Annotated in this window: 66 protein-coding genes (1 of these 66 only partly in view); 47 read left to right on the top strand and 19 right to left on the bottom strand. The window is 71.4% G+C overall.

Features of this window, described 5'->3' with window-relative positions:
• The 18 genes from IF73_RS0117455 to IF73_RS0117540 form a co-directional block, all read right to left on the bottom strand.
• The coding region (locus IF73_RS0117455) for a SpaA isopeptide-forming pilin-related protein (RefSeq protein ID WP_031008826.1) at window positions 1–695 on the bottom strand (695 nt) is incomplete at its 3' end.
• Between the two features lie 241 nt (window positions 696–936).
• Window positions 937–2646, bottom strand: coding sequence for an MSCRAMM family protein (locus IF73_RS0117460; RefSeq protein ID WP_031008828.1), 1710 nt, complete (start codon window positions 2644–2646; stop codon window positions 937–939).
• Between the two features lie 59 nt (window positions 2647–2705).
• Window positions 2706–3182, bottom strand: coding sequence for a hypothetical protein (locus IF73_RS0117465; RefSeq protein ID WP_031008830.1), 477 nt, complete (start codon window positions 3180–3182; stop codon window positions 2706–2708).
• 17 nt (window positions 3183–3199) lie between these two features.
• Window positions 3200–4003, bottom strand: coding sequence for a DUF317 domain-containing protein (locus tag IF73_RS0117470; protein WP_051716892.1), 804 nt, complete (start codon window positions 4001–4003; stop codon window positions 3200–3202).
• A gap of 49 nt (window positions 4004–4052) precedes the next feature.
• The gene (locus IF73_RS0117475; protein ID WP_051716894.1) at window positions 4053–5255 is read right to left on the bottom strand and encodes a hypothetical protein; all 1203 of its coding nucleotides are present in this window, start codon (window positions 5253–5255) and stop codon (window positions 4053–4055) included.
• Between the two features lie 29 nt (window positions 5256–5284).
• Window positions 5285–6547, bottom strand: a complete 1263-nt coding sequence (locus tag IF73_RS0117480; RefSeq protein WP_031008836.1) for an MFS transporter — start codon at window positions 6545–6547, stop codon at window positions 5285–5287.
• 29 nt (window positions 6548–6576) lie between these two features.
• Window positions 6577–6855 carry a hypothetical protein gene (locus IF73_RS0117485; protein WP_158822023.1) on the bottom strand — a complete coding sequence of 93 codons (279 nt, stop codon included), beginning with the start codon at window positions 6853–6855 and terminating at the stop codon, window positions 6577–6579.
• A gap of 134 nt (window positions 6856–6989) precedes the next feature.
• Window positions 6990–7892: a winged helix-turn-helix transcriptional regulator gene (locus IF73_RS0117490; RefSeq protein WP_031008841.1), complete on the bottom strand. Its 903-nt coding sequence runs from the start codon at window positions 7890–7892 to the stop codon at window positions 6990–6992.
• A 43-nt stretch (window positions 7893–7935) separates the two neighbouring features.
• Window positions 7936–8355, bottom strand: a complete 420-nt coding sequence (locus IF73_RS0117495) for a hypothetical protein (protein ID WP_051716896.1) — start codon at window positions 8353–8355, stop codon at window positions 7936–7938.
• Window positions 8356–8778, bottom strand: a complete 423-nt coding sequence (locus IF73_RS0117500; RefSeq protein ID WP_031008846.1) for a hypothetical protein — start codon at window positions 8776–8778, stop codon at window positions 8356–8358.
• Window positions 8775–9212 (bottom strand): hypothetical protein, encoded by a 438-nt coding sequence (locus IF73_RS0117505; RefSeq protein WP_037879512.1) that lies wholly within the window; start codon window positions 9210–9212, stop codon window positions 8775–8777. Before IF73_RS0117505 ends, IF73_RS0117500 begins: the two co-directional genes overlap by 4 nt.
• A 411-nt stretch (window positions 9213–9623) precedes the next feature.
• Complete coding sequence (locus tag IF73_RS0117510) at window positions 9624–10058, bottom strand: hypothetical protein (protein WP_107049272.1); 435 nt, start codon at window positions 10056–10058, stop codon at window positions 9624–9626.
• Between the two features lie 366 nt (window positions 10059–10424).
• Window positions 10425–10769 (bottom strand): SH3 domain-containing protein, encoded by a 345-nt coding sequence (locus IF73_RS0117515; RefSeq protein WP_063833433.1) that lies wholly within the window; start codon window positions 10767–10769, stop codon window positions 10425–10427.
• Window positions 10770–10889: 120 nt separating this feature from the next.
• Complete coding sequence (locus tag IF73_RS0117520) at window positions 10890–11510, bottom strand: hypothetical protein (protein ID WP_051716898.1); 621 nt, start codon at window positions 11508–11510, stop codon at window positions 10890–10892.
• A 56-nt stretch (window positions 11511–11566) separates the two neighbouring features.
• Complete coding sequence (locus IF73_RS0117525) at window positions 11567–12223, bottom strand: DUF3631 domain-containing protein (RefSeq protein WP_031008856.1); 657 nt, start codon at window positions 12221–12223, stop codon at window positions 11567–11569.
• Window positions 12220–12729 (bottom strand): hypothetical protein, encoded by a 510-nt coding sequence (locus IF73_RS0117530; RefSeq protein ID WP_031008859.1) that lies wholly within the window; start codon window positions 12727–12729, stop codon window positions 12220–12222. The genes IF73_RS0117525 and IF73_RS0117530 overlap by 4 nt, the downstream gene beginning before the upstream one ends.
• A complete protein-coding gene (locus tag IF73_RS0117535; RefSeq protein ID WP_324616088.1) occupies window positions 12726–13211 on the bottom strand; it encodes a DUF4913 domain-containing protein in 486 nt (161 codons plus the stop codon). The genes IF73_RS0117530 and IF73_RS0117535 overlap by 4 nt, the downstream gene beginning before the upstream one ends.
• A 284-nt stretch (window positions 13212–13495) precedes the next feature.
• On the bottom strand, window positions 13496–14251 hold the full coding sequence (locus IF73_RS0117540) for a DNA-methyltransferase (protein WP_031008863.1): 756 nt from the start codon (window positions 14249–14251) through the stop codon (window positions 13496–13498).
• Window positions 14252–14895: 644 nt separating this feature from the next.
• Here IF73_RS0117540 and IF73_RS0117545 point away from each other — a divergent pair.
• The 44 genes from IF73_RS0117545 (at window position 14896) to IF73_RS0117755 (ending at window position 52296) form a co-directional block, all read left to right on the top strand.
• Window positions 14896–16005 carry a C40 family peptidase gene (locus tag IF73_RS0117545; RefSeq protein WP_031008865.1) on the top strand — a complete coding sequence of 370 codons (1110 nt, stop codon included), beginning with the start codon at window positions 14896–14898 and terminating at the stop codon, window positions 16003–16005.
• A gap of 192 nt (window positions 16006–16197) precedes the next feature.
• On the top strand, window positions 16198–16482 hold the full coding sequence (locus tag IF73_RS0117550) for a DUF6112 family protein (RefSeq protein WP_031008868.1): 285 nt from the start codon (window positions 16198–16200) through the stop codon (window positions 16480–16482).
• Window positions 16482–17162, top strand: a complete 681-nt coding sequence (locus tag IF73_RS0117555) for a hypothetical protein (RefSeq protein WP_031008870.1) — start codon at window positions 16482–16484, stop codon at window positions 17160–17162. Before IF73_RS0117550 ends, IF73_RS0117555 begins: the two co-directional genes overlap by 1 nt.
• 38 nt (window positions 17163–17200) lie before the next feature.
• Entirely contained in the window at window positions 17201–18529 is a 1329-nt protein-coding gene (locus IF73_RS0117560; RefSeq protein WP_031008872.1) for an SCO6881 family protein, read from the top strand.
• An 80-nt stretch (window positions 18530–18609) separates the two neighbouring features.
• On the top strand, window positions 18610–20061 hold the full coding sequence (locus tag IF73_RS0117565; RefSeq protein WP_107049273.1) for an SCO6880 family protein: 1452 nt from the start codon (window positions 18610–18612) through the stop codon (window positions 20059–20061).
• Between the two features lie 45 nt (window positions 20062–20106).
• On the top strand, window positions 20107–20541 hold the full coding sequence (locus IF73_RS0117570) for a DUF6238 family protein (RefSeq protein WP_031008877.1): 435 nt from the start codon (window positions 20107–20109) through the stop codon (window positions 20539–20541).
• Between the two features lie 22 nt (window positions 20542–20563).
• Window positions 20564–22054, top strand: a complete 1491-nt coding sequence (locus IF73_RS0117575; protein WP_031008878.1) for an ATP-binding protein — start codon at window positions 20564–20566, stop codon at window positions 22052–22054.
• Between the two features lie 248 nt (window positions 22055–22302).
• Entirely contained in the window at window positions 22303–22602 is a 300-nt protein-coding gene (locus tag IF73_RS0117580; protein ID WP_158822025.1) for a hypothetical protein, read from the top strand.
• 19 nt (window positions 22603–22621) lie between these two features.
• A complete protein-coding gene (locus tag IF73_RS0117585; protein ID WP_051716904.1) occupies window positions 22622–23209 on the top strand; it encodes a hypothetical protein in 588 nt (195 codons plus the stop codon).
• A 37-nt stretch (window positions 23210–23246) separates the two neighbouring features.
• Entirely contained in the window at window positions 23247–23978 is a 732-nt protein-coding gene (locus IF73_RS0117590) for a glycosyltransferase family 2 protein (protein ID WP_031008884.1), read from the top strand.
• 2 nt (window positions 23979–23980) lie between these two features.
• Complete coding sequence (locus IF73_RS38665; protein ID WP_051716908.1) at window positions 23981–25045, top strand: hypothetical protein; 1065 nt, start codon at window positions 23981–23983, stop codon at window positions 25043–25045.
• A gap of 39 nt (window positions 25046–25084) precedes the next feature.
• Window positions 25085–25513, top strand: a complete 429-nt coding sequence (locus IF73_RS41015) for a hypothetical protein (RefSeq protein ID WP_158822027.1) — start codon at window positions 25085–25087, stop codon at window positions 25511–25513.
• Between the two features lie 81 nt (window positions 25514–25594).
• Window positions 25595–25834 carry a hypothetical protein gene (locus tag IF73_RS41020; RefSeq protein ID WP_158822029.1) on the top strand — a complete coding sequence of 80 codons (240 nt, stop codon included), beginning with the start codon at window positions 25595–25597 and terminating at the stop codon, window positions 25832–25834.
• 24 nt (window positions 25835–25858) lie between these two features.
• Window positions 25859–26881: a hypothetical protein gene (locus tag IF73_RS0117605; protein WP_031008890.1), complete on the top strand. Its 1023-nt coding sequence runs from the start codon at window positions 25859–25861 to the stop codon at window positions 26879–26881.
• A 41-nt stretch (window positions 26882–26922) separates the two neighbouring features.
• Entirely contained in the window at window positions 26923–28134 is a 1212-nt protein-coding gene (locus tag IF73_RS0117610; RefSeq protein ID WP_051716910.1) for an MFS transporter, read from the top strand.
• Between the two features lie 42 nt (window positions 28135–28176).
• On the top strand, window positions 28177–28674 hold the full coding sequence (locus IF73_RS0117615; RefSeq protein ID WP_031008896.1) for a hypothetical protein: 498 nt from the start codon (window positions 28177–28179) through the stop codon (window positions 28672–28674).
• 106 nt (window positions 28675–28780) lie between these two features.
• Window positions 28781–29191 carry a hypothetical protein gene (locus IF73_RS0117620; RefSeq protein WP_031008897.1) on the top strand — a complete coding sequence of 137 codons (411 nt, stop codon included), beginning with the start codon at window positions 28781–28783 and terminating at the stop codon, window positions 29189–29191.
• A gap of 56 nt (window positions 29192–29247) precedes the next feature.
• Entirely contained in the window at window positions 29248–30138 is an 891-nt protein-coding gene (locus tag IF73_RS0117625; RefSeq protein ID WP_031008900.1) for a hypothetical protein, read from the top strand.
• Window positions 30135–30776, top strand: a complete 642-nt coding sequence (locus IF73_RS0117630; protein ID WP_051716913.1) for a hypothetical protein — start codon at window positions 30135–30137, stop codon at window positions 30774–30776. Before IF73_RS0117625 ends, IF73_RS0117630 begins: the two co-directional genes overlap by 4 nt.
• Window positions 30777–30807: 31 nt before the next feature.
• Window positions 30808–31572, top strand: a complete 765-nt coding sequence (locus tag IF73_RS0117635) for a hypothetical protein (RefSeq protein ID WP_051716915.1) — start codon at window positions 30808–30810, stop codon at window positions 31570–31572.
• A 220-nt stretch (window positions 31573–31792) separates the two neighbouring features.
• Complete coding sequence (locus IF73_RS42005) at window positions 31793–32170, top strand: hypothetical protein (RefSeq protein ID WP_031008904.1); 378 nt, start codon at window positions 31793–31795, stop codon at window positions 32168–32170.
• A complete protein-coding gene (locus IF73_RS0117645; protein ID WP_031008905.1) occupies window positions 32167–32943 on the top strand; it encodes a DUF317 domain-containing protein in 777 nt (258 codons plus the stop codon). Before IF73_RS42005 ends, IF73_RS0117645 begins: the two co-directional genes overlap by 4 nt.
• Window positions 32944–33016: 73 nt before the next feature.
• The gene (locus IF73_RS0117650) at window positions 33017–33346 is read left to right on the top strand and encodes a hypothetical protein (RefSeq protein WP_031008906.1); all 330 of its coding nucleotides are present in this window, start codon (window positions 33017–33019) and stop codon (window positions 33344–33346) included.
• A gap of 192 nt (window positions 33347–33538) precedes the next feature.
• On the top strand, window positions 33539–34354 hold the full coding sequence (locus IF73_RS0117655) for a DUF317 domain-containing protein (protein ID WP_051716917.1): 816 nt from the start codon (window positions 33539–33541) through the stop codon (window positions 34352–34354).
• Between the two features lie 118 nt (window positions 34355–34472).
• Entirely contained in the window at window positions 34473–34955 is a 483-nt protein-coding gene (locus IF73_RS41025) for a hypothetical protein (protein WP_158822031.1), read from the top strand.
• Between the two features lie 48 nt (window positions 34956–35003).
• On the top strand, window positions 35004–36251 hold the full coding sequence (locus tag IF73_RS0117665) for an ATP-grasp domain-containing protein (RefSeq protein ID WP_051716919.1): 1248 nt from the start codon (window positions 35004–35006) through the stop codon (window positions 36249–36251).
• Complete coding sequence (locus IF73_RS0117670) at window positions 36248–37027, top strand: DUF317 domain-containing protein (protein WP_051716921.1); 780 nt, start codon at window positions 36248–36250, stop codon at window positions 37025–37027. Before IF73_RS0117665 ends, IF73_RS0117670 begins: the two co-directional genes overlap by 4 nt.
• A complete protein-coding gene (locus tag IF73_RS37705) occupies window positions 37024–37641 on the top strand; it encodes a hypothetical protein (RefSeq protein WP_234338261.1) in 618 nt (205 codons plus the stop codon). The genes IF73_RS0117670 and IF73_RS37705 overlap by 4 nt, the downstream gene beginning before the upstream one ends.
• Window positions 37641–38414 (top strand): DUF317 domain-containing protein, encoded by a 774-nt coding sequence (locus tag IF73_RS38670; protein WP_051716923.1) that lies wholly within the window; start codon window positions 37641–37643, stop codon window positions 38412–38414. The genes IF73_RS37705 and IF73_RS38670 overlap by 1 nt, the downstream gene beginning before the upstream one ends.
• Window positions 38415–38419: 5 nt before the next feature.
• Window positions 38420–39163: a DUF317 domain-containing protein gene (locus IF73_RS0117685; protein WP_031008914.1), complete on the top strand. Its 744-nt coding sequence runs from the start codon at window positions 38420–38422 to the stop codon at window positions 39161–39163.
• 48 nt (window positions 39164–39211) lie between these two features.
• A complete protein-coding gene (locus IF73_RS0117690; protein ID WP_031008916.1) occupies window positions 39212–41005 on the top strand; it encodes a type IV secretory system conjugative DNA transfer family protein in 1794 nt (597 codons plus the stop codon).
• 182 nt (window positions 41006–41187) lie between these two features.
• Window positions 41188–41919: a hypothetical protein gene (locus IF73_RS0117695; RefSeq protein ID WP_031008918.1), complete on the top strand. Its 732-nt coding sequence runs from the start codon at window positions 41188–41190 to the stop codon at window positions 41917–41919.
• A gap of 5 nt (window positions 41920–41924) precedes the next feature.
• A complete protein-coding gene (locus tag IF73_RS37715; RefSeq protein WP_037879553.1) occupies window positions 41925–42641 on the top strand; it encodes a DUF317 domain-containing protein in 717 nt (238 codons plus the stop codon).
• Between the two features lie 188 nt (window positions 42642–42829).
• Complete coding sequence (locus IF73_RS37720) at window positions 42830–43465, top strand: hypothetical protein (RefSeq protein WP_078868109.1); 636 nt, start codon at window positions 42830–42832, stop codon at window positions 43463–43465.
• Window positions 43466–43496: 31 nt separating this feature from the next.
• The gene (locus tag IF73_RS0117710) at window positions 43497–44297 is read left to right on the top strand and encodes a hypothetical protein (RefSeq protein WP_158822033.1); all 801 of its coding nucleotides are present in this window, start codon (window positions 43497–43499) and stop codon (window positions 44295–44297) included.
• A complete protein-coding gene (locus IF73_RS0117715) occupies window positions 44294–45148 on the top strand; it encodes a hypothetical protein (protein ID WP_031008924.1) in 855 nt (284 codons plus the stop codon). The genes IF73_RS0117710 and IF73_RS0117715 overlap by 4 nt, the downstream gene beginning before the upstream one ends.
• A 288-nt stretch (window positions 45149–45436) precedes the next feature.
• The gene (locus IF73_RS37725; protein WP_031008926.1) at window positions 45437–46297 is read left to right on the top strand and encodes a hypothetical protein; all 861 of its coding nucleotides are present in this window, start codon (window positions 45437–45439) and stop codon (window positions 46295–46297) included.
• Window positions 46294–47580, top strand: coding sequence for a DNA cytosine methyltransferase (locus IF73_RS0117725; RefSeq protein WP_031008928.1), 1287 nt, complete (start codon window positions 46294–46296; stop codon window positions 47578–47580). The genes IF73_RS37725 and IF73_RS0117725 overlap by 4 nt, the downstream gene beginning before the upstream one ends.
• Entirely contained in the window at window positions 47580–48704 is a 1125-nt protein-coding gene (locus IF73_RS0117730; RefSeq protein ID WP_031008930.1) for a DnaB-like helicase N-terminal domain-containing protein, read from the top strand. Before IF73_RS0117725 ends, IF73_RS0117730 begins: the two co-directional genes overlap by 1 nt.
• A 17-nt stretch (window positions 48705–48721) precedes the next feature.
• On the top strand, window positions 48722–50014 hold the full coding sequence (locus tag IF73_RS0117735; protein WP_051716929.1) for a DUF317 domain-containing protein: 1293 nt from the start codon (window positions 48722–48724) through the stop codon (window positions 50012–50014).
• Between the two features lie 196 nt (window positions 50015–50210).
• Entirely contained in the window at window positions 50211–50645 is a 435-nt protein-coding gene (locus IF73_RS0117740; protein ID WP_031008934.1) for a hypothetical protein, read from the top strand.
• A gap of 59 nt (window positions 50646–50704) precedes the next feature.
• Window positions 50705–51226, top strand: coding sequence for a hypothetical protein (locus tag IF73_RS0117745; protein WP_031008937.1), 522 nt, complete (start codon window positions 50705–50707; stop codon window positions 51224–51226).
• A gap of 146 nt (window positions 51227–51372) precedes the next feature.
• Complete coding sequence (locus IF73_RS0117750; protein WP_031008939.1) at window positions 51373–51699, top strand: DUF6087 family protein; 327 nt, start codon at window positions 51373–51375, stop codon at window positions 51697–51699.
• A 180-nt stretch (window positions 51700–51879) separates the two neighbouring features.
• Window positions 51880–52296: a TIGR03618 family F420-dependent PPOX class oxidoreductase gene (locus IF73_RS0117755; protein WP_031008941.1), complete on the top strand. Its 417-nt coding sequence runs from the start codon at window positions 51880–51882 to the stop codon at window positions 52294–52296.
• 151 nt (window positions 52297–52447) lie between these two features.
• On the opposite strand, the gene IF73_RS0117760 is transcribed toward IF73_RS0117755, so the two are convergent.
• Complete coding sequence (locus IF73_RS0117760; RefSeq protein WP_234338262.1) at window positions 52448–53353, bottom strand: DUF5655 domain-containing protein; 906 nt, start codon at window positions 53351–53353, stop codon at window positions 52448–52450.
• Window positions 53354–53550: 197 nt separating this feature from the next.
• Between IF73_RS0117760 and IF73_RS0117765 the strand changes: the two genes are divergently transcribed.
• The 3 genes from IF73_RS0117765 to IF73_RS0117775 all read left to right on the top strand — a co-directional run.
• Window positions 53551–54765: a helix-turn-helix transcriptional regulator gene (locus IF73_RS0117765; RefSeq protein ID WP_158822035.1), complete on the top strand. Its 1215-nt coding sequence runs from the start codon at window positions 53551–53553 to the stop codon at window positions 54763–54765.
• Between the two features lie 64 nt (window positions 54766–54829).
• A complete protein-coding gene (locus tag IF73_RS0117770; protein ID WP_031008948.1) occupies window positions 54830–56101 on the top strand; it encodes a hypothetical protein in 1272 nt (423 codons plus the stop codon).
• Window positions 56098–56871, top strand: the 5' portion of a protein-coding gene (locus IF73_RS0117775) for a hypothetical protein (protein WP_031008950.1). It continues 2544 nt past the right edge of the window; 774 of the gene's 3318 nt are visible here — the first part of the coding sequence; it begins with the start codon at window positions 56098–56100; its stop codon lies beyond the right edge, outside the window. Before IF73_RS0117770 ends, IF73_RS0117775 begins: the two co-directional genes overlap by 4 nt.

The following is a 56871-nucleotide window of genomic DNA, read 5'->3' on the forward strand; positions in this document are numbered from 1 at the left end:
GTCGTGGGGGGCGTGATGGGCGGCGGGGTGGGCTTGTCCTTCTTGGTATTGGTGAAGGTGACGGTGGTCTTCGCGGCGGGCTTGGCAGTGATCTTGACGGGGGTGGCGTCGAGTTCGTAGCCGGTGGGCGCCTTGGTCTCGGTGCCGGTGTAGGCGGTGCCCGTGCGGGAGGAGACGGGGAGCGGGGTGGTGGCGGTGCCGTCCTTGCCGGTGGTCAGGGTGATCGTCTTGCCGGTGCCGGTGGCGGGGGTGATGTTGATGACGGCGCCGGCCAGGGGCTTGCCGGTCTTCCTGTCGGTCTTCTTCACGAGCAGCTCGGCGGGCTTGAAGGTGTCGATGATCGTGATCTTCGCGGTGTGCTCGGGGGTGACGATGACCTCCTGGTCGGGGGCCAGGTCGTGGAGGGGGCTGCCGGTCGATGTCTCCTTGAGGCGGTAGGTGCCGGGGTGGACGTCCTCGAAGAGCAGCTTGCCGTCGGCGTTTGTCTTGCCGGTCAGGGCCTTGGTGCCGTTGAGGGTGTCGAGCAGGGCGAACGCGGCGCCGGCTAGCAGGGTGCCGTCCGGGTCCTTCTTGGTGATCTCGACGGCGCCCGGCGGGATCTCGGGGGCGCTGGCGAAGGCGGTCGGGGCCCAGATCAGAGAGCTGGTTGCCAGGGTGGTCACGGCGACGGTGGCCGCACGGCGGGGGGCACGCATGAAGAAGGAGTTCTCCTCGGTCAGGTGGTGGGCGGAACGCCTTGAGGGCGGAAGTCAGCGAGAGCGGGTAGCCGGCATTGGGACGGGTGCCGGGGCGGGGCGTGCGGGAGGCGGGCTCGTCCGAAGGAGAAGTGGCCGCGTGCCGTCAGGTGGCGGCTAGGACAAGGGCGTGCTGCCTGTCCATCTACACGCTGCGGGTTGTCGGGTTCGGGACCGGTGGGGCGGAACCCGAGGCTCCTGGTCAGCTGGCCGTGTCGCTCGTGCGCCGGCGGCGGCTGAACAGGTAGAGGCCCGAGCCGCTGGCGAGCAGAGCGGTCGCGCCGGCGATCAGCCACGGTGTGGTGTCCGCGCCGGTGTGGGCGAGGGAGCCGGACGGGGGAGCCGAGGGCGTGGTCGGCGCGACCGGGGGCGTCGTGGGCGGGGCTGGCGGAGTGGTCGGCGGAGCCGGGGGCGGGGTGGTCGGGACGGGCTGGTCGGCGAGGGTGACCGTGACGTCGGCGCCGGGCTTAGCAGTGAAGGCGACGGGGGTGGTGTCGAGCTGGTAGCCGTCGGGGGCCTTGGTCTCGGCGGCCCAGTAGCGGGTGCCGGTCTTGAGGGTGACGTCGAGGTCGGCCTCGGCGGTGCCGTTCGTGCCGGTGGTCAGCGTGGTGACGACCTTGCCGGGGATGTGCTTGCCGGTCTTGTCCGTCTCATCGGCCCGGATGGCGATGACCGCGCCCGCGAGCGCCCGGCCGGTGTTCTTGTCGATCTTCTTCACCGACAGGTCGGCCTTCTTGAACGGGTCGATCAGGTCGATCGGGTTGGCCTGGGCGGTGCGTCCGGCGGTGATGGTGATGGTCTGCTCGGGCACGAGGTCGTGGACGGGGCTGCCGGAGGAGGTCTCGCGCAGGCGGTAGGTGCCGGCCCGGAGCTGGTCGAAGGCGAGGACACCGTGCTCGTCGGTCTTGCCCGCGGCGACCTTCTTCCGGTCCTTGTCCAGGAGCTCGAAGGCGGCGCCGACCAGGCGGCTGCCCTCGGGGTCCTTCTTCCGGATGGTGACGCCGCCGGTCGCCTCGTCCACGGTGACGGTGGCCGAGTCCTCCGCGCTCGTGGTGCCGCCGGCGAGGAGCATGCGCTGAGCGGCGGGGTTCTTCGGGGTGAGGACCTGCAGGTCGGTGGCGGGCAGGCCGTCGGTCTTCGCGGTGACGCTGGCGGTGCCCGCGGTCTTCGCGGTGAACTCCCACTGGGCGGTGCCGCTCGCGCTCGTGGTGACCTTCCCTGTGGCGGTGCCGGAGCCGGACTCGGCCAGCGCGACGGTCACCTTGGGCACGGGGGTGCCCGCGCTCGTGGTGACCTTTACGGCGATGGTGACCTTCGTCCCGGCGGTGGTGGTCGTCACCGAGGGGGTGATCGTGAGGGTGTAGGGGCCGGCGAGCCGCTTGGCCTCGGTGATGTAGCCCTGGGCGAGGGTGCGGGCAGTCGGGGACACGACCGGGTAGGCCAGGCGCTGCTTGCCGCGAGTGCCGTCGAGGGCGTACGTGCCGCCGGCCAGGTACTCGTACACCACGGCGTCGACGGCTGCCGCCCGCGCGTTGTCGCGGGTCTGCCCGTACCACCCGATCACGTACGCAGCCTGGGCGAGACGCTCCTTCGGCACGGCCTTGCCGGTCACCGACGACGTCCAGGACGTCACCGGCCGCGGGGCGCCGTAACCGCCTGCGTCGGCAGGGCCCTTGCGCTCGGGGTCGGCGCAGTAGGTCTCGGCGTCGCCGTGAACGGCCGGTCCCGGCGGGCCGTAGGCACCGATGTGGCTGGAGCCGGCGTTCCCTTCGGAGTCCGGGATGGTGTAGCCCGGGCCAAGGATTTCGCCGGCCGAAGGCACCGCCAGAGCCGGGGTGGCCAGGACAGTGCCCGCTGTGCAGGCGGCGACCGCGACGGCCAGGTGTACAGATCGGGCGGAGCAAAGACGCATGGAGATGGTGAAGTCCTGTCGGAGTGGGCGTCGGTGGGGAGAGAACCGGCGAGGTGGGGCTACCGGCTGTGTGAGAGCGGGGCGACGGCCCGCCCGGGGAGGGCCGCAGAGGGCTTCGTTTCCGTACGGATCCGCAGGGCGCCGGGGAACCAGATCTGGACGTAGCGGTCGATCGCCTTGCGGAGGCCGGAGGTGCCGATGCCTTGCCAGGGCGGAGCGTCGGCGTGGCCCCAGTCGGTGAAGGTGCCGTAGCTCCCTTCCCCGGGCCTGGTGCCCAGTCGTTTGTCCCGGGCGACGAAGGCGTCGTGGTCGGCGAAGCTCAGCCACTGGGCGTCGATCAACCCGCGTTCTAGGTGAACGACTTCGAGGCGCAGGCCGTCGTAGCGCTGGTGCATGCGGGTGTCGGTGAAGCTGATTCGCAGTCGGAGAGGCAGGTCGGGGGCGGGTCTGGCGTAGTAGGTGTCTCCGACGACGGCCGCCTCCGGATACGGGAGGGTGAGGTGGTCGTCGAAGAACTGCTCGGCGAACAGGGACAAGTGCGGACTCCTGGTGGTCAGCGGCGGGCAGCGGGACGGGCGGGCAGAAGCGCCGAGGGGGTGGCCGTGCTCCAGCGCGGGACGCTGCCGACGGGGACCGGGCGGCGGGCAGCGATCCGGGATCGGATGTCGCGCGGCGTGGGGACCGGTGCCCGGGGCGGTTCGACCGGAGTGAGGGTGGCGTGGGCGGCCAGACGCGGATGAAGGGTGTCTCGCCAGCGGGGCAGAGGTGCCGGGTCGGTGAACGCCTTCGCAGTGGCGGCGATCAAGTGGGAGGGCGTCCGGGAGCTGAAGGCGATCCCGGCGCGCGTGCCCCACCCAGGGGGTCCGGCCCACAGCGTGATCGCCTCGTCGGGGTACCGGTCGACGATGTCGATGCTCGCCCCGGCCTGCCCGTCAGGGGCGGTGACGTGCAGCCGTCCGCGGTCCGGGCCGCTGAGTGTCCAGCCGGCCGCGATCAGTGGCGCGACGGCGTCGGACCGGAGGCCGGCGGCGTGGAGGAAGCGGTCGCTGTCTTCCGCCCAGTCGTGCGCGAGCGCGTTGGTCAGGGCGCCGACCAGTTCGGGGGGCGTGTTCTGGTTGGCGGTGGCCGTCCACTGCGGTGAGGACATCGCGTCGGGTGCGGCGCTGATGGTCCACAGGTCGTAGTCGTCTCCGGCCCAGCCGATCCGGATGCGGTGGTCCGGGCTGGTGACGACGAGCTGGTGGGGGCCGTCGTCGAGGTGGTGGTGGGGCCAGTGGGAGACGGGCGCGAAGCCGGCGTCGCCGTGGCCGGAGGATCCGGCCAGGTATCGGGGGGTGACGTAGACGTCTCCGTCCACGGGCTGGAGGGCAGGCAGGGGTAGCTCCGGGTGGGTGAGGAGGGGGTGATCAGCGCATGGTGGGTGCGGCTGGGGCTGGAAGCGGGGCAGGCGCGGGCGCGGGCGGCGCCGTGTCCGGTGTCCGCGTCGGCACGGCGGCGGCGCGGGCCTCGGCGACGAGTCGGCGTTTGAGGCTGGCGCGTTCGCCGGGCGGGAGTTCGATCAGGCCGTCGCCGGTGGTGTGCGGGAGCAGGCCGGTGACGAGGCGAGAGGCGGCGACCGGCTGCTGGTTGACGAGGCGGTCGATGGCCGCCTCGACGGCCCGGCGGCGCAGGTCGTGTTCCGGGGACGAGCGGCGGCGTTCGGTGACGGTGGCGGCGTAGTGGCGGAGGAGGTGCTTGCGTTCGGCTTGGCGCTGCCAGACGGCGGTGAGGAAGCGGCGGCTGTTGAAGACCTTGTACGCGTCGGTCTCCGGCAGGTCGTAGACGCCGGCGGGCAGCGGACCGAGGACCGAGGAGCTGGAAGCCCGGGCCACGGGGATGGTCAGCTCGGCGAGTTCATCCAGAGCCTGGGCCCAGCGCCGCTGGAGGAGCGGGTGGCGCAGGGCCGTGGTGCGGGCGTTCTGGGCCCGGACGTCGTCGGCGACCAGGCCGCGGAAGGCGACGGCGCCCTTGGCGAGCAGATCGTCCACCTGCTGGGTGCACGGCTCGGGGAGAAGACCGTCGTCCCATCCTTCCTCGACCGTGCCGAAGACGTCGGCAGCGGCGGGGCGGAGGGGAAATCCAGCCTCGGCGAATGTCCTGGTCAGCAGCCGGTTGAAGTGGTCGGGAAGGGCGTCCACGAGCCAGTTTCGGGCCATGATGATGACGTCGGTGGAGGGCGGCGTGGCCTCGGCTTCCCGCTGTCGTCCCTCCTCGCGCCGCACGGCGGTGGTCTTCCGGGTGACCTCGTGCAGGGCGGTGCGGACGCGTCGCAGGAGGCGGGCGGTCCGGGCTGCGCGGGCGTCGCCGTGGTAGGTCATCCGCTCGGCGGCGACCTGGAGGTCACCCTGGGCGAAGGTGAGGGCGTCGTGCAGCTGGAGGAGGCGTCCGGGGGTGTGGAGGGCCTCGTGCTGTTCGGGGCGGAGCCGGCCGTCGGCGTCGGCGATCGCGGCCGTGACCAGCTGGTCGAACCGCTCCTCTATATAGAGGGCGAAGGATCGGTTGTCGAGGGAGGCGAGCTCGTGCAGGCGCAGACGCTGCTCGTGCCGGGTGTCGTCGGTCGGCTGGGTCATGGCGGGGCGGTTCCTTGTACGGGTCGGTGTCACGCGGTCGCGGGGCGCCGGGCGGCGGGGTGGCTGCGGAGCTTGGCGAAGGAGACGGCGAGGCCGAGGGCCTGCAGGACGGCGCAGGCGGTGATGGCGTGGCCCAGCAGGTCGGGCGGGGTGAGGGCGACCAGGGCTCCAGCGATCGGGAAGGGGGCCAGGAGCAGCAGGATGATCAGGGAGAGGGTGGCGCCGAAGACCTCGGCGGGGACCAGGCGGGCGCGCAGGGTGCGCAGGACGACGGTCATGCCTGCCTCGCCAGCCATGAGGAGGGCCACGAGGACCAGGAAGACGGTGTAGGTGTGGGCGGTGGCGAGGGCGAGGCAGGTGGCGGAGGCGAGGGCGGCGGCTGCGGCGCCGACCGGCCACAGGCCGACGCGGTCGATGGCGAGGCGGGCGAGGGCGACCATGGCCAGGGAGGCGACGGCGGCGGCTGACCAGACCAGGCCGACCTGGCTGCTGGTACCGCCGAGCTGCTGGATGACCAGTACGGGGCCGGCGGCCTGGACCAGGCCGATCGCGCAGTTGGAGAGGAGCAGGCCGACGCACAGCCACCCCAGGGCGGGCAGCGACCGGAGCGTCTTCCAGCCGGTCTTGATGCCTTGGACGACCGGGGCGGGAGCCTCCTGCGGCCAAATGGGGCGCTGGCGCGGGGCGAGCGCGGCGCCGAGCAGGGAGCAGGCGGCGATCGTCAGGAGCATGCCGGTCGCGCCGACGTACTGCAGCAGGACGCCGGCCAGGGCCGGACCGGCGAGCGTGGCGCACTGGTCGATCCCGAGCAGGACGGCCTGAACCCGGTGTGCGTGTTCGCCCGCGTCCCGGCTCGCGGCGCCGCCGGCGGTCTCGGCCGCGATGTACGCGAACTCGCTGAGGACGCCCGTCGCGGCGGCGAGCACCATGACGGTGACGATGGCGCCCAGGCCATCGCCCATCGCGGGCAGGGCGCCGGCGGCGGCCAGGACGACCACGGCCCGCAGCACCGAGGCGGTGCGCAGCACACGAGTGCTGCCGACCCTGTCGACTGCGGCACCCGCGAGCGCGAAGGCCGAGAGCCTGGGGAGCCATTCGAGAACAAAGGCCAGGCCCGTCAGGGTGGCGGAGTCGGTGACCGCGAGGACCAGGAGGGGGATGCCGTAGGTGCTCATCGCGAACGCGCCGGCATCCGCGGTGCGCGGGACGTAGACGCCGCGCACGGGGCCGAAGACCGGGATGCGGGCGTGGCGGCCGGCGGGCGGCCGGGAGGTGGAATGGGTGCGGGACATGGGACGTTTCCGGTGGAAGGTGCCTAGTTTCAGAGCCCGTTGGGGCGGCGGGCCGGGGCGCGTCTCACCGCAGGGGCGGGAGCGGCGGTGGCCTGGGAGAGTGCCTTGAAGGCGTGGCACAGGCCGGTCAGGTGGCGTACGGCGTCGCCGCGGCGGGCGAGGAGCATGTCGATCTGCGGGCCGGTGAGCTGCAGGACGCCGTCGGTGGAACGGTGGCGGTACTGGTCGCGGCCGTCGGCGACGCGGCTGAGCTGATCAATGGCGTACTCGGCCTGCTGGTGGAGCTGCTCGGCGATGCCATCGAGCACGTCGGCCTCCTCGCGGATGAGGCGGCTAAGGAGGGCAGCCGCCTGGCCGCTGGCGGGATCCCGGACGGGCATCCCGCCGAGCAGGGAGCGGACGGTGGCTTCGCCGAGCCGGGGCGCCGGCCGGGGCGGCCGGGTCACCGGCAGGGGCCGGTCGTCGGGGAGGAGAACAGGTCGGCCGGCCGCCAGGTCTTCGCCGGGGCAGGAGCGGGTGGCTGGGCAACCGGCAGAGCAGGACGCGTGCTCTGCCGGGCCTGATGGGCTGCCCACTGCCCCGTCCGCGCGGCGGCCGGGAGGCGGGGGGCGCCCCACAGCGGGTGGCTGGCCGCGTCCTTGTGGGGCCGGCCGCTCGCCCAAACGGAGGCGGCACGGTAGACGGGGGCCAGGGCGTGGGCGGCGTCGGTGAGACTCAGCTCCATCCCCTCGTCCTCGGCCCCGGTGGGCCAGACGGGCTGGCGGACGGAGACGAGACGGTCGTCGATGAGCCGGTGCACGGGCGGGTACACCGCGCTGGGGCTGTAGCCGGGGAGCAGCGTCTTGCGCAGGGACACGATGCTGGACGGCCCGCGTTCCTTGAGGGCCCACAGCAGGGGGGTGGCGTGCCGGTAGGAGATCAGGGCAAGGGCGTCCTCGGCGTTCTGGGCGGCCGGGATCCGCTCGGGCAGCTGCATCACCTGCGGCTTGCCCTCCATGATGATCGTCGTCTCGACGAGCTCCTTGTCGAGGTGCTGATCGCCGTACTCCGCCAGGGCGTGCAGCGTCGGAAGGAGTGCACGGCCGCGGTCGGTGAGGCCGTAGGTGACGTGCCGGTGGGTCACCTCGGTGCGCTCCAGCAGCCCGGTCTCGCACAGCGCGCGCAGGCGCGGGGTGATCTGACTGGCGATGAGCCAGGGGAGGCGGGACTGGATCTCGGTGTAGCGCAGGCCCTTCGGCTCGGAGGCGAGGGTCATGAGCATCCAGACGCTCCAGCGCGGCGCGATCATCTCCAGCGTCTCGGCGACGCGACGCAGGTCGGGGGAAAGGGCTCGGGCAGCGGCCACGACGGAACTCCAGCGGAAGAAGAGGAACGGGGTGGGAAGCGGGTTACCGCGCGCGGGCGGCGGGAGAGACGACGGCCGGCGGCAGGTCGACGGCGGTCTCGGGGAGGGCTGGTGGGGTGACCGGCGCTGGCTCGGGTACGCGGTGGAGGCTCTGCAGGACGTCGCCGAGGACCTGGTGGTGTGCGTCTCGGGCGGTGACGGCGTGAGCCAGGCGGCGGGCGGCGTCGATGATGTGCCCAGCGTCTGTGGCCTCGAAGGTGCGCCCGGGAGCGGTCAGGCGATGCAGCTGCTCGGCGTAGAAGACGACGCCGTGGTCGGCGTGCTGCAGGGCGTCGAAGGCGTTGAGCAAGGCGTACCGCATGGTGCCCGGTTCGGCCCCGACCGCGAGTTCGGTGACCGGTCGGCCGTAGAGAGCTGCGATCCGGTCCCCCGCCGCCCGGGAGGCGGCGTACGGATCGGGCACTCAGCGTCCCCGTGCTGCCGGCCGGATCTGTGCCGAGGAGGCGGGCTGCGCGGGAGGCAGAGTGCTGGTCAGGGGGGTGAGGCGGGTGGTCGGCGGCGGCATCGCGGCCAGAAGTGCGTCCAGCGTTCGGATGTATCCGCGCCGGCCGTCGAGCGCGGCGTCGAGCCAGTACACGTCGGTCTGGAGGGTCTCCGCCGAGAGCTCGTCCAGGTTTCCGGCGGGGGCCATGCTCGCGTGGACGCGGTCGCGGACGCGGACGACCTGCTCCTCGGACAGGGCGAGCATCGCCCGCACCTCAAGGGCCCTGGTGAGTGCGGGGGACGCCCCCGACCGAACGACCTGCGCGTAGAGGTCGGCGAGCGGAGCGCCGAAGGCCCGCTCCAGCGCCTCGTCACGGCTGCTCTTCTTGTCGGCGACGCTCATCGTGCGATTCCGATCTGCGCGGGCCGAGCCGGGGCGGCCACAGGGAGCGTGGTGGTCAGCCGGGGCGCCGGACTGGTTCGCGCGCGCTGTGGTCCGGCCGGGACCTCCACCAGCGCGCTCACCCACTGGGCGTACAGGTCCCGCGCTTCGACAGCCCGGTTCACCTGGTGGGCCAGGCCCATCACCGGGTCGTCCAGGACCTCGCCCGTGGCCGTCTCCAGGGCGGCGACAAGCGCGTCCTCGGCTTCCTCCAGCGCCGACTGCGCCTGGGTGAGCAGGCCGTAAGCGTGGATGACGCTGGTGAGTCCGGCCGTGGCGGACGCCTGGTTCGCGGACCGGATCAGTTCGTCGAGCGGCGTCCCGAATCGGGTTTCGATGCGGCCGGCCAGCACGGCGACGATCTCGCCGTCGAGGAAGTCGGGGGTCTCGGACACGGAAGGTGCTCCAGGAGGGGATGAAAGGCGGGGAAGGTCAGGGGCGGTCACGGTCGTCGCGGCGGTTGTGCCCGGCGTCGGCTGAGCCGGGGGCACTTGCGGCTGGGGCGACGTGACGTCCTCCGCCGGACGGGGCCGTCCGGCCGGCCAGCCGGGGCGGATGAGACCGGAACGCGAGGGGGCGGCTCGGAAGGACGGTGGCTTCGATGAAAGCGGGCGAGTAGCACACGGCGGAGGCTCCGGACCAGGGGAAACAGGGAAATGCAGCCCCGCGAAAGGGCCGCTGTAGTAGGCAAGGGTCCGGAGAATCCCCGGTTTCGGAAACCGGGGATCCGCCGCTATATTGCGCACTTTTGATGCTGGCCGAACCTGTCCGAGAGCGGCGGCCTCGGTGGCGTAGGCCCGGCCAGGTCAGCGTCCTGGTGGTCTGGCCGTTGTCGGTGCCGGGGTGACGGGCGCGACCGTCGGCGCGGTGCCCCGGACGGTGGGGGCGGGCGGCTTGAGCGGTGGGGCGTCTCCGTCGCTCCACGCTTCCCACCACTGGATGGCCTGGTCGTAGGTGGCGAAGCCGCCCTCGCGCAGGGTGTGTGTGCCGGTGCTCATGTCGACGCACTCCCGCAGGATCCTGAACTCCGGTCCGGCCTCCGAGCTGAGGGAGCGCAGCATCACCACGGTCTCGGGTGCGTCGCGCTCGTCGTCGGTATAGCTGGCGAGCAGGGCGAAGTGGTCGCCGTCGCGGCGGATGCGGGTTTCCAGGGCGTGCGTGACGGCGTCGGCCGGCTGGTAGCGGTCGGGGCCGACCACGGCGGCCGGGCAGCCTCGCGCGATCAGCCACGATTCGGCCATCGCGATCAGCGGGAACTCTGTGCTGTCGATCGTGAAGGTGCGGGCTTTCAGGTCCCGGGCGACGTGTACCGCTCTGAGCTGCGGTGCCCCGGGGATACCCCAGGTAGCGCCCTCGTCGTACAGGACGAGGTAGGCGTCGGTCCACGTGCGGGAGGTCCTCGTGGCAGGGAGCGGCGGGCTCGAAGCCGTCGAGTTCGTAGTCGGGGCTGTCGTCGGTCACGTGCGATGGGGGCTCTCGGTCGAAGGGAGGGTGGTCGCGGCGCCGTCGTGTCCCCGCTGCAGGGGCAGGGACACGACGCGGTGCGACGAGTCACGCAGGTGCCGGACGGGGGTGTCCGGAAGGTCGGGCAGCGCCCGGCTGCGGGATCAGTCGAGGCACATGCGGACGTCGCGGTAGACGTAGGTGCCGGAGACCCAGCCCTTCACGCCGGTGGTGAGGTCGGTGATGTAGTGCCAGCCGCTCCGGGAGGAGTGGACGGTGAAGCGGTGGCCCTTGTAGAGGACGCCCACGGCGGTGGAGCTGGTCGTGGGGCTCTTGCGGATCTTGACGGCGCTGGTGCCGATGGTCCACGGACCGGGGAGGTCGCAGGCGCGGACGAGCGGAGTGGCCGCAGGGGCTGTGGTGGTCGCGGCGGCGGCCGCGGAGGCTGCGGCCGGGACAGCGGCGGTGGCGAGGGCGACGGCGCACAGGGCGGCACGGGTGAAACGCACGGAGGAACTCCTTGAGGGTTCTGGGATGAGGGAAGGCGGGGCTGCTGGGCGGGCAGAGCGTCCGCCCGCGGCAAGGCTGGTGGCCTCGGGGCCGTCCGCCGTTGGGCGGCGGGCGGTGATTCAGCGGCTGCGCGCCGGAACCGGCCAGGCGCCGGCGGGGCGGCCGGGCACGGCAGACTTCTGCGGCGCGGGGTGGCGGGAGCCGACGAGGGTGGAGCGGCCGGCGTCGGTGAGGGTGACGGGCTGGCCGACGATCAGATCGCGGGAGGCGTCTCTGGCGACGAGGCCGTGGTGTTCGAGGCGCTGGAAGGCCATGTAGTCCACAAGACGGCCCTGGGTCGTCCGCACGGAGACCCGGTGGGTGTGCAGGTGCTCGCGGACAGTTCCGCCGGCGGCGAGCGAGAGCAGGGCGGCCAGGTCGTGCGCGGTGAGTTCGGCGCTGATCGCGGGCGTAGGCGGGGCGGAGGCTCGGACCCTCTCCAGGGCAGCAGCGGCACGGAGTTGCCTCTCGTCCCGGTCGTCAACGGCCTGAGCGAGGTCCCGTAGGGTCCGCCGCATCCGGTCGAGCAGGGCGTCGTCGACGACGTGCGCGCCAGAAGACAGCTGCATCAGCACGTTGCGGTGGTAGGCGACCGCGGTCTCGGCGACCCCGAGGTCGCGGTGCGCGGACGCCAGGGCGGCGCGGTCCTCCGAGAGCAGCCCGGCGTGGTGATCGTGATGCAGGCCGGCCAGGTCTCCCACGGCCTGCTCGATCGGCCCGTCCAGGGCTGTCGGGGCCGTAGTGCGGGGCGCAGCTGTCACCGGGTCTGCCAGAAGCCCGCGCAATCCGAGCAGAGGACGGCGAGGAGGGCCGTGCGCCGGTACGACTTGCGGCGTCGGCCGTCCGGGAGGGTGATGTCGCGGCTGGAGACCTCATACGGGCGAAGCAGCGTGGCCAGTCTGGCCTGCGTGAGGGACGCGTACGGCCAGCGGCCCTCGGCCACACCCGGCAAAGTCCGAAGTCCGTCGACGAGGTCAGCAGAGGCCAGGGCGTCCGGGGAGCCGTACGCGGAGAAGACGGCCAGACAGGCAGCCGCGATGCACTCCTCGCCGAGAGGACGACGAGGGAAGCAGCACGGGTCTATCTGAGGGACGGCCCCGCACCGGTCGGTCTCGACCGGGACGGCCGGTGCCGAGCAGGCGTCGTCGCCCAGCAGGCGATCCACCTCCCGCCCTGCTGCGATCAGATCCTTGAGGATGGCCGCGATGTCCTCGATCTCGTCGTCGACCTCAGCGCCGGTGACCGGCCTCGGCCCGTTGACGATGTCGAGCAGTTCACGTTCGAGGTCGTCCTGGCGTGCCTTCGCGTCCAGGAGGGCCTGGTGGTGCGGGTTCGGCTCGGGCGTGCGGGCGTCCGTGAGGTCGTCGTCCAGGAGGGCGCCAAGGAGGCGGAGGAACGGGCTTCGGGTGGTCAACGCTGAGGCCCTTTGGGGTCGTTGTGGTGCGTGGGCGAGGTGAACAGGTCCGCCGGTCGCCACGGCGGCGCCGGCGAAGCAGTCGTGGCGGCCCTGGTCCCGGGCTGCGGAGCGTTGCTCTGCAGCTGAGGCGGGATGGTGCGGGCCGCGTGGACACGAGGGCCCGCGGGTGGGCGCGGCCGGTTCACGCGGGCGCGGACGATGTCGTACACCTCGTGCCGGGCGCGGGGCCGGACGGCGACGATGTGCGCCTCGACGGTGTGCTGAGAGCTGGGCGGGGCCTTCTGCAGGCGGTAGACGATCCGCCACTCGGCGCCGGCGCCGAGGTAGAGCTTGCGGTACTCGCGCAGCTCGTAGGCGAGTTCAGGACCGGTGATCCGGGCCCGGACGACGCCCTCGATCAGGTCGAGTGCCCGGTCCCGGATGTCCTGCGGCAGGGCACGCAGGTCCGTGAGGGCGCCGGGGTTGAACGACAGCCCGTAGGCAGGGCGGGGCTCGGCCGTCATGACGCGGGGCCGGCTTCGGTCGAGGGCGCGTCACCGTTCTCCTGCCGCGATCGGGCATCGCGGGCGAGGGTCCTGGTCGACGGGCCGGGACCACGGAGGAGCCGGTGCTCGGGACGCTCCGGGTCCGTCTGGCAGGCGCTGAGCGGCCCGCCGGCCGAGCGGACGTGGGCCATGGCGTGGGTGAGGAAGTCGCGGTGCCAGACGAACATCCCGGACGCGCCGGCGTCCGGCTCCTTGTGCTGCTGGTAGGCCATCCACAAGGCGTGCAGCCACGCCACGACGTCGAGGTGCTCCTGCCACTCGGGGCACCAGGGAGCGGCGGTGGTGATCTCGGCGCCGTAGACGTCCATCAGGACGTCGTCGACCCAGTCGCTCAACACGGCCAGCTCGTCCTCGAACTCGTTGCCTTCCAGCTCCAGGATCGGCTTGGGGTCCGGTGGCGGGGTGAAGGCCGGTATGCCGGGGAAGCCGGCGAATGGCATGCCCGCCGACCGTGGATCGGCCGGCGGGGCGGCTGCGAGACGGTCGATGACCCGCGCTTGTTCGGCCGAGCGATCGAGGAGTTTCCGGACGGACACCTCGATCGATTCGAGGTCCGGCTCCGGAACACGGACGGGCTCCAATTCCCCGCCGTCGGGGGACTCGGTGAATTCGGACACGAAAAGGATCTCCTTGCAGCCGGAGCCGGTGACTCAGTGGCTCCGATGGTCCGGAGAATCCCCGGTTTCGGAAACCGGGGATCGGCCGCTATATTGCGCCCTTCAGCTCAGGCGCCGAGGACGAAGTCCTCCTGGGACGCGGTCTCCCGCAGGGTCTCCGACAGGCGCTCGGTGGCGACGGACGCGTACTCCTCGGTCTTCTCGATGCCGATGAACTGCCGTCCTTCGAGCAGAGCGGCCACGCCGGTGGAGCCGGAGCCGGCGCAGAAGTCCAGGACCGTGCCGCCGGGCGGGGCGATCTTGACCAGCTCGCGCATCACCGAGACGGGCTTCTGGGTGATGTGCTTGCGGTCCTTGCCCGAGGGCTGCGAGGCGCTGTACAGGCCGGGCAGGTAGACGGGGTTCGCGGAGGCGTTGACCCGGCCCTTCGCTCCCCAGACGATGAACTCGCAGTCCTGCCGGAACTTGCCCTTCTGGGGCCTGGCCTGCGGCTTGTGCCAGGTCAGGACGCCCAGCCACAGCCAGCCGGCGGCCTGGAGGGCATCCGTGGTCGCCGGGAGCTGACGCCAGTCGGTGAACAGCAGCGCCGTCCCGCCGGTCTTCGTGGCCCGGTGCGCCTCGGTCATGATCTGCGTCAGCCAGAGCGTGTAACTGCGCTGGTCCATGTTCTCGCCCGTGAAATCGGGCAGGACGTGCTTGGCGTCCGCGGAGACGTACTTCTGCCGGGCCGAACGGCTCGTGCGCTCCTGCGCGGTCCGGCCACCGCTGTTGTACGGCGGGTCGGTGATGACGGAGTCGGCGCAGCCGTCGGGCAGGGTCGACAGGACGCTCAGCGCGTCACCGTGGTGCAGGGAAAAAGACATGAGGGTGCCCCAATTCGGAGGAGAAACGGAAGGAGGGTCCCCTGATGGCAGGCCCGGCGGCAGAAGCCGAGTTCACCCGGGCGCAAAGGGGGAGGCCGAAACTCTAGGGCACGATCCCCGGTTGAGAAGCATCACCACCGAAGAGCCAGGAAAAGCGCTCCGATTCCGGCTGGCGATTTCGGCGACCGGGGATCCGGGTTTACTGTCTTGTCACTGCCCGGCGGACACCGCTGATGGCACCCCCTCCCTCTCCCCACTCCTGCCCAGGAGGCTTTTGTGTTCCGTCCGTAACCCCGTACGCGCTCCGCGCCGCCCTGTTCGCCCTTCCCTCCCACCACCACTGACCTGATACGGAGGCCGCCATGTACCGCCCCTGCTGACCCCACCCGAACTCCTCGTCTTCCCTCCCCGCTCCATGGAGGTCCTGCTGATGTTCCGTCCGTAACACCCCCGCCTGACGGGGTGCGTGAGCCAACACGCGCCCCGGCCAGCCCGCTCTCGCACCACCGCTCCGGCCGCACGGCCCTTCCTCTCGCACACCGTACGGCCGGAGCCCGCCCCGAAGGACTCGCCGTGTCCCTGTCCCGCCCCTTCCCCTCCCCACGCGACCGCTTCGCTGAGCGCCGTCCGGAGACCGCTCGCGAGTGAAGGGCATCGCCGCCGCGATCGGCGCGCTCTGCCTTCCCCCTCTTCTCCTCGCCGGCACGGCCGTTGTCGCCGCCGCCGGCGGATCATCGGCCGTGACAGTGCCGTCCTGCACCACCGCCCCGGTCGACACCGCCGCTGTACAGCAGCAGGTCGCCGCCGTCCTCGCTGGTTCCGGCGCCAAGGGCTCACGTGTCGAGGGCCTCGAACTGCCCGACGAACAGATTCCCCACGCCCGCACCATCGTCGCCACCGGCATCGACCTCGGCGTCCCCGAACGCGGCCAGGTCGTCGCGCTGGCCACCGCGATCCAGGAGTCCCGCCTGCGCAACCTGTCGTACGGCGACCGTGACTCGCTCGGCCTGTTCCAGCAGCGCCCGAGCCAGGGATGGGGAACTCCCGCGCAGATCCGCGACCCCGCCTACGCCAGCAAGAAGTTCTACGAGGGCCTGCTGAAGGTCTCCGGCTGGCAGCAGATGACCATCACCCAGGCCGCGCAGGCCGTACAGCGCTCCGGCTTCCCGGACGCCTACGCCCAGTGGGAGCCCCTCGCCCGCGCCCTGCAGCAGGCACTGGTGACCGCACTCCACGCGCCCGACGGTTCCGCAGGCGGAACACCGGCCCAGCAGCCGGCCGACTCGTGCGAGCCGCAGACCGGCGGTGCCGCCACCGGTCCGATCCCCGAAGGCACGGTCCCGAAGGGATACACGATCCCCGCGGACGCCGATCCTCGCGCGAAGACCGCTCTCGACTGGGCCATGCACCAGCTCGGTACGCCCTATCAGTGGGGCGGGTCCTGCACGGACGCGCACGGCCAAGACCCCCTTAAGCGCTGCGACTGCAGCTCCCTGACCCAGCAGTCGTACAAGGAAGCCGGCATCGCTCTCACCCGGGTCTCCCAGACCCAGGCGCACGAAGGGCGAGCCGTCTCTCTCACCCAGCTCCGCCCGGGCGATCTGCTGTTCAGCCGCGGGACCAAGGCCGCCCCTGAGCACGTCGGTCTGTACGCGGGCCACGGGCTCGTCATCGAGGCCCCGCGCACCGGCCGCAACGTCCGGTTCAGCACCCTCGCGGACTACGCCGCCCACAGCGCGCGCCGGGTCCTCTGACACCGGCCCCGCCCGGCACGCCCTTTCGAGGCGCCGGGCGGGCCGGGCCAACTTCGCGCCGCCGGGCGCTTCTCCCCCCTCCTTCTCTTCCTCTTCTCCCGTTCCCCGGCACGGGCCGCTGAGCCCTGCCCGCACAAGGAGCGCACCACCATCTCCCCCGCCACCCTCACCGCCCTCCCGTACGACCATCTCCTGCTCGCCTTCGACCCCGGCGTTTCCCCGAAAGGTGGCGGCCTGCCGGGCCTCGAAGTCCTGCGCACCGTCGTGAACAGCATCAATTTGTTCGGCATCGTGGCCGTGGTCGGCGCGCTCGCCGTCAGCCTCGGCGTGTGGGCCTGGGGTCACCACACCGGCGGCCACCAGGCCGAGGCCAACGGCAAGAAGGGCGCCGTGGTCGCCGCCGGCGCCGCCCTCGGTCTCGGCGCCGCCAACGGAATCGTGGCCTTCTTCTCCGCCCTCGGGTCCCAGGTCCAGTAATGGGGAAACGTTCCCTCTCCCCCCGTGTCGGCTGGAGGCCATCACGACGGGTCGTCATCGCCGCCGGCGCGCTGATCATGCTGCTGCTCGTGGCCGGCGTGGTCGCCTGGTGGACCGGCAGCAGCAAGACGGCCGACGCCTCGCCACAGCCGCACGCCACGACCTCGCCCCCTGCCGGCGCCGCCGGTTCGGCTCCTCCTCCGGACGGCGAATCGGCAGCGCCGGTAGCTGGGCCGCCTCCGGTCTCTGACCCGCTCGTCTTCGCCCGGGCAGCAGCGACGATGCTGTGGTCCTTCGACGCCCGGACCACCAGCCACGCCGAGCAGCTCGCCGGGATGAAGTCCTGGATGACGTCCGAATCCGCATACGCGGACTGGGACTCCGTGCAGGCCCAGATCCCCGACCCGGTGCTGTGGTCGCGGCTGAAGGACAACGGCCAGCACGCCACCGCAGCCGTCTCCGAGGCGCACTTCCCCAGTGCCTTCAAGCAGGCCATCGCCGACGATCCCGCCGCGATCACCGAGGCGTACATCTACGCCGTCACCGTGCGCGGCAAGACCCAGCTGGCCTGGACCGGGGGCGGGTCGGGAGCCGAGGACCGCCAGATCACCCTGGCCGTCCAGTGCCGGCCCAGCGCGGACTGCCGCCTGGTCGCCGTCGCCCCGCGCGTCGCCCCGTAACTCTCTCCTGCATCTCCTGACCCGAAAGGACGCCCGACGTGGGCTTCTGTGACCTGCCCGTCGCCGGTTCGATCTGCGACATCGGCGACGCGATCGAGTTCGCCTCCGATCCCGTCGGCGCGATCGGGAACTGGATGGTGCAGAGCGCCGGTGACCTCGCCGCCGCGGCGGCCGACCTGGCTGCCAAGGCCATCGACCGCACCACCGCCATCGACCTCGGCGCGAGCTGGTTCCGCGACAACTACGAGACGATCTTGCCCATCGGCCTCATCGTGCTGGTCGCCACCTTCTGCGCCCAGCTCGTCAGAGCCGCCGTCAAGCGAGACGGCCAAGCCCTCGTCCAGGCCCTCACCGGAACAGCGAGCGGCATTCTCTTCGCATTCTGTGCGATCACCTTCACCACCGTGGCCATCGAAGTCGTCGACGCGCTGTCCGCCGGACTGTTCGCGGCGGCCGGCACGGACATCGCCTCCGCCGTGCGCCGGATCGTGAAGGTCTCGGCCATCGGTGCCGTCGCCGGACTGGGCTGGCTCGTCGCGGTCATCGCCGCGCTCGCCTCAGCCGCAGGAGCGTTCCTGTTCTGGTGCGTGATGATGGTCCGGAAGGTCGGCATCCTGATCCTCGTCACCTTGGCCGTGTTCGCGGGAGCGGGCGGCGGCTGGGAGGTCGCCCGCCGGTGGCGCCGCGGCTGGATCGAAGCCACCGCCACCCTCGTCGTCTCCAAGCTCCTGATGACGATCGTCTTCGTCCTCGGCATCTCCGCGCTCGGCGAAGCCGACAGCAAGGACGGCCTCGCCGCCCTGGCGGACGTCGCGGCAGGCATGGTGATCATGCTGCTCGTGCTGCTGTGCCCGTACATGGTCTTCAAGTTCGTCCACTGGGCGTCCGAGGGCACCGACGGCGAGTCCATCCACCGCGCCGGTGGCGCGGGAGCTTCGGTGGCCCGCCAGCACGCCGAGAACGCCGGCCGTAAGGCGGCAGCGGCAGCGGCGACCGCCGGCACGGGCGGCGCCGCCGCCGGAGCCGGCGCGGCAGGAAGTGCCCAGGCTGGCGGTGGCGGGTTCCCCGGCGACATCGCCGCCAACCCCGCGACCAGCACCGGCATGCAGAGCGAAGGCTCCAAGGGCGACTCGGAGAGCCGTCTGCAGGACCTGCTCCAGCAGACGATCTCGCCGCAGTCCCAGGGCGGCGGAACGCCCGACGGCCAGGAGGGCACCCCTCCGAGCTGGAGCGGTAACTGGGCCGGCAGCGAAGCGACTTCCGCGGGACAGCAGAGCGGTGAGCTCGGCAGCAGTTCGGCCGCGATGGCGCCCGCTCACGGAGCCGCGAGCAGCGACTCCGCACCCGCCGGCCCGCCGGGCCCGTAGCCGCCCCTCCCGTACACCCGCCGCCGGGGGCAGGGGCCCCTCCCCGCCCTGCCCCCGGCTCCTCCCTCCCGGAAGCGATCGTGTCCTCCGTTTTCACCGTCAAATTCCCTACCCGGTCGCGCCGCGGCATCCTCCTCGGCCTGACCCTCCCCCAGCTCGTCCTGGTCTCCTCGACCCTCGCCGTGCTGCTGGCCACCGTGGTGACCGCGGGCCTGCTCGGCGCCGTCGTCCTGGCTCCGCTGTGGCTCACCACCGCCGTCCTGGTCGGCGTACGGCGCGACGGCCGCTCCCTGATCGACTGGGCGCCGCTCGCCGGACGCTTCGCCCATCGACGCCGCACCGGCCAGACCCTGTGGCGCGTCCGCCCCGTCTCCCGGCCCCGAGTGGAGGGGCTGCTGCACCTGCCCGGCACCGCCGCATCCCTGCGCGTCGCCACCGCCGGCTCCGGGGCCGCCGCCGTCCACGACCCCCACAACCAGACCCTGACCGCCGTCGCCCGCGTCAGCTCCCGGGCCTTCGCGCTGCTCGACCCGGCCACCCAGACCGCCAACGTATCCGCGTGGGGCCGGGCCCTTGCCGGCATCGCCCGCACCGGACGCATCTCGACCGTGCAGGTCCTGGAGCGGACCGTGCCGAACTCCGGCGACAGCCTCACCCGGCACTGGACCGAGCACGGCAACCCCCATGCCCCGATCGCCGGCCAGATCTACACCGAACTCCTCGCTTCGGCCGGACCTGCCGCCGCCCCGCACGAGGCGTACCTCGCCATCGCCCTGGACCTGAAGGCCGCCAAACGCCTGATCAGCCAGGCCGGCGGCGGCCTCGCCGGCGCCTTCACCGTCATGGAACAGACCACCTCCTCGGTCGCCCAGGCCGCCCGCAACGCGGGCCTGACCGTCTCCGGATGGCTGGGGCCCCAGGAGATCGCCGCCGTGCTGCGCACCGCGTACGACCCGGCGTCCACCGCGCACCTGCAGCGGTGGTCCGAGACCGGCCAGGCCGAGGCCGACCCTGCCGCCGCCGGACCCGTCGCCCAGGTCGAGGAGGCCGACCGGCTGGTCACCGACAGCGCCCGACACGCCACCTTCTGGATCGAGAACTGGCCACGCACCGAGACGAGCCCGGGCTTCCTGCACAGCCTGATGTTCAGCGCCGGCGTCCGCCGCGCCTTCTCCCTCATCTACGCGCCCCAGGGCATCGACTCCGCTCTGCGGGACGTCCAGCGCCGCAAGGCCGCGATCATCGCGGACGCCTCCGAGCGCCAGCGTCGCGGCCAGGTCGACTCCGAAGCCGACAGCGTCGAGTACGCCGACGTGAAGACCCGCGAGAAGCAGCTCATCTCCGGTCACGCCGACGTCGCCCTCACCGGACTGCTCACCGTCTCCGCCGACACCGACCAGGACCTCGACGCCGCCTGCACCCAGATCGAGACGGCCGCCGCCGACGCCCAGGTCGACCTGCGGCGCCTGATCTACCAGCAGGCCGACGCCTTCATCACCGCGGCCCTCCCGCTCGCCCGCAGCACCCTGTAGCCCGCCCTGCCGCCCGACGGCGTCCTCCTTCCCCGCGAGAAGCCCATGTCCCCTGATGACCGCCGCGACGCCTTCGACGGTGACGCGTACCCCTACCTGCGGGCCGCCACCGCCGGGCTGCGCCACCACACCCGCGCCCAGAGCGCGACCGGCCAGGCCCAGCCCAGCGACCGGCCCCAACTTGACGCGCTCCACGCCCACCTCACCGCCCTGCACCGCCTCATCGACCAGGCCGCCGAGCAGACCCGCCCCGAGCGCCCGGCAGCCGGACGTCACCTGGCCACGGCCCACGCCCGCGTGTGGCAGGCCGCCGACTCCGTCCACGCGGCCTTCCACCTGGTCCCCGCAGCCACGGAGGACGAGAAGTGCCAGCCCAACCGGCTTCCCGAGGGACCGCCCTTCCTCACCATCTGCCAGCGGCACCTCGCCGCCGTCCACGCGATCCGGCGCAAGACCACCGCCGCCGACCTCGCGTCCTGAACCGTCCTACTGGAAGCGTCCCTTGTCCCACCGCCGCGCCAGCGCCACTCCCCTGTTCACCCCGCATGGCATCGACCGCGCCCAGCGCCGGGCTCTGCGCAAGCAGACCGCCCGCGCAGAAGCCCGGGCCCGCACCGCCGCCGGCACCGGACCCGACCAGCAGTTCGGGGAAGCAGCCTTCCCCTCGCCGTTCTACCCACCCACCGGACGTCCCGGTCCCGCCTCCGCCCGCGGCAACCGCCTCAAGCTCCCCGCCCACCGCATGACCACCGCCGTCGCCAGCGCCGCCTACCCCTTCCTCGCCGAAGGCGGCCTGGGCGCCGACGGCATCTACATCGGCAAGGACCTCCACGCCGAAGGCAGCTTCACCTTCGACCCGTTCTCCCTGTACGGGCGCGTCGAGGGCTTCACCAACCCCAACGTGCTGCTCGCCGGGGTGATCGGTCAGGGCAAGTCCGCCCTGGCCAAGAGCCTGGCCCTGCGCAGCATCGCCTTCGGCTATCGCGTCTACGTCCCGTGCGACCCCAAGGGTGAATGGTCGGACGTCGCCCGGGCCTTGGGCGGCGAGTCCATCGCGCTCGGCCCGGGCCTGCCCGGCCGCCTCAACCCCCTCGACGCCGCGCCCCGGCCCTCAACCATCCCGGAGTCGGAATGGGCGGGAGAGGTCCGCACTCGCCGTCTGCTCCTGCTTGCTTCCCTGGCCCGCACCGTCCTGGGCCGCGATCTGCTGCCCATGGAGCACACGGCCCTCGACATCGCGCTCGACAGCGCCGTCGCCCGGGCCGCCGCCACCGGCCGCGAGCCTCTCCTCGGCGACATCGCCCATGCCCTGGCCGACGGCCCCGGCCTCGAACTGGCCGGCGGCCTGCTCTCCGGACGCCTCGGCGACGCCGCCCGCGACCTCGCCCACGCCATGCGCCGCCTGGTCTTCGGCGACCTGGCGGGCATGTTCGACGCCCCGTCGACCACGGTCTTCGACCCCTACCGGCCGATGCTCACCGTCGACCTCTCCCGCCTCGGCGGCAGCGACGACACCGCGCTCGTCCTCGCCATGACCTGCGCCTCCGCGTGGATGGAAGCCGCCCTCACCGACCCCGGCGGCGGACGGCGCTGGGTGGTCTACGACGAGGCGTGGCGCGTGCTGCGGCACCCTGCCCTCCTCATGCGCATGCAGGGCCAGTGGAAGCTCTCCCGCGGCCTGGGCATCGCGAACCTGATGGTGATCCACCGCCTGTCCGACCTGCTCTCCGCCGGCGACGCCGGCAGCCAGAGCCGCGCCCTGGCCGAGGGCCTGCTCGCCGACTGCAGCACGCGCGTGATCTACCGCCAGGAGACCGACCAGCTCGCCGCCGCCTCCAGCCTCCTCGGCCTGACCTCCGTAGAAGCCGGAGCCCTGTCCCACCTCAGCCGGGGCCGCGGCCTATGGAAGGTCGCCGGACGCAGCTTCGTCGTCCAACATCAGCTGCACGCAGCCGAGTTGGACCTGTTCGACACCGATTCCCGTATGCATTGACCCCTCCTCCTGGAGTTCCCCTGCACCCCGATTACGAGCACTACGACAACATCGGTCGTAGCACCGAACAGATCATCGCCGCGCACTTCGGCATGGCGACGGAGGACGACCTCCTGCGATGGGCTCGTCGTGACGCCGAGGGGTACCTCGCCGAGCGTTCTCTGCCGACTGGCTCGCCTGCCCCTCTCGACACCGCCGCGTATCGCGCCGCACTCAACGAGGCCCGGACAATCGCCGAGGTCAGTGCGGTGACCAGACACCTGATAGAAGTCTGCAGGCCCGTGCTGGAGTCGATGGGCCAGGTCCTGTCGGACATCGCCGACTGGAACGGCCGGTATGGGAAGTCGGAAGCCGACTCCCCGTCCCGGAAGGTGATGGAGGCGGCCAACCGCCTCGTGTCCACGCTCTGGGACGCCGAGGCAGCCGACCTCGCCGCGCTCCGGGCGACGTACGACCCCGCTCCTACACGACCGGGGCCGAAGCCCGCGCCGGGCCTCCCTCCTGCCCCGCCCGAGGCGCCGTCCTCCGGCCCTAAGCCCAGCCGCTAACCCCTTCCGGAGGCTGAACTTGTCGACCCGTTCCTTCATCGCTCGCCCCACCGACCCCTCGACCGGAAGCCGGTACGCCGGCCGTTACTGCCACTTCGACGGCTACCCCGAGAACCAGCTCCCCCTGCTGCTCGGTGCTCTGCAGTACCGCTTCGCCGGAGACCTCGAAGCCCTTCGCCGCCACCTCATCGACGCCCCGCACGATTGGTCGGGGCTCGGCATGGACCTGCTGGAAGGCGCCCCCGAGCACGTGCTGAACCAGATCGATCCGCACGCGGAGCGCTTCCCCAGCCGCCCCCTCGACGACATCGTCACCCTCTCGGGCGAGCCGGCCGAGCCCATCACCATCACGCAGGCCAACGCCGGCGGCCTCGAATGGGGCTACGTCCTGCACGACCACGGCATCGAGGTCATCGCCCTGACCTGGGACGACCGCGGAGGCCCGATCGTGAGCTGGGACACGTCCCCGCTCGCACGCTTCCAGGGCACCCCGTCGCTGTGGGGCCGCGACCAGCCCGTACCCGTCCGGCCAGCCCGCCCCGCGTTGAAGGCCGTCCCGCCGGTCAGTCCCCTGCCGGCCCCGGCCAAGACCCGCGTCACCCGCTGACCCCGACTCCAGGAGCCCATCCCTGTCCACCCCGCAGATCACCGTCGTCATCGCCACCCAGCTCCGCCCCGACCGCCTGCCCTACCTGGAGGAGATGCACGCGAGCCTCACCCGGCAGACCGTTCCGTGGGAGGCTGTGCTCGTCCTCGACGGCGCTCCGCCCGAAAACGTGCCTGCCTCGATCGCCGCCGACCCGCGAGTACGGGTTCTCGCCCTGCCCCGTCCGGTCGGCGCCGCCTGCGCCCGCAACCTCGGCCTGAACCTCGTGAACACCGAGTTCGTGAACTGGGCCGACGACGATGACGTCTTCCCCGACTGGAGCCTGGGCGTACGGCTGGCTGCAGTCACCGACCGTCTCGGGTGGGTCGCCGGGTACAGCGCGGACTGGCTGCCGGACGGCACCACCCGCGTGTGGGAGTGCCCCACGCCGCCCGGTTTCCACGCCGCCGGCGACGTGGTCACGTACTGGCCGCTCCCGCAGGACACCATCCCGATCGGGCCCACGACGATCCTGGCCCGCACCCGCCTCGTACGCGCGGCCGGCGGCATGGGCGGCCTCGTCCAGGGCGAGGACTACATGACCGCCGTCGGCGTCACCAACCTGGCCCCCGGCGTCCTGCTGCCCCTGCCCGTCTACAAGTACCGCAAGCACGAGGGGCAGATGACACAGGGCGAGCAGTACGACGACCTGGAGCTCGCCGCTCGACAGCACGCCCACGCCTACGGCCACGCCCTGCGCAACGCCTTCGTCGCCGCCCGGGCAGCGTGAACATGGCTGGCACCGCACTGCCGCAGGCACGGCCGGACGCCGAGATCATCCTCTGCGTCAGCGCCAAGGAGGGCCTGGTTGCCATCCCCGTGGGCGAGAAGTACTCCCACGGGCACACCGCCCTCCGCTCGACGAGCGCCTTCGAGAAACAGAAGGCGGGCTTCCACGTCCTGCGCGACCTCAGCACGATGCGCGACGTGATGCCCGCGCTGGCCCAGGCCGCCAAGCTCCATCGGGTCGCACTGACCACCAGCTCCAACCCGTATCTGGGGGACTACGCCCAGAAGCTGGCGCGATGCCTGCCCGGCGACTGGACAGCGACAGTCGAGGTCTACGCCCACCCTGTGTGGCAGGAGGACTGGCTCCCTCTGCTGTGGGACAGCGGTCAGCTCACCGAGGCAATGGAGCGCTGCCGCGTCCCGTACGGCGCTGTCCTCACCAGCTCGACCGGCGCGGAACTGCTCCTGATCGAACAGCCCGGCGCCGCAGGTCGCTACCTGCTCGGCGCGTGCGCGAGCAGCACCTTCGACGACAACTACGACAATCCGTTCGCTCCGCCGGCCATCGGGTTGCCCAAATACCCGAAGCTCGCCGCCGCCCAGGTGACGACCAGCTTTCTTCCCCGTTATGAGCACGCGGTGCACAAGCGCCTGTTGGCGGAGGTCGAGAGCGGGCACGGACGTCTGGAAGTCCTGCGGCGCTCTGCCGGTGACGGCCACGCCGAGAGCTCGACGGTCGTGCTCCGCCGGCTTCGCCCCCGCGCGGCGCACCTCCTCGACCGAGTCTGGTGGGCCACCACCCCGGACCGGGCGGATGCCGAGGCGCTGGACCGGCTGGACGCTCTGCTCCGGCCGGGGCGAGGCGAGCGGCCCTCTGTATTCAGGGCGCCGGCCCCGCTGCCCTCTGCGTCGGCCGACGACGTGCGCCGATGGCTCGCCGACGCCCCCGTACTCCTGAAGCACGCCCGGGCCACCCTGCCACCCCCGTCCGCGGCCGACTCCCGCAGGGCACTCGCCTCGACTCCCCGAGCCCTCGCAGCCCCGACCGCCTCAGGTCGCGGCCGGTGAGCCCGCTCTCCTTCCTCCCCTCCCACTCCGAGGACGTACATGCCCCATATCCCCCATTTCCACTTCGGCCTCGACCCCGACCTCGGTGTCGTAGCCCGACCGACAACAGAGGTCACGCCGCATCTGGCCAACTGGTACCTGGTGCGTGAGCAGTTCGAGCTCGTTCCCGGCACCGCGGATCTGTACCGGCTCACCTGGCAGAACCACGATCCTTGGCGACGAGGCCGGCAAGCCGTGCACGATCTCCGCCAAGCCGGATTTGCCGTCCAGGCCGACTACAGCCTCGATCCCGCCCAGTCCGCCCCGCCCGCTCAGGCACGAGGCAACGGGCTGACCGAGCGCCGAGCCCGCATCGCAGCGGCGGCAGCCAGCCGCTCCCCTCAGCGCCCCCTCACGACCGCGCCCTCGACAACGGCGCCCATCCCCGCCGCCGGACCGGTTCGCGCTGCTGTCTCGCGGGGGCGGTGACCCGTGGACGACGCCTCAATTCGCATCGTCCGTGAGCGCGGCGGCGAAGTGGAAGTCACCGGCCCTGTCGAGCCGCTCGCCATGGAACTGCTCCTGAGGGCCGGCTTTCTGGCCCAGCCGACACTGAGAGGCCCCTGGATCCGCCTCCCGTTCGACATGGGCGAGACCTGGGAGAACGACCGCGCCCAGTGGGCCGCCGACATGCTCCGCACCGCGCGGTACCCCGTCCTCCTCGACTCCAGCCTCAGCTCCGCTCCTCCCCACGCCCCGCCCCATCGCCGCGCTCCCGCCCTGCGCGCGGCTCCGTCGCGACGCCGCTGACGCGCCGCCTTCCGGAGAACACTCGTGTCCCCTACCGCCCACATCACTCTGTACTCAAGCCCTGACGACGGCATCGTCGCCCTCCCCGGCGGGCCAGGTGCCGACTGGGCCGTCATCGCCCTTGACCTCGCGCACTTCGAGTCGGCCGACGAAGGAATCCACGTCCTGCCGATGTCCGACCTCGACCGTGCACAGACGGCGCTCGACACGCTCTACGCCAACGCGCACCGGTTCGGCATCACGGTGACCACCACCCGCCAGACGTTCATCAGCGACATCGGGCGAGGCATCGCTGCACGCCTTGATGACTCCTGGACGGTGGAGGTCGGCAACTGCCTGCTTTCGCCCTCGGATTCACGTAACCGCCTGAACTTCCTCTGGGACTCCCTTGGGGGGTCACTGTTCTACGTCATGCAGTCGTACTCGGAGCAAGTATCGGCAGTGGCCTTCCTCCGCTCAGAAAGCGGCCTCGAACTGGCGGTGCTGCGGCGTCCGTGGGACGGTCAGATCGTCGTCGGCGCCCTCGCTCCGGATGCGCAGTTCACCTCGCTGGGGACGGCGGCGCCGGTCAGCGTCGTCGCACCCGATGTCGCCGGCGTCCTGAAGAAGGTCACGGAGATACTCCTGCCTTCCTACGAACACGCCCTGGCGCAGGCCCACTTCCGGCTCCTAGGACGCGTCCTTGATCAGATCCGGTCGGCCCGGACGAACGGCGCCCTGCCCCGCGTCTGGGCGTTGAACGAGGACCTCTGCCAACACTGGTACGGCCTCGACCATCATCTGCGCCGAGGCGTGTACGGTCCGCTGCCGAAGGCTCTGGACGATCTCCTTCGCGGGGCCGATGCAGCCCTGGCCGAAGGCAGCGCGCAGGACGAGGAAGGAGCTGTTCAGCTCCTGGAGCGCTGGCTACAGCAGGGCACACTGCTCGTCGACCTGGTGCAGTCCCTCGACCCGGACTTCACCGCCTCCTCGGTCACACCGTCGGCACCTGCTCCCCTCCCGCCCGGGCCGCCACATCAAGGGCGCCGGCCGGGGATGAGCAGGTGACGACTGCACGGACGTCGGGACCGGTTCTGGGTGAGCCGTACGTGGCCCGGCTTCTGGTCGGCACCATGGTCGCGCGGCTCCCGACGGGCATGGTGCCGGTCGTACTCCTCCTGCTGGTCGCCGACCAGGGCGGAGCCGCGTCCACAGCCGCCCTGATGTGCGCGGCGTACGGGCTGGCCTCCGCGCTCGGGCAGCCGGCACTCGGCCGGGTCGTGGACCGGCACGGGCAGACGGCCGTGACCTGGACGGCTACCGGCTTCACCAGTCTGGCGATGCTGGCCATGCCCCGCGTCGACTCGACCACGCAGACGCCGCTGTTCATCGCCCTGGTGGTCCTCGCCGGCATCTCCACCCCGCCGGCCGAGGCCAACCTTCGAGCCCTGTGGCCGAGCGTGCTGCCCGATCCTCAGCAGCAGCGCGCCGCGCTCGCCCTGGACACCGGATCGCAGGGGGTGATCTTCATCGCGGGGCCCCCGCTGGTCGCCACCGTCACCACGTTCGCCGGACCGGACACCGCCATGGTCGCGACAGCCATGCTCGGCCTGGTCGGGGCGGCGGTCGTCCTGAGCGCCACCCCGTCCCGGAGCTGGCGCCCCGGCACGGCCGCGTCGTCCGGGCTTCTCGGCCCCCTACGCTCGCTCGGGCTGGTCGCTCTGCTCGTCGCCATGACCGGGACCGGCGTCGCGCTCGGTGCCCACACGGTCTGGGCCGTCGCGCTTGCCGAGCGGAGCGAGAGCGCTCTGCTGCTGGGACTCCTGCCGGCGGCGCTGTCCGTCGGCAGCCTCCTCGGCGGCACGCTCTACAGCCGGCGGGTGTGGCCGGGCAGTCTCACCGCTCAGCTCGTTGTAGGTTCCGCAGCCTTCGCAGTGTGCTGGCTCCCCCTGATGCTGAGCCCGGGACCGGCAGCGGCAGTCGCCATGTCCGCCCTGCCGGGTCTTGCCCTCCCGGCGCTGGTGACCAGCGCCTTCCTCACCGTGGACGCGCTCGCCCCGGCCGGCACTGTCACCGAGGCGTACGCGTGGCTGATCGCCGCCATCGGCGTCGGCCAGGCCACGGGGACGGCCTTCGCCGGCCAACTCACCACCCACCCCCAGCTTGGCGCCGGCCTCCCCGCCGCCGGAGCGGCGCTCACCGTCGCCGTGCTCGCCGCGGCGTGGAGCTGGATCTACGTGCCCGACACCCGCGCACGCCGCGGTCGACACCGCCGTGTTCCCGCGCACCGCGCGGGGAGGGCTTCGGCCCGTACCGCCTGACACCCCTTCCCTCTTTCCCTTCTCGAACCCAAGGAGATCTTCATGGCCGTGCCCACGTCCTTCGAGGTCGTCCACAGCTGTGGACACGCCGTCCCCTACGACATGTCGACCCGGTCGGCAGACCAGCGAGCCGGGTACGCCCGGTGGCTCACCGAACGGAAGTGCACCGAGTGCTGGCGAGCCGAGCATCGGGCCGATGCCGCGAGTACCGCGGAGTGGCTGGCCGCCAAGCGCGCCGAGGAACAGGCCGCCGCGGCGGCGTGGACCACCCAGTTCGACATGCCCGAGCTGGAGGGTCCCGAGAAGATCCTCGGCTGGGGCGAGCGCTGCCGGCACCAGCTCGTGACCAGGTCGTACGAGGCTCTCGTCACCGAGGGGAGCTGGGACGAAGCCGACTGGGCGCAGCTGGAGGAGCAGATCCGGCTGCTGACCCGGGCCGGGTGGTGGGTGGACCAGCGCGACGCCGACGGCGTGGATCTGCCGGAACTCGTCGAGGCCGCGAGCGACCGGGACCGGCCCACGGAGAACCCGTTCCGGTAGGCGCGCAGCGCGCAATATAGCGGCGGATCCCCGGTTTCCGAAACCGGGGATTCTCCGGACCCTTTGTCTTCCACCGCCGCCCCGCGACCTCGTGGAAGGACCGTCCGTGCCTGAGACCCGCCCCGTGTACCTGCCGCACGACCCGCTCACCCCGAAGCGGGACATCACCCACGCCCACTTCCGGCCCGGCGAGCACGTGGTGATCTTCAAGGGGGCCGCCGAGGGGCGGCTGTGGGGTGACGCGATGAAGGTGGTCACCGACTCGCTGCACACGCCGACCGACGAGAACGGGTGGCGGCTGCTCGACCCGAACGGCGGCCACCGCTCCTACCTGACCGCCCACCCCCGCTACATGGTGCACCTGTCCACCCTGTGCCCCGAGTGCCTCGTGCACCAACAGGCCCTGCGCGAGTACCTGATACCGCGCGTCGGGACCGGCGAGGAGCCGGTCGACTGCCGCTGGTACTCGGTGACCGCGCTCAACCAGCTGGTCCACGTCGCTGACGTCGGCCGATAGGCGGACAGGACCGCGTTCCTCCGCCCCTCCCTGTTAGTCCGACACCCAGCGAGAACATGATCATTCACCTGTACCGGCACGGCTTTGAAGCCGCCGACGCCCTGGCCGATGCGCTCGGTCGTCCCCTCAGCGCGGACGAGGGGCTCACGACCGAGCCCGGCGGCACCGTGGTGGCCTACTGGGACCAGCTCGACCGATACACCGACGAGAGCCGGTACTGGACGACACCGGAGTGGGCCCAGCACCTCGCCGATCCGCTGGTCGAGCATCCCTTCGCCGCCGCCCCGGACGGCTCCCGACGCGCGATCCTCCACCTGTACGTGCGCCTGCATCCACTGGACCGGGAGCTCTCCCCGGCCGAGTGGTCCGAGGTCGGCCACCGCCTGGCGCGTACGGCCGGCCTGGCTCCGCCCGGCGACGAGTGGTCCTGCCGCTGGGTCGCCGTACGGGACAAGGCCAACCGCATGGACTTGATCGGCAACCTCATCCGCCTCGACGGCGCCTGGGCAAGCACCCCCCGCCGCCTGGCCGAAGCCCTGGAGGCGGAAGCCCGCCGAATTGAAGCCGACCTGCTTCTTCACACCGGGCACTTGTCCGTCCAGGAGAAGGCGCCCGCGGCGACCCGGGCGACCGCCGCTTCACCGGCCCGCGCTCCGGCTGCGACAAGTCCGCTCGCGGGCATCCTGAACCAGCTGGCCGCCGAGCAGGCCGGGCCGATCGCGGCGGTGCGGCAGCTCGTCGAGCAGGTCGGCCGCCAAGCCGCCGCCCTGCCCGGCCACGAGACCGCCGCCGCCGGCCGGGACCTGTTCTGGGCGGCCCGCCGCCTCCACGGGGTGCAGGATCAGCTCGGACAGATCGCTGCCCGTCTCGCGCCCCCTCCGCCCGTCCCAGGCCCGGCGCCCGCACTCCCGCGGACGTCTACGCCGGCCGCGTCGGTGCGGCGGTGAGCACGGCGGACGCGGACGCCGAGCAGACGGTGGTCATCGTGCGCGATCTGGCGACCGACGTGATCACCGCGAGCGGCGGGGACGGTCTGGCACACGGCATCCTGGAGCGCTCCTTCTTCCTGCGGGAGACGCATGGGGTCACCTGGCACCGGCTGTCGCCCACGGTCACGCCGGAGGAAGAGCAGGCCGTCGCCCGTATGGCTGTGGCACGCCTCCAGGCCGCCGGGTACCGGGTCCTCGCCTCTCCGGAGTTCGCCTGGGAGGGCACCGAGGCACGTTACGTGACGACGGGCCGGGCGATCGAGAACCTCGCCGACCGGATCCGCGAGGCCGCCTCCGTGGACGACCTCACCTTCGAGCTCGCGGAGCTCACCGCCACGCACGACGGCATCGTCGCCTCGCTCGGTCTGGTCCTGCACGCGCTTGCCGACGCTTACGACCGGTTCAGCGGACCGGCCGATCCGCACTGGGGTATCCGCCTGCGCAGCGAGGCAGATCACGAACTGCGACTCCTTCAAACGGAGTTGAGGAGCGTACGCGCCACCCTCGCGGACCGCGCCACGCTCCCGGGCCGTCGCGGGCCTCACCCCCCGCCACCGGCTCCACCAACGTCTACCGCCTTCGGACGGACCCGATGACCTTCCCCCCTGTCCCCTCATCGAGGAGCCCATGTCCCTCCCCCGATCCCTCCCCGACGACGACCGCGACCTGGAGTCGTTCGCCACCCTCCTCGCCGAGCACCTGGACGGCGACTGGACGATCGAATACCACCCGCACCAAGGCAACGAGGACCAGTTCCGGCACGCCGAAGACGTCTGGGACCTCAACCTGGTCAGCGGCGCCATCGCCGAGTTCGTCCTGCGTGAAGACGCCCACCTGATCCGGCAGGACGGCACCCGCCTGTACGTCACGATCCGCCCGCTGCACGACGACGAGTTCCTGGTGGCGGCCATCGCCCCGACCGGATCGATCGCCGCCGAGGCGTTCGAAGGGGTCCGGGAGCCCGATGGAATCGCCGTGCCGGGCGATCCCGAGCGGGCCGCCCACGCCGTCACCGCCGACCTCCTGCCCCGCTACGAGGTCGCACTCGCCCAGGTCAGGCACGCCGTCATGAATCCTCCTCAGCCCGCTTCCCGCCCCGACACGACGGTCGTAATGACCTGGCGGGAGGACGGCTCCCTCGCGGCGACGACCACCGCCCGGCCCGCGTCCGAGGTGCTGCTCGCCGAGGGCTTCGTGTGGGAGACCGCCTCGAACGCCTACGTGCTGGCCGGCGACGACACCCGCACCCAGGGCCACGCGGTCCAGGCCGCCGGCGCCCGTCTCGCCCGCCTCGGCATCGGTGTGGCGCTGCGAACGGCCCCCCGCCCCGCGGCTGATGTCTCCCTTCCGGCGTCTCAGCCCGGTGGCCGAGCGACCGTTCGCAACCGGTGACACAGGCCCGTACCCCGCGTCCGTCCGTCCCTCCGCTCGATCCGGTCCGCCGGCCTCGCCTCGCCGTCTTCGTCCTACGCCGCTACCTGCGCGCGGCGGTGGTCAAGGCGGGCGGGATCAGCCACCTTCCTGCCCGTCCGGCGCCGCCCTCCGGTCCGGCTACTCCTGTCCCCCGCCGAACCCGCTGACCAGCCTCGCGGGCCAATCCCCTTGGAACGCCATGAACCCGCCCGTCACCGACGACGCCCTCCTCGACGCCATCGCCCAGCACCTCGACCAGCTCGCCGACCATCTGCTGCAGGCAGACGCCCGGCAGGCCGCACAGATCCTGGCGCGGGTCGTGGACCTGGAGGACGGTGTCCTCCGCAAGCTGACCGACCTCGTCACCGACTGCAGCCGGGCGTCCCGGAACCACGCCGCGGACGGACTGTTCCCGCCAGAGGCATGGCTGGCCTTCGGCCGGGCCGGCAACACGCTGGCCAATGTCTCGGACGACCTCGACCAGCATCGGAACGTCTTCGAGCAGATCGGCAAACAGGCACCCGCCTCCGCGCCGCCGAAGGCCACCGCGTTCGTCACACGAGGGCGGCACCGGTGAACAAGAGGCAACAGCAGTGGTCCGGATGGGGCGCCCAGCAGGCCGCACAGCAGCACTACCTCATCGAGCCCCGATACCTGGCCGGCGGCGGCGACCTGCGGCACATCACCGAATACCTGCGCGCCTCCGGCTGGAAGGACAGCACCCCCCGGTCGTCCGCCACCCTCGTCTTCGGCTCCCCCGACAGGGCCGTCCGTGTCGCCTACCAGCCACCGGGCGGCTGGCAGATCCACGGCGCCGCCCAAGGACACCAGCCGGCCTGGCAGGTCACGTTCACCGCGCAGACGCCGGTGGAGATCGTCGCCGGCCTCACCGACGCACTGACCAAGGAACGCTCCGCACACGCCCCCAACGTGTGGGCGCCGCTCTCCGAACACGGCTGGTCCACCGACACCGGCCAGGAGTACACCGCCGTCAGCCCCACCCGGGACGCCTTCGTCCAGTACGTCGGTACCGGCCCCGATCAGCACTGGTGGATCGGCGCCCGCAACGAGCACGGCGCGGTCTGGAACCTGCAGGCCACCCCGACGGCCCCGCTGCACCTGCTGCAGGGCCTGACCGAGGCTCTGGCCTCCCCCGAGCCGGTGATGCGACCGCGCGGGCACGTGCCGCCGAGCAAGCGCATCCGAGTCACCTCCGTGTCCGTACTGCCCGAACAGCTCAGAGGCTGGCAGCAGGCACGCATCACCGCCGCCCGCGCCGCCACCTGGGCCCGCAACTCCGTCCGCGTCGCCCGGCCCCGTACCAAGGCACGCCACCACGCCCACCCCTGATCACCAGGAGCACCATGCCCTCCTCGTTCCCCCTACCCCTTGCAGTTTGCCGCCCTCTACTGGAGGCGGCGGGATGAAGTCCACGCCTCCCTCCGCCGAGGACATCCAGAGTGCCCTTGAGGTACTGCTCGACTTCGGCTGCCACCTGGAAGAACACGTATCTATTTCTCACCTGAGGCCCCAGCTGGAGACAGCCCTCCACGAAACCTGGGGACTGCCTGCGGCCCTGGGGCAGATTCTCCGCGCCGCAGCCCGCAACATCGACGGCTGGGTCCTCATGCCGGCGCCTCGGGAAATCCGGGAAGTCATCGACCGCTTCCGGGAAGCCGCCCCCGAAGCCACGCTCTGCCTGAACCTGCACGAAGACGTCCACCGCCTTGATCCAGAGCTCTTCGACCGCTGACGACTCCACTGCGGGGCCGGCAGCCCACGACAGAGAAGGTCGATCGACCCCGCAGAGCAAGACATCTCCAAGTCCTGCCGCACCCCAGCCCGCCTCGGCATCAGAGGAAAATCCCATGTCCCCTCCCCTCGCTGTACCCCACTCCGCCTCGGCATTCCCCGGCGCAGAAATGAGCGTCAGCATGGCGGTCTCGTGGCTCTGAGTCCCGCCCAACGAGCCTCATACATCGCCGACCGCAGCTCGAAGATCCCGTTCCTCACCGCGCCCCGGCACCTCGCCGGTCCCGGCGACCCCCGGCACGTCACCCACGCACTGCTCGCCGCCGGCTGGAGCGTCGCCTCCGCCCCCGGCGACCCCCGCACTGTGCTGGCCGGCCCCGCCCAGGCCCGTCACCGGCTCGTCCTCGACCCGCTCTCCCCCTCCTACTGGCAGATCGAATCCGCCGACTGGAGCTGGTGCGCGTCCTTCGGCCGGATGGTGCCCGCCGAGATCGTCGCCGGATTCACCGACCGCCTCATCGCCGGAGCCCCGCGCAGCGGCATCGGCCCGTGGGCGCGGATGGAGGAGGCGGGCTGGTCCGTCGAGCGGCGGCCCGACGGCACCGCCGAAGCCTGCTCCTCCGGCCCCCATCAGATACGGGCCGCGCTCGCCAAGGTCTACGAGGACAACCCGGAGCAGACGGCCTGGAGGGTCGAAGCCCTCCCGGAATACGGCGGGACGCCTGTCTGGCGCATGTGGATCAGCGGCGCGATCCCGGAACACCTGCTGGACGGCCTCGCCGAGCAGCTCGTCACCACCACCCCCGTCGTCCGCGGCATGTACGACCCGGAGAGCCACGGCGCGCGACAGGAGCCGAGCGGCCTCACACCCGAGCAGGCAGTCGAAGCGCACTTCGCCCGAGTCGACGCCTTCGACCGGCGGACCCGGGCCCATCGCCGCACCCGGCCTGCGGTCTCCCTGCCCGCGCCGACCGTGCCCTCCGCCCCCGCCTCCGTCTCCCTTCGCTGACCTTCGAAAGACCCCTCGTGCCCCGCCCTTCTCCTTCCGTCCCTCCGCCCCCTGACCGCACGCCACCGATCACCCGGCTCTCCACCTTCCTGCTGCAAGGCGACGCCGTGCGGGCCGCGTGGGAGCGGTTCGACGACGAGCACACCGACCTCGACGGCTGGCCGTACGACCAGGACACTACGACGCCCGGCAGGCCGAGAAGGACGCCGCCCTCTGGCACCGCTTCTCTCCCCTGCGAGAGCAAGCCGCCGCCCTGCTGGACGCGGCCGAGACGTCCGCCGACCAGCTCGCCGGAAAGTCCGGCCAAGCCCGTTGGAGCTGGCAGCTCGCCCACCTGCGCGGGGCCCTCGAACGGGTCGACACCGCCCATACCGAGTACGAGCGGGTGGCGGCCGATCCGTCCACCAGCGCCGAGGACCTCCTCGCAGCCTCCGCCGTACGCAACAAGCAAGCCTCCGAAGCCCTGGTCGACTGGCTCACCCACGGACGTGCGGTCCTGGAGATCCACGCCGCCACCGTGCGGGCCGGGCAGACCGGCATTCGCCTCACCACCCGCGCGCCGCACGCCGCCACACCGGCATCACCCGCCCGCCGTCGCTGACCCCCCTTTCTCTCTCTTCTTCCGCACCTCACTTTCTTGGAGCCCTTCGTGTCTCAGCGCCCGCTCGTCCTGGTCGTCGCCCCTGGTGATGACGTGTACCGCGGCTACTGCCTGCGCCAGGTCGCCGACGCGTACGACGTCGCCGTCCTCACCACCGGCCCGCTCACCTGGGAGAAGCCGTACGTCGTCGACCACGAGACGGTCGCCGACTTCGACGACGTGGACGCCCTGCTCAACGCCGCCGAAGCCATCACCACGCGCCGGCCGGTCGCGGGCGTGCTGACCTGGAACGAGTCCCACCTCACCGCGGTCGCCCAGCTCGCCGAACGTCTCGGCCTGGCGGTCACCACCCCGGAGTCGGTCCGCACCTGCCGAGACAAGGCCGCCAGCCGCGCCGCGTTCGCCCGCCACGGTGTGCCCTCCGCCCGCTCCGTCGCCGCCGCGTCCCTCGACGAGGCTCTCGCGGTCGCCGAGGCGATCGGCTTCCCCGTCGTGGTCAAGCCGGCGGCCGTGGGCGGCAGCATCGGCGTCATCAAGGCCGAGACCCGCGAGGACCTCGCCGAGGCGTACGCGTTCGCGACCCGCGGCGTGCAGCAGCACGGCGGCGACAACTGCAGCGTCCTCGTCGAGGAGTACCTGTCCGGCCCGGAGGTGAGCGTCGAGTGCGTCACCTATCAGGGCGTGACCACGCCGGTCGCCGTCACCCGCAAGGAACTCGGCGACGAGCCGCTCTTCGAGGAGACCGGCCACACCCTCACGGCCGGCGATCCGCTCCTGGAGACCGTCGCCCCGATCGCCAAGGCCGCCGTGCGGGCGACCGGCGTGACCGGGGGCATCCAGCACGTGGAGATCCGCCTCACCCCCACGGGCCCGCGTGTGATCGAGGTCAACGGACGGATTGGCGGCGACTGGATCGGCTGGGCCGTCGAGCAGGCCCTCGGCCTGCCCCTCGCCCGGATCGCCGCCGACATCGCCGTCGGCGCCGCCCCCGACCTGACGCCGACGCGCCAGGAGGCCGTCGCGATCCAGGTCCTGTACGCCCCGGCGTCCGGCACGCTCACCCAGCGGAGCATCGCCTCCGGCTTCGCCGAGACGGCCGGCTGGGTCCACGGCCCGGCCTGGCTGATGGAGGAGGGCGACGAGGTCCTCCTCCCGCCCGAGGGCGACCTGGACTCCTCGCGCGTGGGCCTGATCGCGACGTACGCCGACACCATCGGTCTCGCCGTCGCCCGCCGCAGCGCCACCAACGGCCACATCGCCCTCGCCGTCGACGCCCCTGCCCCGGGCCGCCCGTGACCGAGACCGCCCGGCAGCCCGCACTCGCCCAGGTCTCGCCCCGGTACCTCGCCGGAGGCGGTGACCCCCGCTGGGTCACCGCGCCCCTCCAGCAGGTCTACCGGTGGCAGATCGCGCACCTCCCCCTCACCCCGGTGGTGCGTGTCATCCCCCGCGACCGCAAGGCGGAGCTGCACCTGTCGCCCGACCCCGACCAGCCCTGGTGGATCCTGCGGCACCTCGGGGCCGGAGAGGAGAAGTCCTGGACGATGTCGTTCGGGGCCCGCACACCGGCTGAGATCATCACGGCGGCGACCGCCGCCTACGCCGCCGGGTCCGCGCCCGAAGACCTCCTCGATCCCGTCACGGTCCTCGAACAGGCCGGCTGGCCCTCGCGCCACCAACGGCACTTCGACTCCCCCGACGGGCACGTCCACATCGGCCGTCTCGCCAACGGCTCGTGGCACACCAAGGTCACCGCCGGCATGGAACCCTGGCGGATCTCGCACCAGCAAGTAGCCGTCTGGGAAGCGCACTTCACCGAGCACACCCCGCCGCACGTGGTCGCCGCGTTCCTCGCCGACCTCGTCTCCCCCGACCCGGTCCTGCGCCACGAACGGACCATGGCCCCCGCCCTGCGGTACAGCGTCCGCATCCAGCGCGAACGCGTCCCGGCCCAGCAGGCGGAGGCAACGCTGTGGGCCCGGGTCGAGCGGCTCTTCCCCCTGAGCACCAGCCGCGAGCTACCGCCTTCCCCGCAGCACCCGGGCGGTCCCCTCCCCCGCCGTACCCGGTGATCACCATCCCGACCGAAGGAACCACCCTGACCTCCCCGTTCCCCTATCGCGCCGACCAGCACGCCGCCGCCCTCCAGGCGCTGGCGGTGTTCTTGGTGCAGAGCGAGATGATCCTCGCCTCCTGGGATTCCTACTCCGACAGGCACACCGATACCGACGGCTGGCCGTACGACGACGAGTCGTATGGCTGGCGCAAGGTTCAGCGAGATACACAGACCTGGCGCGCTTTCGAGCCTGTCCGCCGTTCGGCGCGCTACCTGCTCGCCACGGCGCGGTTCCAGCTGCAGCACATCGCCGCCGGCGACATCGAGCCCCGCTGGCCGTGGCAGCTGTCCGAGCTCGCCCAGGCATACGACCGCCTGGAGGCTCTGCGTACCGAGTGGGCTCAGACCCGCGAGGCCATGCGCACCTCCCGGCCGACCCACGAAGAGTTCATCGACGCACTGGCCGAGCGGAACGCTGAAGCCTGGGGCTACCTGGATGCCTGGGCCACCCACGGCCACGCCCTCCTTGACCTGCACGCCGTCGCCCTCAAAGCCCCCGCACCAGCCCCCATCGCCGTCGCGAACCCCGCCCAGCAGCCCGCCGCCGGCCAGTCGGCGGTGAGGCGCTGATGAACAAGCACGAGCTGGTCGACCAGGCGCTGGTGTCTCCCGTCTACCTCGCCGGCCCCGGCGACCCGGCGTGGGTCACCGTGCCCCTGACCACGGCGTCCGGCTGGACGGCACTGAACCAGCCACTCGTTCCTCACGTCGTGCTGACCGGCCCCTCCTCCAAGAGCGAGCTTCGTCTGGAGCCGGTGCTGGAGGGACCGTGGTGGCATGTGTCGCACCGGGACGGCCGCACCGGAACGGACTGGAGCGTGTCCTTCGACGGGTCCACGCCCGTCGAGCTGATCGCCGCCGTCACCGACGCCCTGCCCCACCCCGGCTACCCCCTGCGGCAGCCGGTCGACCCCTACGAGCCCCTGCGGCAGGCAGGCTGGAGCGTCGCTGGCGGCCGGGGAACCTTCCTCTCCCCGGACGGACACGTCCGCGGCAGCCGGAACACCCTCGCCGGCAGCCGCTCCTGGCGGATCACGGCCGGCCTCGACGAGGACGACCCCCTGTGGCACGCCTTCCTGTCCGCAGGCACACCCACCGTCATCCTGGCCTCGCTCTTCAAGACCCTCGCCTCCCCGGAACCGGCACGGCGCTCCGCCGAGCAGATGAAGGGCTTCCCGCGCCGCGGGATCACCCTGGAGTGGGAGCGGTGCCCGGCCGAGCACGTCGCCCGGGCCCTGACCGAGCGGGTCGAGCAGCTCGCCGCCCGGCGCGCGGTCACCTCACCGCCGCCGTGTCCACCTGTTGGAGAAGGTCTCGCCCCGGCAGGACGGAGGCTCCGGTGACCGACATGATCGACCAGGCGCTCATCTTACCCCGCTACCTCGCCGGCCCCGGCGACGCGGGCTGGGTGACCATTCCCCTACACGAGGCCGCTGGCTGGAGCCACGGACACGAGCCCCTGCTGCCCCGGGTCCTTCTCTCCAGTCCGGACCAGAAAACGCTCCTGCGACTCGAGCCCGCACCCGGCGACCAGTGGTGGCGGATCATCCACAACGGCGGCAGTGCGGCCACCAGTTGGTACGCGTCCTTCGGCGCGCGGACCCCCGTCGAGCTGATCGCCGCGGTCACCGACACCCTGACCGACCCTGCCTACAACGAGCGGGCCGTCGCCGATCCCACTCAGCCGCTGCGCCAGGCCGGGTGGGAGACAGCGCCCTCCGGCGAGTTCCGCTCCCCCGACGGCATCGTGACGGGCGAGCGGATCACCTTCTCCGGCATGACCAGCTGGTTCATCACCGCCGCCCTCGACCAGGACCACACGGTCTGGCAGGCGCGCTTCGACGGCCGCGCCCCCGCCAGCGTCGTAACGGCCTTCACCCAGGCACTGGCCGTCGCAAAGCCGCTGCCGAGAACGCACGAGCAAACCCTCGGCCTCAGCAGGCAGCGTCTCACCCTCCACTGGCAGCAGGCGACGCCCGAGACCGTCGCCTCCGCGCTGCCCGTCCGCGTGCAGCGCCTGGCCGCCCGCCGGCGCAGCAAGCCGTCACCGGCGCCGCAGCCACCTCGGTCGACGCCGCACCGTACCCACTGACCACCTCAACACCGACCCTCCCCGGCACCGCCAAGGAACCACTGCCCCTTGCCCAGTCCCTCTTCCTCCAGCTCCGACGGCTATGACATAGCCCTGAAGATCGGCATCGCCGTCTTCGCCATCGGCTTCCCCCTCGCCAACTTCGCTTGGCTGGCCGGGAACGTCGCCGCCCGGTTGTCCGGGACCACCCCGTGGGCGTCCTACCGTCCGGCTGACGCGCTCCTCCATCCCGGCCAGCTCTGGCCCGCAGCAGGAGAAACGTCCCTGCTCGTCGCCACCCGTATCGTCCCTGTCCTGCTGACGCTGGCCCTCGCCGCCGGCGCGGGCGTCCTGTGGCTCCGGTACAAGAACCGGTCCGGCGGCGGGAAGAAGACCGTCGACGGGATGGCGACGGTCCGCGACATCCAGCCGCTGCTCGCCAGAGCCGTCGAAGCCAAGGCCCGCTCCCTGCGGCCGAGCCTGAAGCACGCCAAGCACATCACCCCCCGCGACGCCGGCATCCTCGTCGGCAACCTCGCCGGGACCCGACGCGAGGTCCGCATGGGCTTCGAGGACGTCGCCGTCGCGATCATGGCCCCCCGCTCCGGCAAGACGACCTCCCTCGCGATTCCCTCGATCCTCGCCGCGCCCGGACCGGTCCTGCTCACCTCCAACAAGGCGGCAGGCGACGCCTTTACGGCGACCTTCGACGCCCGTGCCGCCGTGGGGCGGGTGTGGTCGATGGACCCGCAGCAGATCGCCCACGCCGCCCGCGAGATGTGGTGGAACCCCCTCGCCGACGCGAAGACCCTCGACGGCGCCAACCGGCTGGCCGGGCACTTCCTCGCCGCAAGCGTGGACGCGAGCCAGCAGGGCGACTTCTGGTCCAAGGCCGGCAGCAACATCCTGTCTCAGCTCTTCCTGGCCGCCGCGCTGGACGAGCGGCCGATCACCGACGTGATGCAGTGGCTGGCCTTCCCCGCCGACCGGCGCCCGCTCGACATCCTGCGCGACCACAAGTTCACCGCGGTCGCCTCCCAGTTGAAGGGCACGGTGGAGGGGCCGCCGGAGACCCGGGACGGCATCTACGAGACCGCCCGCCAGTACGCCTCCGCCCTGCTCAACAGCGAGATAGCCGCGTGGGTCACCCCTCAGAAGGACGTCCCCGAGTTCCGGCCGACCAACTTCGTGACGAGCAACGACTCGTTGTTCCTGCTGTCGAAGGACGGTGGCGGCGGCGCGAGCGCGCTGATCGCGGCGTGTGCCGACAGCGTGATGCGGGCCGCGACCGCCCAGGCCGAACGCGCCGGCGGACGGCTCGACCCGCCTATGCTCGCGATCCTCGACGAGGCCGCCAACGTGTGCAAGATCAGCGACCTTCCTGATCTGTACTCCCACCTCGGCAGCCGCGGGATCATCCCGATCACCATCCTCCAGTCCTACCGCCAGGGCCAGAAAGTCTGGGGGGACACCGGCATGGACGCCATGTGGAGCGCGGCCACCGTGAAGATCATCGGCTCCGGTATCGACGACCCGGATTTCGCGGACAAGCTCAGCAGGATGGTCGGCGACCACGACGTCGAGACCGTCTCGACCTCGCACTCCGAGTCCGGGAAGTCGACCTCGGTGTCGATGCGGCAGGAGCGGATCCTGCCGGCCGACGCGATCCGCGCCCTCCCCAAGGGCAGCGCCCTGTGCCTGGCCACCGGTATGCGCGTCGCCATGCTCGACCTGCGCCCCTGGTACGCCGAGCCCGGCGCCGACGAACTCGCCGCCGCCTCCGCCCGCGCCTCGAAGGCCATCACCGCCCGGGCCCTCGCCAAGACCGCCTCCCGGCAGGACGACTACGACTCAGCGGCGTGACCAGCCGTCCCCGGCCGCGGATGCACGCCCCCAGCACGTCGCGACCAAGTTCGCCGTGGCCGCCGGATCTCCCATCCCCGAAAGGATCTCCTCCCATCACACCCTCATCCGCTTCGGACACCGCAGCGCCCTTCCGGGACCTCGCCACCCACTTCGCGGCACTGCGCGCCCAAGTCGACGCCGTGGACAAGGCGCCGGGCCCCGGGTTCCTCTCCAAGATCACGCCGCTCCTCCTGGAATCCCAGCAACTGACGAGACAGCTCGTCACAGCGCTGTCGCGGCTCAGCACGAGCGAGTACGTCACTGTGCCCGGCAGCCGCAGCACCCTGGACACCCTCACCGCCACCGTCGCCAGCGCGGCCCTCGTGACCACCCACCTCGCCCAGGCCATCTCCGTCAATCCTCTGATCGGCGAGAGCCTTCCCGGCGCGGCGGTCGACGAGAAGGCCGTCCGTCAGGCCCGCGAGACCGATGCCGAGAGCGGCATCGTGGAGTGCCTGGCCGAAGCCCTCCACGACCTCGACCTCACCGCCACCTGCTGCTCCTACGCCGCCACCAGCATCGGCCGCGCCCTCGAACGCGCGGAGGCGGCCATGCCCCTGCCCAAGCTCAACGCCAAACAGGCAACCGCCCTTGAGGACCTGGCCCAGGGCGAAGGGCGACGGTACGAGGACAGCTTCGGCCGCAAGACCAAGGTCTACGTCTCCGGCGGATCCTCCGTCCATCCGGCCACCTTCGCCTTCTTCGAGAAGTACCGCCTGGTCCAGGTCGAGACCGACACCTCCGACCGCCAGGGCCAGCGGGTGACCGTCACGGACCGCGCCCGGCGGCTCCTCGCCCAGTCCCGTCCGGCCACTCCCACAGGTCGGCCCGCTCCTGTCGCACAGGCAGCGATGGCCGGACGGTCGAGGTGAGGGCCATGGCCGATGAGCAGGGCCGGTTCCTGGTCTCACCGCGGCACCTGGCCGGAGCCGGGGACCGTCTCGCCGACGTCCTCGGGCCGCTGATCCACGTTTTCGGGTGGTCCTGGACTCACGATCGGGAGACCGGACAGGTCACCGTGGTCAGTCCCGACGACACGCTCCAAGTGGACTTCTCGCCGTCCCGTCTGGACGGTATGTGGCGGACGATCGCCCGCAACGACCTGGCCTGGAAGATCACCGCTACGCGGCAGACGCCGCTGGAGGCCCTCGCCAGCGTCACCCAGGCGCTGCCCCAACTGCTGGGCGACATGCGGCATTCGGACCGCATCCCGCTGACGGAACGTTCCGTCGCCGACATCGCCGACCTGTACGACTGGACGACGGGCGCAGGGTCGTACACCTCTCCGGACGGGCACTGCACCATGCATCACTCGCCCGGCCAGCCGTGGCGGGTGGAGCACTCCGTATTCGACGGATTCGACACCCATTGGACCGTCCACGCCACGGGTGCCGTTCCGGCCCAGCTACCGGCCCAGTTCCTCACCTTCCTGGCCACGCCCGACCCGGTGGAGCGCACCCTCGCGGACGTCCCGTACCTGGCCCGGAGTTCAGCCCGGCTGACCTCGCTCACCGGTCTCCCCTCGGGGCTCGGGGCGCAGGTCGTCCACGCGCTCGGAGCTCTGCCCACCAACGGGGAGGGGCGCCGGCGATGACAAGCCCTTCGGATTCCCGCCCCTGTCTGTCGGCCGAGCTTGCCCCCGCCCACGTCCTGGTGCTGGCGGAGGAAGTCACCATGTTTCGGGACCGCCTTTCCACACTGGAGTTCTCCCGGCCGGCCGCTCCGTCGGAAGCCCTGGCACACGCAGGGCGCGCCGATGGCCTCGCCGATACCGCAAGGGCGGTGAGGACCGAGATCGGCAAGGTCCGGCTCTACGTGAGCCCCGCGGTAGAGGACGCGTACAGCCGTATCCGCCTCCTGGAGACCCAGGCGGCCCTCGCAGGCGATCACCTGCGGATGGTCCACGCCTACCTCGTCCGAGTACCGCCGCAGGAGCGCGCCCACCGTCCCTACCCGCGCGGTCGGGTCCTCGACACCCTCCTCGAAGCCGGCCATCACCTGCAAGACGCGACTCTGCTGACCTCGCTCGGCGCCTCCGACGCCCTGCGTGCCGCCACGGATCTCGCGGGTGCGCTCCGCGCCCAGAAGCTGGTCGGCGGCAGGCCGCAGGCGATGTCTCCCACGCAGTACCAGGCGCTGCGCGCCATCGCGGCCGGGCGTCTGAGCGTCGAGGACACCGGTGGCCGCGAGTGGGCGTGGATGAGGGACGCGTCGTTCTCGATGGGCACGGTCCGGTCCCTGGAGTCGCGGGGCTGGGTCCGCCGCGAGGCACGCCACCCCGTTCCCGGGGCGCGGTCCGCCCGCCTTCACCTCACCGAGGTCGGCCGCATTGCCCTCGCCTCCTGGCTCGGCCGTGTCCCCGTCGCCTCCCGCCCGGCCGCACTCGCCACCCGGGCAAGCCGGACGCCCGTCCGCTGAGCCGTACTCCCCCGATCCGAAGGCAGCCCCCATGTCCCGTCACCTCCCTCAGGCCCCCCATTACGAGGTCTGTCTGCAGATGCTGACCCTCGCGACGAAGGTCGCCCAGTGCTTCGACGTGCTCGACGACCGCTCGCTGGCTTCTCCGCAGGCGACCGGGCGGATCGCCCGGCAGGTCACGGCGGTCACCTCGCTCGCCGAGGACGCCGCGGCCGTCGGCACGGCCCACCTGGGCCTGCCGATGTCCCTCATCGACCACACCGACCACACGGTCGCCTCCCGGCTGGCCCAGCTCCAGGTGGTGGCGAAGGCGGCGGCCGAAGCCCTGCGGAGCGCCGCCGAGAGCACCGACCCCACCTCGATGACCGCCGCGGACACCAGGCTGACCCACGTCCAGGCGGCCCGGGACCTGCTCGCCACCGCGGCCTCCGACCTCCTCGCCTGCGCCGAGCGCGTCGCCACCGAGATGGAGCGCTACCGGAACAACTACGCCGTCCCCGAGGCCCACCACCAGATGACCGCCGACCAGTTCAGGGCTCTCCGGCTCATCGCCACCGGGGTCGTCTCGATCGACGAGGACGGCCAGCCCTGGGTGGGAATGGACAAGACGGCCGTCCACCCGAGCGCGATCCGCGCCCTCGACCAGCAGGGGCTCATCGAGCCCGTGCCCTGCGCTGCCTGGGCCGAGGAGATACGCGTCCTGCCCAGCCCGATGGGACGGCTCGTCCTGGCAGCCACCCTCGGCCGGCCGGAACACCCTGCCGCCGAAGCGCCGTCGGTACCCAGCCCGCCGACCGGGCCCGTCGCCTCCACGGCGAGAACCCGCCGATGACTGCAGATCACCCGCAGGAAGCCGATGCGGGATACGCCGGGCGGTCCCCCGGCCCGACCGTCTCCTTCATCGAGCAGCTCCTCTCCTTCGGGACGGACCACATCCTCCAGCACGATCTGCTGGCCTCACCGGCCCTCACCACCCCCAAGGGAGCCCCCGAGATCACCGTCCGAGCCGCCACGGCGCTGTCCCTCGCCCGGCACGCCCTGGACCTGCAGGAGGACCTCGCCGGCCTGCCGCTCCACCAGGGCCAGACCTTCAGGTCGGTCCAGGCGCGGCTGCGGCAGCTCGCCATGCTCGCCACCGACTCCAGCGAGGCCCTGGCCAACGCCGCCGACGCCCTCGCCCCGGTCCGCGGGATCACGAGCCTGGAGGAGCTGGGCGCCCCGTGGGCGATGGAAGCCCGGCAGCTGGCCAGGGAGGCCGTCGCCGCAGGCCGCGACTTCATGGCCTTCGGAGCGCAGGACTGCCTCGCCGCCGCGGAAGCGCTCGCCGCCGACCTACGGCAGCGGGGTTCCTGCCCCTCGAAGCGGCCCGCGGGCCTGTCGCCTGCTCAGCACGCCGGCCTGCGGGCCATCGCCCTCGGTCATGTCGCCGTGAGCGACGACAAGACGGTGCACCTGCACGGCAACAGCCGGCCCGTGGCCATCGCCACGATCCGCTCCCTGGAAGCACGCGGCCTGACCACCCGCGAGGTCTCCCCACTCCACTGGTTCTGGTCCCGCTGCATCCCCACAGCACACGGGCACCGCGCCCTCGCGGCCACGCTCACCGCGCCGGCCCCGGCCATCCGGGCATCCGCCCCGGCCAGCCGCCTCACCAGCCGGATCGCCCGCGCCACAAGTCTCTAACCCCGGCAGTGGCCCCTTCGGCCTGTGTCCGCTCCTCGCCGAAGAGCCGCTGACGCCTCCGCGAACCGAGCGGTCGCGAAGGGGAGTTCGTCGGCGTCGTCCGCTCCCCGGATTCCGTCCCACGCGCCCCCACACAACAGCCAGCGCCTTCCGAGCCCTCCCTCACCAAGCCGACGGCCGCCAGCCGGGCCTCGCCTCTCCAATTCTCCTCCAGTCCAAGGATCTACCATTCCCGCCTCACCTCAGTTCCGCGCCCTTTCTCTTGGCGCCGGTGTCCAGTCCAGTACCCTGCTCGCCCTCTCCGCAAATGGAGTTCTCCCGAAAGTCGATTACGCGATATTCGCCGATACCGGATGGGAACCCAAAAGCGTGTACGCACACCTCGACTGTCTCGAACGGGAAATCGCCGCACCGGCTGGCATACCCATCCTCCGAGTCTCTTCCGGGAATATCCGCAATGATGCCTTGGACCCCGATCACCGCTTCGCTTCGATGCCGCTCTATATCCTCAACACAGACGGCCGACCTGGGATGACGAGGCGCCAGTGCAGCGGGGAATACAAGGTCAAGCCAATCAAGAAGGAGATCCGCAAGCTCCTCGGATATCCCTATCCGACGCGGGTTCCGAAGGGCGTCTTCGTCGAGCAGTGGATCGGGATATCTACCGACGAATTTCATCGCGCCAAGGACGCGGACGTGAAGTACATGCGCAACCGGCACCCGCTGATCGACATGGACTGGACACGTTCGGACTGCATCCGCTATCTCACCTCTCTCGGGCTCGCGGACACCCCGAAATCGAGTTGCCTGGGCTGCCCGTTCCACGGAAATGCCCAGTGGCGACAAATCCGTGACTCCTCGCCTGCCGAATGGGCGGATGTCGTCGAGTTCGACGCCGCGATCCGGAAGGGCAACGCCCGCGCCAACGCGACCGGCAACACCCTGCTGGGCCAGGCGTTCCTGCACCGCTCGCGCGTCCCCCTCGACCAGGCCCCGATCGACCACGTCACCAGGGCCGAGCGCGCCGCCCTCGACTCCGCGGCCGAAGCCGAGGCCGACGCCGCCGAACTGGGCGTGGTGAATGGCTGCTCGCCCTGGAGCTGCCGGGGGGACGAGCCGGAGCAGGACGACTTCGGACTCGCGTCGTGATCCCGCCGAAGGGGCTCGTGCTCGACCTGTTCGCCGGCCCCGGCGGCTGGAGCGTCCCCCTGCACCGCTTCGGGATCCGGGACGTCGGGCTGGAGTGGGACGAGTGGGCGTGCCGGACGCGGGCGGCGGCCGGTCTGCTGACGATCCGCACCGACGTGGCGATGTACCCGGCGTGGATCTTCGCCGGCCGGGTCCGGGGGTTCATCGCCTCGCCCCCGTGCCAGGCATGGTCGAGGGCGGGCAAGCGGCTCGGCCTCCTCGACCAGGACCTCGTCCACCAGGCGGTCGCCGACCTCGCCTCCGGCCTTGATACGCGCGAGAAGCTCCTGGCTGCCTGCCGCGACCCCCGTTCCCTGCTCGCCGCCGAGCCCATGCGCTACCTCCACGCCCTGCACGCCGCCGGCGAACCGGAGTGGGTGGCCATGGAGGAGGTGCCCGACGTGCTGCCGCTGTGGAAGCAGTACGCGCAGATCCTGAGGTCCTGGGGCTTCTCCGTGTGGTGCGGCATCCTCAACTCGGCGGACTACGGGGTGCCCCAGACCCGGCGGCGGGCGATCCTGGTCGCCTCCCGTGTCCGTACCGCCGAACCCCCGACGCCGACCCATGCCGAGGTCGCCGAGCCGGAGGGCTTGTTCGGACCGGGCCGCACCCGCTGGGTGTCGATGGCCGAGGCTCTGGGCTGGGGGGCGACCGACCGGCCCGTCCCGACCGTCTGCGCCGGCGGCGGGCCCGGCGGCGGCCCCGAACCCTTCCCCTCCGGGGCCCGCAAGACCCTCGTCGCCGCCCGGGCGCGCGGAACCTGGACGGCTCCCCCGGCCGTCGAGGACATCGTCCTCAAGCCCCAGACCCGCGGAGCGGGGTGGACCGCCCGTCACGGCGCCCGCGGCGACAGCCCCGCCACCGGACCGGCCCCCACCTGCACCGGCAAGACCGGCCCCTGGACGTGGTCCCTGCGCAGCAACAACCAGACCAACGCCACCGTCCGGAGCATTGACGAGCCGGCCGGGACGCTGTTCTTCGGGCACCGCGCCAACGAGTGCACCTGGATCGCCGGACCAGCCCCGGCCGGAAACGATGACGCTCCGACTCCGGCACCGATCAGGATCACCGCAGCCGAAGCCGGAATCCTGCAGTCCTTCCCCGCCGACTACCCCTGGGCCGGGAACAAAGGCCAGCAGTTCTCCCAGATCGGCAACGCCGTCCCCCCGAGACTCGCCGCGCACATCCTCGACCCGCACCTCGACCGCACCCTCACCACCGACGACTTCACCCTGGCCGCTTGATGTCCCACAGCACCGATCCCGACGAGGACGAACTCGGCACGACCCCGGCGCCGCACCCGGTGTTCCATGCCGAGCAAGCCCTCCTCGGCGCACTCCTCTTCGACCCACGCCTCCTCGGCGACGTGCCCGGAATCTCCGCCGACTCGTTCTCCACCGCCGCGCACGCCGCCCTGTTCACCGCCATCAGCACCCTGCCGCCACCCGACCCCGCCGAACACGCGAAGAGCGCCGCATGGCTTCACCAGGTGCTCACCGCGGGCCGGGAACAGGCGCGCGGCCTGAGCGCCTCCTACCTGCACACCCTCATCCAGGTCTGTCCCTGGCCCCGGCACGCGCCGGCCTACGCGCGGATGGTCGAGGCCGAGCACGCCCGCCGCCGGCTACGGACCGCCGCCGACCGCCTCGTCCAGACGGTCCACGACGCCTCCCTGCCTGAGCCCGTCCAGGCCGTGCTCGCCGAGGCCGACACGCTCACCGTGACCGTGGACGACATCGCCACACGCTTCCCGCCCCGCGCCGGCATCCTGCCCCGCACCCCCGTACCCCCGCCGGACACCGTGCCCGACCCCACCGAAGCGGCGGAGGAGGAGCAGCTGCTGCTCGCGACCGCCACCGCCCGCCCCGCCGACATCGAGTCCGTGCGGTGGCTGCTTGCCGAGGACTTCACCCAGCCCCTGCACGCCGGCCTGTGGCAGTGCCTCACCACCCTCGTCCGCCGCCACGAACCCGTCGACCCCGTCACCGTCCTGTGGGAGGCCCAGCAGCGTGGGCTGCTGCACGACGGAAGCGAGCCGAGCGGCGTACTCCGCCTCCTCGCCGAGCCCGCCGGGTCCGTCGGGCACTGGGGCCAACGCGCCCTCACACGCTCGCTCCTGACCGCCGCAGACCAGACCGGCCGACGCATCCAGGCGTACTCCGACGACCCGATGAACACACCGTTCCAGCTCGTCGCCGGGGCCCGCCGGGCCCTCGCCGACATCGGCGCCATCCGCACCCGCTGGCAGCACGCCACCGGGCACGCCCTCCCCCAGCCAACGCGAGCCACACGCGCCGGCCCCGCGATCCGCCGCGCCCCCGCCGCCTCGCCGCCGGCACGTCCCGTCGCCGCCGGCCGGACCCCCTGACCCCCCGAAAGGCCCCGATGCCGTACGCCCCCACCAACGCCCACGTCCGCTTCGCCCTGCACCCCGATCACCACCCCGCCGTCATCGCCACCACGACAGGCCCCACGGCCGACGCCGCCCGCTCCCACCTCCACGACCACGGATGGCGCAGCACCGGCCCGGCCACGATGGTGCTTGCCCGCATCGACTGCGAAGAGCCCCACTACACCGCCCAGGCCGCCGAGCAGCTCCGGCGGTACGGCTTCACCATCGAGATCGACACCGCCCTCCAGGAGGAGATCGACACCGAGTGGACCTGGGCGAACTACCCCATGCCCTGGTGCAGCCGCGAGGAGATCCGCGAGGTCGGCGCCGCGGCCCAGCGCATCCACGACGACATCGCCGACGGCCGCCTGGTCATCCACCTGCACGCCCACGACGGCCACACCACCGTCGCCGTCGGCTCCTACAAGAAAGGCGTCCGGCGGCACGTCTACCTCCACGGCGAGAACCACCTGCGGCAGACCTCCACCTCGTACGACACCGAAGCGGAGGCCGTCGCCGAGTTCCACCGCCTCTACTCCGTCGCCGTCCGCCCCGGACCCGCCCCCCTCACCGACCTCGAACAGACCATCCGTCAGCTCCACGCAGACACGCCCCCGTCCACCGCCGAGGAGACCTCTGCACCCGCGGCCGAACCGCCGGTCGCGGAGCCCGGCGAGCACGAGGCTTTCCTCGCCGCCCTCTTCGACGAGGAGCGCCAGTGGGATAGGTATCGTCCCCTCGACGAGACGACCATCGCCTCCCACGAATCCCTCACCGTACGAGTGGAGTTCGACCACGAAGCGCGCCACCGCACCGACGTCGCCTGGACGATCGCGGAGTACGACGGCCCCGTCGGCGAGCGCCTCTGGCACGCCACCCTCACCGCCGGCACCCCCGTCCCCTTCATCCGCACGATCCTCCAGTACCTCGACGCCCCGCCCCCCAGCTCCGCAGACCACCCGGACCACGTCCTCCACAACGCTGCCTGGCACCCGGCGAGCCACCCCGCCCGCACCACCTGGACGGCACCGGACCGGACCATCGTCTTCGAGTCCACCCCGCACGCCGTGGAAGACCGATGGACGCTGTACGGCGGGGAGGACCTTGACCGGGCGGCGTGGACCATCCGCCTCTCCGCCGGCGTTCCCCGCACTCTCCTGGCCGAGCTCGCCCAGACCGCCGCAGACATGTTCCCGTCACCCACACAGCCGACCCCGAGGCCGCTTCCGGCGCCCGCCCGCAGGCTCCCCTCAGCCGTGCCCGCCCAGCGCGCCCGCGGCCGGTAACCGGCCCCGGCCCGACTGCCACCGACGGCGCGCTCTGGGCCGGACCACGGCCGCGACGCTCAACTCCCGCCCCGGCGTCGCTGCCTGCGCCTCCTGGCACCAGCTGGACCTTCGTGAGACCGGTCGCAGTGTTCCACCGTTCCGATATCAGGCGATCAGCTGACAGGACGGGGACAAGTCCGATAGATCTTGACCCATGACCGACGCCGCACCCGGGGACCACGAGCCCGAGGGCAGCCAGCCCGAGGAGAGCCAGCCCAAGCCCTTGATCAAGAAGGCGCGCGACTTCGCCAAGAGGCACAAGGGAAAGATCGTCATCGTGACGAGCATTGCTGCCGCCGGCGCCGTGGTGCTCTGGACCATCCTGGAGCAGCGCGCCGAGGCCCTGGCGAACACCGAGGAGTACGAGGACGCTTCGCAGGACGCCGAGAACATTGAGGTGAAGGAAAGCAGGGACGACTCTGCCTCCAGTAGGCCCCCGCGGAACTCCCCTGTCGAGCACGACGTGCAGGGGCACGAGAGGACCCTTCGCGACGGGCGCATCATCGAGATCCCGCCGCACAAGCGGGGCGGCGCCAAGGACGAGAAAGCGGACCCTGGCGACGAGGATTCCGGCGAAGCTGCGGCGTGACCGGCCACGCCGGAGAAACGGGGTGCACTGCCCCCAGGTGAGCGATCACCATGAGGGACATGACGCTGGATCCGGAGAACCCCATACCCTCGCCCCTCGACCTGGAGAAGTCTGTCTTCGCAGCCTACGGGGGAGCCGTGGCCGCGATCTCGACTGTGGAGCGCAACCTGCACCTCGCGCTCGTGAATGAGCGCATCGCCCGGGCGCGGCAGGAAGGCAACACACTGGCTGACCCGTTCGGCAAGGCCGAGCGCGAGACCTTCAATGCCCTCGTCAAGAGGGTCGCCCCGCTGTGTGCCAGCGACTCCTCGCTGGCCGCCGACCTCGCCGTCGCGGTCAAGCGCCGCAACTACCTGGTCCACGACTTCTGGTACTACAAGGTATACGCCGCCCTCACCGAGGACGGCCAGAAGGCTCTGCTCACGGAACTGCGTCGTGACAACGCGGTCTTCGAGGACATCAACGAGCGGCTCGTCAAGGCCGTCGTCGACCCTGGCCTGGTGGCCCTCGGTGTCGACCCCGACTTCGGCAAGGTCGCGTTCATGGCGACCTTGAAGGCTTACGAAGAGGCGAGCGAGTAGCCTCTCGCCCGCCAGACGTGCGGGGGGCGTGCTCGGCGCGGCAGCGGAACGCTCATCCCGTGCCCGACGCTCGCACTCCCCCTCGGTCGTCACCTGCGCGGGTGAACAGGTGGCGGCCCGGACCGCTCCTCGGTCACGATGTCCGGATGCAGGATGACGAACCGCTGGAGGAGTGGGCTCGCCGGCGCGATGCACGCCAGGCCGCCTCGAAGGGCAGGCGGCGCGCGGTGCCGCTCGGTGACCGCCCTCATCGTGGGGCCCACGTGGACCCCGACGCCCCGAGAGCGATCGAGGAGTGGACCGGTACCGAGTGGATGGTCGTCGGCGTCGTCGAGGACTTGGCCGCCGCGAAAGCCCTGCTGTATCCGCCGCCGCCCCTACAAGAGAAGCCCGCCGAGTGGGACCGGCCTGCCATGGGCAAGGGACGGGGCCGGCACCGGAAGCCGTCCTCAGCTGAGGACCGGGACCAGTAGGTCCGAGGTGTGTCCCGGTCTCGCGCCCCTCGCTCATCTCGAAGCTGCCTCCGATTCCTCCCCTGGCCTCGCTCGGCCGCAGCACCTGACCCTCTGATGCGGATAGCTCCGCGTTACGGTCGAAGCGACCTGCACGGCGCCGTTCCGGCGTCCGAGCCATCGCACCGAGGAGACCGACCGTTGGACACCGCCCCCCTGCCCACCGACGGGAACCTTTTCTGGCAGGAGCGCCGGACCTGCTTCCTGACCACCCTCCGACCCGACGGCTCCCCGCACACCACCCCGGTCGGCGTCACCTACGACCCCGAGACGCGGATCGCCCGCGTCATTACCGATGGCGGCAACAAGAAGGTCCGCAACGTCCGCGCCGCCCTGGCCGCCGGGGGCGAAGCCCGCGTCAATGTGAGCCAAGCCGAAGGCCGGCGCTGGTCCACCCTCGAAGGCACCGCCGTCATCAAGGACGACCCCGCCGTCGTCGCCGACGCCGAGCGCCGGTACACCGAGCGGTACAAGACCCCGCGCGTGAACCCCAACCGGGTCGTCATCGAGATCACCGTCACCCGCGCCCTGGGACCCACCAAGCCGTCCGGCTGGTGACTCCTTCCGGTCTCGGCGCGGGCGCAATATAGGCGAGGATCCCCGGTTTCGGAAACCGGGGATCCTGCGGAGGATGGACGACACCACCGCCACTTCCCCGCCCCTCCGTCGAAAGGCACCTCCACCACCGAGACCCCCGCCCCGCCACGTGCTACGCCGCGGCGTACGACAGCCGGAACAGCTCCAGTGCCCGCTCCATGTCCTTCTCCGTGCGCAGCTGGACCTCCAGGTCGCCCGTGCCGTGATGGCCAAGCCCGGTCACGTCCCGGGTGAAGCCCGGCACGAGTTCCACCGTGGCCGGCGCGACCTTGAGGTACACCAGCAGCTTGTCCTGCCGTCCCGTGACGCAGGCGAAGTTCCGCAGCCGCTGGTAGGCGTCGTACTGCTTGCGCTCGACCTTCGTCACGCCCTCGCCCAGCCCGAGCAGCGTCTCGTCGACCACGGCCGCCAGCTCCGCCATGGCGTCGGTCCGCCGGCGCGGTGACGTTCCCCGTCCGCCGCGCGGGCTCTGCCGCCGCGTCCCGCTGCCCTGGGCAGCGACCGACGCGACCGTCTCCAGCGCGATGTGGTGCTCGCCCAGCATCGTGTAGCGCACGAGGTCGATGGACCGCCGGTGCTCGCGTACCGCGTGCAGGTCGTAGCGCGTAAAGCCGCCGGCCACGCAGATCAGCCGGGGCGTGCTCCACAGAACACTGGCGGCTGCCGCCGGCCCGAGCCGCTCGCGGACCAGAGCCTCGAACTCCTCCCGGTGGTCCATCAGCCACGCCATGTAGAACAGGCCCTGCGACAGCACACCCGGGTCGGTCGCCCGCTTGTACTCAACGATCACCGGCGAGCCGTTCTCGTCCAGCCCGAGCGAGTCGATGCGCCCGCCATGGACCGGACCGGTGCTGTACTCGGTGGCCAGGAAGCGAACCCCGAGCATGGACTCCATCGCGCTCTCGACGAGCGCCTGCACATCGCCCTCAGCCTCAGCCAGCCACGGCGCTACCTCAGTCACGCCGTTCGTCGTGTCGAACAGTTTCAGGTACAGCCACCCCCACTCAGCGATTGCCAAGCGGGAACGCCGAAGAGGCGGAAGATTATTTCCTCGGAAGACCGCCCCCATGCCGCACCCCCGCTGCGGCGGCCCACCAGCGGTTCCTGGTGCCGTGGCGAGAGGGCGACGCCAAGCCCGCATGTTGCAGCGCGACGCTGGTTGCCATGAAGACTTCGTTGCAGTTCTCTAGCAGTATGCCGAGGCACCTGCTGTCCGTGGAGCACACGAAGATCCGCACTTTGCGCGAACAGGCTGGACTCACTACGCAGATTCTTGCTGATCGCGTGGGAGTCACCCCTCGTGTGGTCGTGTACTGGGAAGAGGGCAGATACACACCCGAGGCCCGAAATGTTCGTCGACTCGCGGATGCACTCGGCTGCACCACTGCGGACCTCACAGGCACCCCAAGCGGGGCCGAGGAACTAATTGACCTCCGCTATGGAGCCGGCCTGACCGCGGAAGAAGTCGCCAGCCGTCTTCTCGTGACTCCAGTCGGTCGTGACCTGTTCGTCGATGCGCACAAGATCCGCAGTCTAGAGCGCGACCGTCGGGTCTCTGGCTGGAACTGGAAGAAGCCGGAGCACACGGGCCGGCTCGTGCAGCAGCTAGCCGCCGTGTACGAGGTGCCGGTCCGGTTGGTGCTGGACGCATGGATGCGCACACGGCCCGCGGATGAGCCCCCGCGGCTGCCCGAGCGGGAGCGGCACGGCCCTCCGGAGTCGGCAGTCGAAGGCTGGGAGGGGTTGAATGATCGGCAGCGTTTGTATCTGAGAGAAATCCTGCGGGATGACCGGATGACCGAGGCTGAGATGTGGATGCGCAGGCAGAACAGGGTGAGCGTTCCGCCGGCAAGGCAGTGGCGGAAGTTGCCGTTTGCCCTCGACGCGCCTGTAGAAGCGGTCGGCTATACGCGTCTGCAGGCGCGTCTGCGAAGCGCAGGTGTGCACGATCAAGGCGCTGGGGCGACCCTCCACTCCCTGGAGCGGCTGCGGCTGATCAAGGTGGTCAAGGATCGCATGGAGGTTCCTGGGATTGGCGAGGTGGACCGGACCTTGGTGGAGATCACGCGTCGCGGCCGGGCCTGGGCCCGGGCCGGGCTAGGCGAACCGGTTGAGCCCCCGCCGCCCGCACATCTTCTGTCCGAATGGCTGTGGGGCGTTCTGCTACGTGTTGCCGCAGCCGACCCGAAGGGCCTCCACGAGAGCGACCTGACGGGCAAGTCGTTGTTCTATTTGGCGGTCGGCTATCGACCGAGGCGCCAAGCACACCCCAGTCGAGGTTTCATCGAACTGCGGCCAGTGATGGCGCCAGGCGATACGCATGTCCTCGAGTACCGGTGGCACGTCACCACGCTGGGACGGCATCACATTGGCGCCTACCTGCACATATACACGGAGATGTACCCGTGCGCGGCAACCTCGCCGCAGTGATCGTTTCAAGCGGCCTGATGCGTTTCGGGCCCGTTGTCAGACTCGTGCTCTACGGTCGTCTCTCGTGACGACACGAGTCGATGACGACGGCCTGACGTTCTCCCATTTCGAGGCGTTCCGCCTGATCAACTTCACCTTCATCAAAGCCTGCCAGACGATCACAGCCCCGGATCTGAGCCCGCGGCACCGGGCCGAGAAGCTCATGCGTTACCACGGGGACCTGCTCGCTGCATACGGCCCCGGAGTGCCGCTGTCGTTCGGCGAGTTCCGACGTAAGTTGCACGGGCCCGTCGAGGGACTTCTTCCACCGTGGTTGGACCGGTCCGGTTTCGACGATCTCGCCTTCCCCGTCGTGGACTCTGAGGGTTGCGTTACCGGCAGCGCCTTCGATCTGCAGTGGGAGACTGCGCAGCTCCACCGAATCTTGCAACGGCTGAGGCGGATCGGGCGGATGCGGTTCACGGAGGAGCAGCTTCAGGACGAGATCGACCAAGATCAGATGTACGAGATCCTCAAGGGCCGCGGCGACGCTCAGTACGTCGTGGACCGCACCACGCTGGTGGAGTGCCCCGCTGGCACGGCCACAGAGCTGAACAAACGCGGCCTGCCCCTCAACGCGATCGGCTTCTACGAGCCAATCCCGTACCACGCCATCTACCGCACCTGGTGGTTCGGCTGCACGGTGTGCAAGTGGCCCATGAAGATCAGCAAGCGGATGAGCGCGGGCCGCGAGTACTACCGCGTCGCCTGTCTTTACGGCCGTCACGCCGATACCGGTGCCAGCTTCGTGTTCCGGCCCACCTCCGGAGATGCACCACAGCTGCACCCCGACAGCCCCGACACCCCGGCACCGCACGAGGCAGCGCTCGCGCTGGAAACCACCGGTGCCGTACCGGAGGCGAAGCCGGTTGAGGGGCATCTGGCCCTCAAGCGCGGCGTGTGGCGCTACACCTGCGTCCCCGGCCTGCACGAGCTGCGTCTCCACGCCGTTCTGCGGGAGCGGTTGGCCGCCGCACTGCCAGATGTAAACGAAGCCGTCAGGCTCTGGCCGATGAGCGATACCTACGACCATCGCATTGAGGTCAAGGGCCCTGATGGGAGCACGCACGTCTTCACCGTGGATGTGAAGGACTACACCCATGGGCGCGTCCTGGCCGAGAGCCTGCACCGCAACGATGGCGACAAGGGCGGCGCCGAATGGCTCGTCGTTCCCGACCACCGGGCCGACCAGATCCCCCTGCTGACCGTAACCTGCCACAAGTACGGAATGAAGGCCGCAACCATGACCGACTTCGCCCAGATGGTCTGCCGGAGCGCTGGAGTGGCGTGGGTATGAGCCAGATGACCGTCAGGGACGCCTTCGTCCGCGCTGCGCTGGCCCTGGCCGCCCACTACTTCCCGCAGCAGGACGACGATGGCAAGCCGCTGGCCTCATTCCGCCACGCAGCGTTCTTCGCCAGTTGCAAGCCCCAGGCGTGGGAGAGGTGGAGTGAACTGGGCGGTGAGGAACGGCTGCTCGTGGCTGAGGTGATGAAGGTCAGCCACCCCGACCTCGCCGACGAGAAGCGCTTCGCCTCCGCTGCGCGGATCCTCCTGGGCGCCATGAACATCGGCAACGAGGAGGACGAGGAGAGCACCCTCCAGCTGTTCAAACTGGCCGGTGATCCTCTCACCGCCGCCGCGGCCTACCCCTTGTTGGGAGGGGACTACCTCGGCTACGCCAAGAGCATTCTGGCGCCTTTCCGGCGGCCGAGCAGCCGGCGCAAGCCTCACGAGTTCGCAGCGCCGGGCCAGACGTACGAGACGAGTGAACGCACCGACGGCAACGAGATTGTCCACGGCCGCGTCACCATCCCCCGCTTTCCCGCTTTCACCCAGCCCCTCGGCCACGACACGCTTCCCGCCCTGACCACCCGGCCCAGCCTCAGCACGGTCCGGGTCACCGTCCAGGAGCTGAAGGACATCGCGCAGCTCTTGGACACTCAGTACGAGGGCACGGAGGCAGGCCCCTGGCTGTACAAGGTACTGACAGGTCTGCTTGACCGGGTCAAAGCCCGCGACACCGACACCGTCGACGTACTGGATTTGCTGGCCGGCCGGACCCAT

The organism is Streptomyces sp. NRRL F-5727 (assembly GCF_000719555.1).
Classification (GTDB): Bacteria; Actinomycetota; Actinomycetes; order Streptomycetales; family Streptomycetaceae; genus Streptomyces.

Coding starts and splice junctions, on each gene's coding strand:
- IF73_RS0117740 (WP_031008934.1), top strand. CDS start 50,211: ATGACCGACGCCGCACCCGGGGACCACGAGCCCGAGGGCAGCCAGCCC.
- IF73_RS41020 (WP_158822029.1), top strand. CDS start 25,595: ATGGAACTGCTCCTGAGGGCCGGCTTTCTGGCCCAGCCGACACTGAGA.
- IF73_RS0117555 (WP_031008870.1), top strand. CDS start 16,482: ATGGGGAAACGTTCCCTCTCCCCCCGTGTCGGCTGGAGGCCATCACGA.
- IF73_RS38670 (WP_051716923.1), top strand. CDS start 37,641: ATGAACAAGCACGAGCTGGTCGACCAGGCGCTGGTGTCTCCCGTCTAC.
- IF73_RS0117510 (WP_107049272.1), bottom strand. CDS start 10,058: ATGGCCGAATCGTGGCTGATCGCGCGAGGCTGCCCGGCCGCCGTGGTC.
- IF73_RS0117625 (WP_031008900.1), top strand. CDS start 29,248: ATGATCATTCACCTGTACCGGCACGGCTTTGAAGCCGCCGACGCCCTG.
- IF73_RS0117540 (WP_031008863.1), bottom strand. CDS start 14,251: ATGTCTTTTTCCCTGCACCACGGTGACGCGCTGAGCGTCCTGTCGACC.
- IF73_RS0117615 (WP_031008896.1), top strand. CDS start 28,177: ATGGCCGTGCCCACGTCCTTCGAGGTCGTCCACAGCTGTGGACACGCC.
- IF73_RS0117730 (WP_031008930.1), top strand. CDS start 47,580: ATGTCCCACAGCACCGATCCCGACGAGGACGAACTCGGCACGACCCCG.
- IF73_RS0117685 (WP_031008914.1), top strand. CDS start 38,420: ATGATCGACCAGGCGCTCATCTTACCCCGCTACCTCGCCGGCCCCGGC.
- IF73_RS0117530 (WP_031008859.1), bottom strand. CDS start 12,729: ATGACGGCCGAGCCCCGCCCTGCCTACGGGCTGTCGTTCAACCCCGGC.
- IF73_RS37715 (WP_037879553.1), top strand. CDS start 41,925: ATGGCCGATGAGCAGGGCCGGTTCCTGGTCTCACCGCGGCACCTGGCC.
- IF73_RS42005 (WP_031008904.1), top strand. CDS start 31,793: ATGAACCCGCCCGTCACCGACGACGCCCTCCTCGACGCCATCGCCCAG.
- IF73_RS0117500 (WP_031008846.1), bottom strand. CDS start 8,778: ATGAGCGTCGCCGACAAGAAGAGCAGCCGTGACGAGGCGCTGGAGCGG.
- IF73_RS0117750 (WP_031008939.1), top strand. CDS start 51,373: ATGCAGGATGACGAACCGCTGGAGGAGTGGGCTCGCCGGCGCGATGCA.
- IF73_RS0117480 (WP_031008836.1), bottom strand. CDS start 6,547: ATGTCCCGCACCCATTCCACCTCCCGGCCGCCCGCCGGCCGCCACGCC.
- IF73_RS0117635 (WP_051716915.1), top strand. CDS start 30,808: ATGTCCCTCCCCCGATCCCTCCCCGACGACGACCGCGACCTGGAGTCG.
- IF73_RS0117715 (WP_031008924.1), top strand. CDS start 44,294: ATGACTGCAGATCACCCGCAGGAAGCCGATGCGGGATACGCCGGGCGG.
- IF73_RS0117650 (WP_031008906.1), top strand. CDS start 33,017: ATGAAGTCCACGCCTCCCTCCGCCGAGGACATCCAGAGTGCCCTTGAG.
- IF73_RS38665 (WP_051716908.1), top strand. CDS start 23,981: ATGGCTGGCACCGCACTGCCGCAGGCACGGCCGGACGCCGAGATCATC.
- IF73_RS0117735 (WP_051716929.1), top strand. CDS start 48,722: ATGCCGTACGCCCCCACCAACGCCCACGTCCGCTTCGCCCTGCACCCC.
- IF73_RS0117745 (WP_031008937.1), top strand. CDS start 50,705: ATGACGCTGGATCCGGAGAACCCCATACCCTCGCCCCTCGACCTGGAG.
- IF73_RS0117460 (WP_031008828.1), bottom strand. CDS start 2,646: ATGCGTCTTTGCTCCGCCCGATCTGTACACCTGGCCGTCGCGGTCGCC.
- IF73_RS0117475 (WP_051716894.1), bottom strand. CDS start 5,255: ATGACCCAGCCGACCGACGACACCCGGCACGAGCAGCGTCTGCGCCTG.
- IF73_RS0117535 (WP_324616088.1), bottom strand. CDS start 13,211: ATGCCATTCGCCGGCTTCCCCGGCATACCGGCCTTCACCCCGCCACCG.
- IF73_RS0117710 (WP_158822033.1), top strand. CDS start 43,497: ATGTCCCGTCACCTCCCTCAGGCCCCCCATTACGAGGTCTGTCTGCAG.
- IF73_RS0117570 (WP_031008877.1), top strand. CDS start 20,107: ATGTCCCCTGATGACCGCCGCGACGCCTTCGACGGTGACGCGTACCCC.
- IF73_RS41015 (WP_158822027.1), top strand. CDS start 25,085: ATGCCCCATATCCCCCATTTCCACTTCGGCCTCGACCCCGACCTCGGT.